This is a genomic window from Thioclava sp. IC9 (genome assembly GCF_002213225.1).
Classification (GTDB): domain Bacteria; phylum Pseudomonadota; class Alphaproteobacteria; order Rhodobacterales; family Rhodobacteraceae; genus Thioclava; species Thioclava nitratireducens.
The window spans coordinates 1-43491 of record NZ_NBNX01000012.1 but is presented as its reverse complement, the minus strand read 5'-3'; the positions used below and the strand labels follow the sequence as shown (position 1 = coordinate 43491).

Below are 43491 nucleotides of genomic sequence, written 5' to 3'. Positions count from 1 at the left end.
CATCCGAAATGCTGAAGGCGGCAGAGGTCGCGATCCGGGAGCGCTGCGATGTTCGCGGCGGCGCGCTGGAGGAGTTCTGCGCGGAGGCCGACCACATCCACATCCTGTTCTCGTTGCCGCCCGCCGAGGCGGTTGCCGATTTTGCGAATGCGGTGAAGACCAGCACCTCGCGGCGTCTCCGGAGGGACTTCCCGAGCCTGAAACGCCTTGGCGGTGCCCTCTGGTCTCCGAGCTACTTCGTGAGCAGTTGTGGCGGCGCCCCGCTGGAAGCGATCAAGGAGTATCTCCGCTCGCAGGAGCGACCGGACTGACCTCACCAGCCCTGCGGGCTCCCCCACCAATCCCGCAGGTTGGAAGGGGCTTGTGGTGAGGTCTTTTGGGGTCAGGGTCGGGCCGGGCAGAACCCGAGCGCCGAGCCCAGCGCAAAAGCTGGGCTTCGTTGCGCGCCAACGCGGCCTCGTGGTTAACCCCCAACCCAGCCGGTCGACAGCGCCTGCTAAGATCCCTCGAAATAAGCGGGAGTGCCCCGGGCTTCCACGGATTCCGCGATCCGACGCAGGCCATGGATGTAGGCGGCATCGCGCATCGAGAGTTCCATCTCGTTGTGCAACGTCCAGATCGATTGCGTCTCGGTTTCCATCGTCGTTTTAAGGTGATCCCGGACACGCGAACTGTCCCAATAAAAACCCGATCTGTTCTGAACCCATTCCAAATGCGAAACCGTAACGCCGCCGGAATTCGCGAGGATATCGGGCACGACGATATGTCCCGCTTCCGTCAGCTTCTTGTCGGCCTCGGGAGACACCGGTCCGTTCGCCATTTCCAGAATGATGCGGGCTTTGATCCTGTCGCAATTCTCAAGCGTGATCTGCCGTTCCAATGCGGCAGGCACCAGCACCTCGCAATCAAGCTCCAGGAGTTCGGCGTTTGAAATCTCTTTGGTCTTGCCTTGACCTTTCGCGCCTTTCACGCCGCCCGTCTGATGCTTGTGCTGCATGACGGCCAGCGGGTCCAAACCGCCCGGGTCGTATACGCCGCCGCCGGAATCCGAAATGGCGACGATTTTATACCCATCCGCGTGCAGCAGCTTCGCGCAGTGAAAACCGACATTTCCAAACCCCTGGATCGCGACCGTGGCCGTATTCGGGTCGAGAGCGAGTGCGGATTCCAGATAGCGCAGGGCATAATATCCGCCGCGTGCCGTCGCATCGACGCGCCCGTTCGTGCCCCCGAAAGCGAGAGGTTTGCCGGTAATCGCGCTCGGAGAGGCTTGCCCGGAAATCCAGCTGTATTGGTCCGCCATCCACGCGATGACGATCCCGTTCGTATACATGTCCGGCGCCAGAATATCGCGATCGGGGCCGATGAACGGAGCGAAGGCTTCGACATAGGCGCGGCTCAAATGCTCCAGCTCGTTGGCCGAGAGCGTCTTCGTATCCACGCAGACCCCGCCCTTTCCGCCGCCGAACGGCAGGTTGGCGACGGCGCATTTGAAGGTCATCCAGAAGGAAAGGGTCTCGATTTCGTCGAGCGAGACGTTTGGATGGAAGCGAACGCCACCCTTGGTCGGCCCCCGTCGATCGTTATAGCGGCACCGCCATGACTGGAACGCCCTGCGGCTCCCGTCATCCATCCTGATAAGAAGCGTTGCGGCCAAAGTCTCGCGGGGCCATTTCAGCTCTTCGTAGACGTCGGGATGGATGTTGAGCCGCTCGCAGGCCGCCCGCAGGGTTTCGCGAGACTTCGCCAGCATGCCAGTCGTCAGGGGCGTATCGTCCTCGACGTCTTTTTTCTTGGTTGGCATTGGATCGGGACTCCCCAGCGAGGCTTCTCAAAGCGGTTTCTTCAGAACATGCTTTTACACTCGGCCGAGATGGCGGCAGCGTCATTGATTTGTCTCAACCTATGCGAGCCGGCACTCGTGAGTTTGATCGCGGACGTTCCTGCGGATCGGCTCTATGAGCAATATGGCTTTGTAACGACGGCGCCCCGGTCTATTGCGATGGCTCGAAGGACACGCTGAAACTCAAGACAGGAACATATTACGGTGCGATGCAGGAAAGGTGGCCTTCTCCGAGCGCCGAAATTCTAGAATGAGGTCGTGACAGAGGTGGCTCGTGCGCAGCCAAGGTGCGCAGCTTGGCCGCGACTGTTCAGGCCGCTTGCGCCTTCCCGCTGGCCCTCGCCGCCTAACATCAGCCCATCCCGGCCGATCATTACCACGATCCTGTGAAGGCCGCATCGCCCAACCCCCAACCTCTCCAGCGCGCTCGATAATAAGTTGCTACGAGTTCTCCCAATGCCGGCGTGACAGAAAATATGCGTTGTTCTGACGAGCCGCTTGAATCGCGCCTTCCAAGCGAACTTGCGAAACAGGAACTTTGAGGGTCACATCGCAGGCTTGCATACGTTCGCAAGTAAGGTCGTCCCCGCGCATTTCGCTGGAGACCAATATCAAGGGGAGCGAGGGGCAAGCGCGCCTTACGCGCATGCAAAAATCAATCGTGTCTTCAATGTCTCCCAAATGATCGCCGTCGACCATCAGCACGTCGATCTCGTCAGTATGAAGCGCCAGCCAAATTTCGGGCAACACCCCTTCCGGCCACACAAGTAATCTTGCGTCCTCACGCTCACAAAGTTCAGAGAGCTCAGCGCCGATCAGACCTCCTGCGCCACAGTAAATAATGCAGCGCTTCGGAAGAAGGAGGGGGGCGGCGAAATGCAACTGCTCGCCGGTCGAAACGCGATCCATTTGATCCTGGATGAATGCGCTTGGAGATTGCGCTTTCGCAGTTACACCTCTGCCAAATTTCCGAGCCATATCAAATCCAAAGAATCTTCAGAAATTTTCGGAAGCATCCACGTGCTTCGAGTTCAACATTTAAGACAACTTTAAGGCGAAATTTGGCCACTGAGCCATCTTTGCGTCATCTTTATGCGGAGCCATCGACAGCTATCGCCAGATCGGCCATTGCATTGGGCCTAGGAGCGAATGGGAACGACTTGATGCGTCGGACACGTTGGTGATGGTCGAGATTATCGGTCTTTGTATCGCGGCTCTCGCGACGGCGGGCGTGATCCTGCGCCCCTTTGGCTGGGCTGACTGGATCTTTGCCGTGAGCGGCGCCGCAGCGGTGGTTCTTCTGGGGGCACTGCCACTCTCCGATGCCTTGCATGCCATCGGCGAAGGCCGAGAGGTCTATTTCTTCCTGCTCGGCATGATGCTTCTCGCCGAAGTCGCCGGTCGTGAGGGCCTTTTCGACCATCTTGCCGCCCGCGCGGTGCAGGCAGCCGCTGGGTCCGCACGGCGCCTGTTTTTCATCCTCTACCTGGTCGGCGCGGGCGTGACGGTTTTCCTGTCGAACGACACCACGGTCGTTGTGCTGACGCCTGCCGTTCTCGCGGTGACACGCCATGCGCGCGTTCCGCCCCTACCCTATCTCTTCACCTGCGCCATCGTGGCAAATGCGGCGAGTTTCGTCCTGCCGATCTCGAACCCGGCAAATCTCGTAATCTTCCATGGTGCCATGCCGCCACTTGGCGATTGGCTCGCGCGGCTCGCCCTCCCCGCTCTTGCCGCGATCGTGGTCAGCTACCTCTCCCTGCGCTGGGCGATGCGCCATGATCTGGACACAGAGCCCACGACAACCGACGTCCCCACGCTTTCGCGGGGCGGCTGGATCGCGGCGACAGGGCTGAGCCTTTCGGCGGTGGCACTGGTGACGGTCTCATCCTGGGGCGGCGGCCTTGGCCTTGCGACACTCAGCGCCGGGGTCGCCGTGGCGCTGGCGGTCGCGCTGGGCACCCGGCGGTCTCCCTTGCCCCTGTTGCGGCACCTGACTTGGGGCGTGCTGCCACTCGTCGCCGGGCTTTTCGTGCTGGTCGCCATGCTGGACCGCGCTGGGGCCCTGTCGACCCTGGGCCAATGGCTCGGGCAGATGTCAGCAACCTCGCCGCGGGCAACCGCGGGGCTGAGCGGGACCGCAGTCGGCATCGCGAGCAACCTCGCCAACAACTTGCCTGTCGGGCTGGCTGCCGCTGCGGCTGCGGCAGCAGGAGAGCTCGGAGATCTCATGCGCGACTGCCTGATGATTGGTGTGGATCTCGGACCGAACCTTTCGGTGACCGGGTCGCTTGCAACACTCCTATGGCTCGCGACCCTGCGCCGGTCCGGGCTTCACGTCTCCGCAGCCCAGTTTTTGGGCGTCGGGCTCAAGGTCATGCCACCGGCGCTGATCCTCGCGCTTCTTATCCGCTTGTGCCTGCCGGGATAAAGCGCCGCCTGCAGATAATTCTTCGCGCTCATTTCGTAGAGGTTCGGCCCGGCCCGGTCATGCACAGGCGATCCTGACCACCCCTGGTTGCTCGACCAACGACATGGGCGTGCCTTCAGGGGGCTCGGATCGCGATATTGCGTGTTGTCGGTCGAGCACCCCATGCCGCCAGCAAAGCATTGAAAATTCCGGAATCGAGGAATGTCTGGATGCTGCGAAACGCGCGCCCTGATTTGGCCAGACAACCACCTACCAGGCCGAACTGGTCGCCCGCGACAGATACCGCCCGGCCCGGCCCTGCTCTAGAACCCCTCCGTCGGCGGCGATTGTCTGGCCGCGAAGGATCGTGCGGACGGGCCAACCCTCGATCTCCATGCCCTCATAGGGCGTGTAATCGGCGCCGTGGTTCAGGCTCGCTTGGCGGATCACCGCCTTGCGTTGCGGATCCCAGAGCGTGATATCCGCATCTGCGCCGATCACCAGCGCACCTTTTTGCGGGTAGAGGCCGTAGAGCTTGGCAGGGTTGGTCGAGGTGAGCGCCACAAAACGCTCGATACTGATCCGACCCTTGCGCACCCCTTCCGAGAACAGGATGGGCAGCCGCGTCTCCACGCCGGGGATGCCGTTCGGCACCCACTTGAACGAGGTGCGTGCGCGGGGATTATCCTTGCCGGTCTCGTTAACGCCGTCGAAATAGAACGGACAGTGATCAGACGAAAAGATGTCGAAGGTGCCGTCACGCAGCCCCTCCCAGATCGCGTCCTGGCTGTCGGTGTCGCGCGGCGGCGGCGAGCACACATATTTCGCGCCCTCGAAATCCATGTTCAGCCCTTTGAGATCATCTCGGGTCAGGACGATGTATTGCGGGCAGGTTTCGGCGAAGACCTTCATGCCACGCTTCTTCGCCCATTGGATCTGCTCCATCGGGTCGCGCCCCGAGACATGCACGATCATCACCGGCACGTCGGTCAACTGCGCGTGGCTGATCGCGCGATGGGTCGCCTCTCGCTCGGCAATCTGGTGATGCGCCACGGCATGGTAATAGGGCGCGGTCTTGCCCTCTTCCTCGAGCCTGCGGGTCATGTGCTTGATCGCGTCGTGGCCTTCGGCATGGACCATAACGAGTGCGCGCTCGCGACGGGCAACGTCGAAGACATCGAGAAGCTCCGCGTCGTTCAGCACCAGATCGTCATAGGTCATGAAGACCTTGAACGAGGTGTAACCATCGCGCACGAGCGCCGGGAGTTCCTGCCCCAGAACCTGCGGCGTCGGGGCGGATACGATCAGATGGAAGGAGACATCCGTATAGCACGCGCCTTCGGCCTTCTCGTGATAGGCCATCAGACATTCCCGCAGAGAGCTGCCTTTGACCTGCAGCGCGAAAGGCAAAACCGTGGTATTGCCGCCTGCCGCCGCCGACCGGGTGCCGGTCAGGAAGTCATCGGCCATCACCGTGCCGTCCGAGGTGGGCTGCGCGAGATGGACATGGGCGTCGATCCCGCCCGGCAGCACCATCAGACCAGTGGCGTCGATCTCTTCGCGCGCATCCGTGATTTCCGATGCGATTTCAACGATCTTGCCGTCGCGAATGCCCAGATCGGCGCGGAACTGATCCGAGGCGGTCACCAGCGTGCCGCCCCGGATCGCGAGATCGCACCCCGCCCTCACGACGCCATCCGCATCTGGCAGGTGATACTCGCAAGCGCCTCGGTCAGCGCGTCGACCTGCGCCACCGAATTGTAATGAACCATCGAGACGCGAAGGCAGCCGCTCTGCCCGGTTTCCTTCAGATCCTCGACCAGACGGCGCGAATGGAAATCGCCAAAGCGGATCGCGATGCCGAACTTGTCCATCTCGCGGGCCACCATCTCCGAGTTCAGATCGTCGAACTTGAAGGCGATCGTGGGAACCCGCCCCTCTTCCATCCCGCGCCCGATGATGTGGCAGTCGTTTCGCGCCTCGAGCCAGGAAATCAGGCGACCGGCCAAGACATCCTCCTGCCGGGCTATGCCTGCATAGGCGGCCTCGAGGCGTGCGCGATCGCTTCCCTCGCCGCCCAGATGGGTGCCGAGAGCGATCAGGTAATCGACGACGCCGACGGTGCTGTAGGCCAGCTCGTAATTTGGATTGCCGGGCTCGAGCTTGCCCGGGACTTTGTCCTTGCCGTAGAAATAGTGATACTGGCCGTCGAGCTCGCCCAGCAGATCATATTTTCCATACATGATCGCCATATGCGGCCCGTAGCACTTGTAGATGCTGAAGATGTAGTAATCGACATCCCAGTCCTGCACGTCGATCGCGCGATGCGGCGCATAAGCCACCCCGTCGACGCAGATACGCGCGCCGCGCTCATGCACGAAGGCCGCAAACTCCTTCACCGGGTTGATCGAGCCGAGGATGTTGGAGACGTGATGGATGCAGACCAGCTTCGTGCGCGGGGTCATCAACGGATCGAGATCCTCGAGACGCATTGACATCGAGGCCTGATCTAGCGGCCAGTTCTTGATGACGACCCCGAATTCGCGCAGCGCGTCCCACGGTCCGATATTGGACTCGTGATCCGCGTGGCTGACGATAATCTCGTCGCCGGGCTGCAACTGGCCGCGCATGGCCGAGGCGAGCGTGCGCACGAGTTGCGTGGTCGAGGGGCCAAAAACGATCTCTTCGGGGCGCGCGGCATTGACGAGGGTCTTCGCGGCGTCGCGCCCCAACATCAGCCCTTCGGCCGCCGCTTTCGAGACGGCGTAGCTACCACCGGTCTGCACGTTGCGATGGATCAGGAACTCGCTGATCTTGTCGACCGCGCCCTGAACGATCTGGCTGCCGCCCGCGTTGTCGAAAAACACCCAATCGGCGGCGAGCCCCGGAAAATGTCCCCGAACGAAGTCGAGATCGATCGCGTCCTGCGCTGTGTTCATCTTGCTATCCTACTCTTTGATCAATGGCTCAGCACAGCGCTGAGAAAATTCTGGGTGCGGACTTCACGCGGCGCGCCAAGCACCTGTTCGGGCGTGCCGGTCTCGATGACCTCGCCCCCATCCATGAAGATCACCCGGTCGGCGACCTGACGGGCGAAGCCCATCTCGTGCGTGACAACGATCATCGTGACACCGGTGCCGGCGAGCGACTTCATCACGTCGAGCACCTCGCCCACCATCTCGGGATCGAGCGCGGAGGTCGGCTCGTCGAACAGCAGCACCTGCGGCTCCATCGCGAGCGCCCGGGCAATCGCCACCCGCTGTTGCTGCCCGCCCGAAAGCTGGCCCGGATACTTGTCGGCCTGCTCGACGATGCCGACCCGGCGCAGAAGTGTCTCGGCCTGCGCCGCAGCGTTGGCTCGCGACGTGCGGCGCACGCGGCGTGGGGCCAGCATGACGTTCTCGAGGACGGTGAGATGCGGGAAGAGGTTGAAGCTCTGGAACACCATGCCGACTTCGGCGCGCACCTTCGCCAAGGCCCGCCCCGGAAGGACCGGGATGCCGTCGACGCGGATTTCGCTCGCGCGGTCGAAATCCTCCAGGCGGTTGATGCAGCGGATCAGCGTTGACTTGCCCGACCCCGAGGGACCGATCACGCAAACTACTTCGCCTTTTTCGATCTCCAGATTGATCCCGCGCAGCGCTTCGTAGCTGCCGTAATATTTGCGCAGATCTCGGATGCTCACATAGCCCTTCATACGCGCCTCCCGGAATTGAAACGGTTCTCCAGACGCGACACCAGCAGCACCGCCGGCCAGAGGAAAACGATATAGATCAGCGCGGCGCCGATCAGCGGCGAGGGGTTCGCCGCGAGCGCCTGCGCCTGTGTCGCCTGTTTCAGAAGGTCCGGCATCGCGACCACGGAGGCGAGCGCTGTGTCCTTCATCACGTTGATCGAGTTGTTGGTCAGCGGCGGGATCACGATCCGGATCGCCTGCGGCAGGATCACGTCGACCATCGTCTGGCGGTGGCTCAGCCCCAGCGCCTCGGAGGCCTCGAACTGGCCGTTCGGGATCGCCTCGATACCGGCACGAAAAATCTCCGCCGTATAGGCGCCGGAGACAAGCGTCAGCGCGGTCATCGCCGAAGCAAAGGACGACAGGCGCACGCCGAGGAAGGGCAACGCGTAATAGACAACGATCAGCAACACCAGAAGGGGGATCGAGCGGAACACGTCGATATAGATCTTCGTCAGCAGACGCACCGGCGCCACGCCGTAGAGTCGAAGCATGGAGAGGATCAGGCCGAGGACCAGACCCACCACGATGCTCGCCACGCCCAGCTGAAGCGTCAGCCAGAGGCCGCTCAGAAGCATAGGCACGCTTCGCTGCAAGACCTCGAAGTTCAGGAATGTGTCAAAAAACGTCATGAGACTCTTTCGGTGAGAAGCGCGCCCCCGCTGAACGGAGACGCGCCCGAGGTCGTTACTTCAGCGAGGGCATGTCCATGACCGTGACGGTGGAGGTGTCCGCCTCAGGGGCGACGCCGAACCACTTCTCATGCAGCTTGGCGATCGTGCCATCCTTCTTGAGCTCGGTGATGATGTCGTTCACTTCGCTGGCCAGCGGCGCGTCCTTGGCGAACATCATCGAGTATTTCTCGCCCGTCGCGATCCGCTGGACGACCTTCAGCTGCGGCTTGTCCTTCACGTAGTAGAGAAGCGCCGGAATATCGGAGATGTAGCCGTCGATCCGCCCCGCCGTGAGGTCGAGCATCGCAGGCGCCAGACCCTCATAGCGCTTGATCTCGGAGAAGCCGTATTCTGCGTTATGCTCGGTCGCCCACATGTCGCCGGTAGAGCCAGTGTCGACACCGACGATCTTGCCCTTCATCTCTTCGAGCGATTGCGGCCCGCTCGCGAGCGCGGTCAGCGACTGGTCGCTATCGTAATAGGGCTGCGCGAAGGAGACCGATTTCAGGCGCTCGTCGGTGATGGTGATCGACGAGATCGCCGCATCGATCCGGCCCGACTGCACGGCCGAGAAGAGACCGTTGAAGGGGATGTTCACGATTTCGACGTCGCGCCCGAGTTTTGCGGCGACCGCATCGACCAGATCGACCTCGAAGCCGACGTTCTTGCCCGTCTCGTCCTGAAACTCCCACGGCACGTTCCCGATATTGGCGCCGACGGTGAGCGTCTCCGCCCAGGCGCTCGTCCCGAGGGCAGTCACTGCAACGAAGGCCATCGCGGCGATCTTTCCAAATTTTCCAGACATGTTCGTTTTCCCTGTTGATCGTCGTTTTATTTTGCTTAACTGGCATGACCGGTCAGACCGGTCTGACCTTTTGAAACATGCTTTCCCCGATCTGACAAGGAACTTCTTTGATGTTGGCGGGCGCGGGGGGCTATAGATTTAATAACTGCCAGCTTAAGAGGCGCCGCATGGATTTCACGAACGACAAAAGCCCCGTCACCCAGACGGTCGCGCGCCAGCTGCAAGAAATGATCCGCACCGGAGCGCTGAAAAAAGACGAGCGCTTGCCCTCGCAGCGCGTGCTGTCAGAACAGCTGGGCGTGTCGCGCGCATCCCTTCGCGAAGCCCTGCTGACGCTGGAAACGATCGGTCTTGTGCGCACCTACCCCGCTCGCGGCACTTTCGTGACCGGCGCTCAGACAGGCAAGCCCGCCGCGATGGATCAGTGGCGTTTCGAGGAGCAGTATTCCATCCTCGACGTCTTCCAGTCTCGCCTTCTGATCGAAGCGGAACTCTGCCGCCTCGCCGCCCCCCACGTGACGCCCGAGATTGCGGACGAACTGCGGCGTGCGACGGAGGAATTCGAGCAGGCATGGCGCAAGGAAGATCTCGTGACCCATGTCGAAGCCGATCTCACCTTCCACAATATCATCGCGCAAACCTGCCCCAACGCCATGCTGCGCCGCCTGCACCAATCCGTGCGCGACCTTCTGACCGAGACTCAGCGCGTGCCAATCCCGAATACCGAAGTCGGCCGCATGAACGCGTCGATCAAAGAGCACAGGGCGATCCTGGAAGCCCTCACGCGGCAGAATGCGAGCGATGCCGCGGATGCGATGCGAGAGCATATCCGCAATACCGCGCTGTGTGCCGGCGTAGAGATTTGAGGGAACGAGGCTCCTCTGCCTGCGCTTGAGTTTTCAAATCCCCCCATTTGCGGAATGCCGATGCGCGTTGGGGTTTCAGCGCACCCAACACCGTCTGCAAGGAATTGACGAATATAGAATCCAGATGTGTCTGGATGTCGCGAAACGACCCCCGATTTGGCTGGATACCTACCTCTGGATACAGTTCTCCGGTCGGCTCATGCAGACCTCTCATGAAGTAATGCTGTTAAGAGGTTTCGGTCGGATATCCCACGGATGATCTGCTTGAACCAACGTTGCGCCAGTTGCACTCTTTCCGCGCTACACCGCCTAGGCCGGGGAACGTGTTGACGCAAGTCACCCGCCGCCGGGCCAGCGCCTTGCCAATCTCGCAGGAGTTCTCGGCGCAACACGTGCTGGAACGCAAGCGCAGGGGCGCAGCTTGCCTCCCTAGACTGTGGGTCCGACGTCGGCGAACCTCATGACGACTTGGCCTCGTCCACTCCAGCGCGGCCAGGTCATTCGCACCATCGGCTTGGTCAGGTCACATTCGCCGAGGTAGGTCGCGGCACGGCGCGCAACGTTTTCTCCAAGGCACTCATTGCTGAAGGGTAAGGTTGCGCGAGCCCTGCCCAGGGACCATATCCCACCGGCCAATAAGACGGGGGGACTGCATGACTTTGCGCGACCGGATCGCGATGACGCTCGACACGTCGACTTTTAGGAACACGATCACGGGCGTGATCCTGTTCAACGCGTTGCTTCTTGGACTGGAGACTTCAGAACGCGCGATGGCCCTCGCTGGCGATCTGATCCGGCTGCTCGATATGCTATGCCTGTCGGTCTTCGTGCTCGAGATCGGGCTGAAGCTGTTCGTGCAGCGACTGGGCTTCTTCCGCTCGGGTTGGAACCTCTTTGATTTCACCATCGTCGGCGTGTCGCTTCTGCCCGGCGCACAGGTCTTCAGTGTGCTGCGGGCGCTGCGCGTGTTGCGTCTGCTGCGCATCATTTCGGTCGCGCCGCGCCTGCGCAGGGTGGTCGAGGGGCTGATCAATGCGCTGCCGGGCATGGGTAGCGTATTCCTGCTGATGGGCATCATCTTCTACATCGCGAGCGTCATGGCGACGAAACTCTTCGGCACGAGCTTTCCGGACTGGTTCGGCTCGCTCGGACAATCGGCCTATTCGCTGTTCCAGATCATGACGCTCGAGAGCTGGTCGATGGGCATTGTGCGCCCGGTGATGGAAACCCACCCTCTGGCTTGGGCATTCTTCGTGCCCTTCATCATGGTCACGACCTTCGCTGTGGTGAACCTTCTGGTGGGCCTGATCGTGAACTCGATGCAGGATGCCCATTCCGAAGAGGAGACCACGCGCACCGACGCCTATCGCGACGAGGTGCTGCTACGGCTCGAGGCGATCGAACAGCGGATCGGCGATCTGCGTGAGGCGGCTCCGCCCCGCGAGTGAGCCCGTTTCTGAGCGCGCGCGTATAGACAAAGACTAACCCGATCTCAGGAGACCCCGCGCGATGCGCCTGCGCCCCACCCCGACTTTCCCACCTGGTTCGTCCGCGCCTGATCCGGTGCGCGCCCGATGACCGACCGTTCGCGCCGGGTGCCCAAGACGCGCCTCACGCGGTTCGCCGCCTTCGGTCAGATGGCGGGCGGGATCGCGGCGGGGGCGTTGGGTGAAGGGGCGCGCAAACTAGCCAAGGGCGAGCGCCCGCAGCTTTCCGACCTTATCCTGACACCCGCAAATGCGCGCCGCGTCACCGATCAGCTGGCGCGGCTGCGCGGGGCGGCGATGAAACTCGGGCAGATGATTTCGCTCGATGCAGGCGATGTGCTACCGCCCGAGTTGACCGAAATCCTTGCGCGTCTGCGCGAAGCGGCGAATGTGATGCCGCCCAAACAGCTGGACCGGGTTCTGGCGGCACAATGGGGACCGGACTGGCGCAAAAAATTCGCGCGTTTCGAGACGCGCCCGATTGCGGCAGCCTCGATAGGCCAGGTTCATCGGGCGGTGCTCCATTCGGGGCGCGAGCTGGCGGTGAAGGTGCAATATCCCGGCGTCGCGACGAGCATCGACGCCGATATCGACAATGTCGCGGCGCTGCTGCGCTATTCGGGGCTCCTGCCGGCCGGGCTCGATATCCGGCCGCTTCTGGCCGAGGCCAAGCGGCAGCTTCATGAGGAGGCCGATTACCTCCGCGAGGCGGAGCAGATGCGCCGCTACCGCACCCTGATGGAGGAAGACCCGCGCTTCGTGATCCCCGAACCGATCGAAGAGCTACTCCGCCCGACGATCCTTCCAATGGATTTCGTCGCAGGCGCCCCGATCGAAACCCTGGCCGAGGCCGATCAGGCGACGCGCGACGAGGTGACCTCGGCGCTGCTCGCATTGGTCCTGCGTGAGCTGTTCGAATTCGGCTACATGCAGACCGATCCGAATTTCGGCAATTTCCGCTGGCAGAAAGAGCAAGGCCGGATCGTGCTGCTGGATTTCGGCGCCGCCCGGGCGATCCCGCCCGAGACGACGGCCTCCTACCGCCGCTTGCTGCGTGCGGGGCTCGACGAAGATCCGGCAAAGCTGCGCATGGCCCTTCTGGAGATTGGCTTCGTGTCTGAGGCACAGCTGACCCGGCACGGTGGCACCTTCGACGAGATGATCGAAATTTTGCTCGCGCATGTCGCGCGAAGCCGGCCCGAGGGGGCGCTCTTCGACTTCTCCGACCGCAGTTTCGTCGAGGCGTTGCGCGAACGCGCGGCCCCAATCATGGCGGATCGGGCGAACTGGCATCTGCCGCCCGCGCAAACCCTGTTCGTGCAACGCAAGATCAGCGGCACCGCGCTTCTTAGTGTGCGGATGCGCGCCCAAATGCGCTTGATCGAAATGGTCCGCCCCTATGCCGAGGGTAGCCTGCGCGGTTCCATGAGCGCTTCAGATCTAAACACGGCAATGCGCCCGCCTAAATCTTGACTGGGTTACATCCACCGGCCTCGAACCACGGCACGCACACAATAAGCCGCACCCCTTTCGTGCGAGCAGGCACACTTCCCGGTCTGAAGGTGCTCGACCAACGGCATCAAAGCGCTCGAATGTATATTGTCGAGCCCGCCAACAAACAGCGCGAAAACTGCTGAGCAACGACTACCTCCGAGCAGATTTCACTTGCGAAATGTGAGGCACACGGGCGCACAACCATGATCGTCGGCCTGGCCGGAAAGGCAAAAGGACCTACACTGGGCGTGGCTTTTTCTTGGTCCGGCGAGGCCCCGTCAGGCACAGACGTCTGTTAGGGCCTGTTGGCTGAGGCGTAAGACGGGTGCGCGAAGCTTTGAGTTGGCCATCAATCTTGATGCATCGAGGTTCGGGAAGGTCACAGGCCTCAAGTGCCCTGAGATCCTCTTCCGTCATCTTCGCTGGCTCCGAAAGAGTGGCTCGCAAGACATAAGCAGCCACCGCCGCTCCGCCGGAGAGCACGCCCATAATGATGTATTCGGCCAGATCCATGACACGTTCTTTCGTGGGAACTGTAGCGACGAAACATCAAAAAGTTCAAACTCGGAATTGCTCGGCTCGCAAGCGAGAAATCCGCCCGCAACTGCGCGGCGGCTTGCATATCTGCGAGAAGATGCCTTCTGCGAGGTCACGATGCTAAGCGTCCGACGTGATCTGCATCGCTTTCAGGTCGCGCCACTCGAAGGATCATCCCCCGCTTCGCGGTCTTCATCCGCCTTTTCGCCGAAATAGGCATCGCCGGACAGAGGCTGCGAATTGAACCAACGGATGTCTTCCGCGCTCAGGCTCGCCACATCTTTGATATACCGGCGCTCACGCATCACAATCCAGAAGGCCGCCGCAGCGAACACGCCCATCAGGATCATACCGGCTGTCACATTCCAGTCCATATCGTGCTCCCTAACCTTGAATTAGACCGAGGAGGGTAATCAAAGTCAAACGGGACCACGGTTATCGCTTTACCAGAAGCACCTTCAGGAGGCAGCGCAGGACGCCGATCCTTGCCGAATTCCGCCGCAGCACCGAGGGCAGGTCACCTGCCGTATCGGCACGTCCGCGAGAACAGCTATAGCTGCTTACAAGGAGCGCGCCGTCGCGCAGCTCAAACAAGCGCCGTCAGCGTCCCTGATCAAACGAGACAAAGCCCACACTTTCAGGCTATAATTAAGTTTTACGGAGGACCACGCATGGAAGATCTTTTCAGGAAACGACAAGAGGAAAAGGCGCGAAGCCGCGCGAAGGATGAAGAGCGCCTGGCGAGAGGCGAGGTCAGTCCCAGCGAGTTGCAACATCAGAATTTAGTATTCAAGAAAGTCCGAGCCGACCGGGTCGGCTTCGTGAAGAGCCGAGAACCGAAATCCGTCAAATTCCTTAGCCTTTGAGGCTGCTATGTCTAACGATCAGGAACTGGCGGAAGCAAGAACTCAACTCCCAAGGATCCTCGGCGAGCTGGAGACACTGCTGCGAGCAGGCAATCCGGACCTCGATCTCTTCGTCTCGGCCCTCGCCCATTATGGCGAGCCTGGATTGGCCCAACTCCATCTCCATGGCGTCGAGGGCGACCGCGAACGTAGATCCCGCCTGATGAAATTTGCGACAGCCTGGCTCCTGGAGCGCGGCATATCGATCGAGCCTCAGGAGGGACGCGACCTCTATGACATTCGTCCATGGCGCGAGGCCCGTGGGGGCACAACTCAAGATATGGGATCTCTGGACGAGATCTGAAAGCGCTCGAACGAGGATCGGCAAAAGACAAAGTGCAGGGCACACTAAGAGGCTTACGCGCGCCTCCTCCATCTCGAAGTTGGGTGACCCTCCAATGCCCCGTATAGCCTCTTTTCAAATGCGCTGCGACGATCTGAAAGCCGCTCTGTGGCCAGCTCTTCGGTGTGTCGACGAAGAGCAATTCCGCAATTCCGAATCCGGCCTCCTGGAGATCCCGCAACCGCGCCTTCGTCGTCAGGTTCGTGAGTGGCGAAAGCCAGACGATATTTTCCGAGACGCGCATTGCGTGCCGCGTGAACGCCCGCAGCTCTGACCAAGGCGGATTTGTGATGACCCAATCCACCCGATCGGTCCAAGACAGAAAGTCACGCCCTTCACTGATCTCGCACCAATGGCGCTCCACGTGATCCGGGAAATGATCAAAGAACGCCCCTTCCCCGCGCGACGGATCGAGGACTCGCCCGGCCATCGCATACGAAAAATGTTCGATGATCGCCTTGGCGAGGTTAAGCGGTGTCATGACCCGGTCCTGTTCCGCGTAATTCTTAGGCGGCACCAACCCGCGCCCCTTCGCCAGATCGCTCCGTTCCAGGGGCGCTCGGATGCGGAACAGCCGCAATGCTGCGGAAAGCGTCGCTACACGCCCGGAAAACTCCGCTTCCAAGGCAATGACCGTGACGCGGCTGCAACCGATCCGGCGCGCGAGAGCCTGCTGCGAAAAACCGCGCGCACGCCTTCACTCCGCGAGCACGCGTCCCATATGCTCACCCGCCTTGGCAACACGCCAGCGCAGGCAAAGGACCGGCAAGACGGCCTCTAGCGAAAGGATCGTGCCTGCCCCGCTCTCCAGGGCGCGCACCGTCGGGATGCTGATATTGGCGCGGGATGCGAGTTCGGCCTGCGTGAGTCCGCGCGCTAGGCGTTCGGCTCTGAGGATCTCGAAAAATGACATATGCGAAAATCTTTCCATAGAAGGCTCACAGATAGAAAGAAATAGCGACAAAGCGCAACCGCTTGCGCTGCACCCTAGGCGCTCCCGAAAACTAGGGACAATGTGCTCCGGCGAAATTTTCTCTACTTCCTAAAAAATCGGGAACCCGTTTTTTTCAGCCTCGGCACTTAGACTGAACGCATTACCAGATCCGCCCCGGATCACCTTACCCGTCCCCGCCGAGCCTCGCTCGCGCGGCCTTAGGAGCTGCATGCCATGGCCCAGCGCCCCTTCACGCAGAACATGCGAAAATCTCATCGCGCAACTGGGTTCACCAAGGACGATGAAGAGCTTCTCGCGCGGCTCGTAAAGGCTCGGCTGCAAATCGCCGATCTGATGCTGGAAAAACCAATTTATGCCCCGATTTTCGAGAGACTGGAGCGCGAAATCGCGGCCATCGAGGCGCGCCGAATCGAGGATCCACTGGCCCGCGCGAGAGCGATCCTGCGTGGACTGCCAAGTGACGCGACCTCCCCGTCCGACGATCAAGACGATATGCCAGAGCCTTGGTAGGTTTGACTATCTCACCTGTCGATGCCGCAAGAATCCCGAACGCAGCGAACAGCTCAGCCGTCATGCGAAAAGCGAAAGGCAAAAATCCCCAAACGCCTTCTATCCAATAAACATGAAGCGAAACTGCACAAAAATCCAAAAATTCAAAACAAGCATCGTCTGATTACCCTGCGGCAGCGCCAAGCATGCAGAAAATCGAGAACATCCGCGAACGCGTGCGAAAAAGATTTGCAAAGGCAACATGGCGATGCTCTCGACAGAATGGGACCGGCGCCTTCAGAAACAATGCGAGCCTTCGACAGCCGCAAGCGATCGCCCTCGTGCGACGAAAGGTGAAGCGAGACTCGGCCGCGCCCCGCGAAAAGCCGGCCACTATGCTCATACGAAAAACGGACGGCGAACGGGCGCAGATTGCCCCATTGCGCGAGCTTTCTTTCCCGCCCTCGCCGCCGCCCCGGCTTCCTATCCCCCCGTATCCCGGGGTAGGATCCGTGCCGAGAGCCTTGGGAAGTCGCAAGGCGTAAGGACGGGCGAGAGCCGGGCAGCCTAGAGGGATTTACCGATAGCATCGCACGCTCAATAAGGTTACTCACCAGCCAGCCAGCGAACGGGATCTGCTGAAGGTCCTGGACGGTGACGGTATCGTCGGCCGTGATGCGGACCATCCCGATGCGAAAAACGACCGCGACGACAGCGCAGAGACCGGTAGCCACCGGAGGCGGGCGGTCTACTTGGGCAAGCCATCTTGGGCATAGGCCTCCTGTTTCGGCACCGGCGCATGTCATGTCGATTTTTTTGAGCCGAACCACCGGGATCTGATAGCAGTCCAGGGCAGACCTCTGCGCGCCTATGCATCTCGGCCTTAGGGCGCCCATTTCCGCTCGCGAGGGCCTAGAACTCGTTCGGAAATCGCCTGCTATTTGCCAGCGCGAATCAAGGATCGATCGGAGAGAAACGATCGTGCATTTCCCACGTTTGATGACACGCAATGTCCGGATTTAGAGTTTGGCTCGTAGTATCAGACCCCGCGCCCCAGCATGCGGCTCGAGTGCAGGCGATGCGAAAATCATCGGCCAAATCCCGGCCCAGCGCGAAGATATTCCTATTTTTCAAAGCACAATGCCCACCCCACGGCCAACGACGCGCGGTGCGAAAAAACCTAAAAATTCCGTGCGAAAACAGGCGCTTAATCGAAATACTCCTAGCCTTCCTCGACGTCATGGGATATGCTTGATCGAGACAGATTCACTTCCTAGTCGTTAGAGGCAGCCCGATGCAGACAGGCCTAACCACGCCGCTTTAGCGGCCCGCGTCCTCCTCGAAGGACGCGCTCCGAACTAGATATTGAATATTCACACCCGGCACCCGGGTCGACACGCTGTCGGCCTGCGCCCTTCATTATTGAAACTCACTCGGACATTCGCCTGTCCGGGCACGGCTGACGCATGCCCATGGTCCAGTTAGGCGCTTGGCTCGAAGCAAAGGAAAGAAGCAAATGGTTCACGAAACAAGCCCGCTCCAACCTTATCTTGAGATCATTGAAGGTATTCTCCCGGTCACGCCGATTGCAATGATCGATCTCGGCGGCACCCAGCAGCGCATTCGAGAACATCCGGCGCTTGCTCCGCTCCTGCAGACCTATCTCGCAGATCGCGCCCTCGGCGGACAAGGCGGATTGAGCGCGGACGGAACCTTCGACGCCACGCTCTTTATAAAATGGGTCCTAGTGCTCAGCAACCAGGCTCCCGCAATCGGGGATCGCGTAGCGACCGGGGAGCTATCAGCCGCGCCTCTGCTCGACTCATGGTGCGCGATAGTTGAAGGCGCCGTGCCCCTGCTTGTCGGGCAGGTCTCCGGCCACCCGCATCTGCGTGAGGGTGCGCGGGTTCGAACTTCGCCTCTCATGAATCTCCAGCCGAAGGCGGGCTGGGCTCGAAGTTGTAACCGCTTCTATCGCTTGGGCTTACACGATCCAAGTTTCCTGAAAACCCTGCAAGAAGACGGACGCCTTTCTGCGAGCGCAAAGCTCCTACGCGCCGATCGGAGATCCTGATCATGTCCAAGGTGCTTATCTTGGCGGACCTGCATCTCGATCTCTGGATGCAGAAACACCGCGACCCATTCGATGACCTTGAGCTCGAGAACGCTGAGCTTCTCATCATAGCTGGCGACCTCGCCAACAAGCCCAAGATCCGTTGGCGTCCGGCGCTTCAGCTGATCGGCCAGCACGTCGATCTCGATCGGGTTCATATCATCCCGGGCAATCATGACTATTACGATTTTCGGCTCGATGGCGACGACCGCCTCGCGGATCTCGCGCATGAAGCCGGCGCGCATCTCGCGCAGAAACGAGTGCTCATACATGAGCGCACGCGATTTCTCTGCGCCACGCTCTGGACTGACTTCGCGCTCGGACCGGGAAGCGTTGCGGAAAAGTCGTCCCGCAACGACTGGGTGATGAATGACTATCGCTATATTCGCGTCGCAGGAAGCGGCTACCGCAAGGCGCGGCCAGCCGACACCATCGCGAAGCACCATGAACATCTCGTTTGGTTGCGAGGACAACTGGCGACACCCTTCGATGGCGAAACCGTCGTCGTCACGCATCATGCCCCGCACCCGACCGCACTCCCTCCGGGCGCGCCGCTTCCCTGGTGCTACGCTTCAGACCTGACTGCGCTCATCGAGGAATACCAGCCCGAGAGATGGCTTTTCGGCCATACCCACCATGCTGCGGAATTTCAGGTTGGGCGCACGCAGCTGAAGAATGTTTCGAAAGGATATCCAAAATGACAGGAACACACGTATTCGATTGGGGCACTTTCTCCGAATCAGAACCGTTCAGCGGCTTTCTACCAGAGAGCGACTACCCCTTACTTTTTCCGGGAGGCATCCATTTCAATTCCACGGGACGGGTCTACGCAGTTGACGCAAAAAATAAGCATCTTATCCCCCCCAAACCCGGAGTTTATGCTATACGTGAGAAAGAACCATTTGGAAGGGGGGCAATTTACTGTGGCAGAGGAAGAAATCTGAACCAAAGAGTACGGCAAAGCATTAGAGAACAAGGCTTTGGAACGGAGGTGATTTTTTTCAATGAGGATAACGTTTCAATTCGAGAAGAAGGACAATACTACCAACTTTGCATATTGGCAGAAAAGCTGTGCATACGCGCATTAAGTACAATATGCGCCTACAACAACCTTCCAATCAAGCTCTCAAATCAGCAACACCGAGACCCTTTACCTTATTTTGCATGGAAAGACCCGAAAAACTCACCCTACAAACTTCCGATTTCCTTTGCCCAACATGTTCTTTCCAAATTCATGCCTCCGCTACCAGAACCTCACAAAATAAGCCCGTTTGAATACACCTACCGTCTATGGACAATCAATAGGGGTGCAATTCCGGAGTTCACCAGACGTGAAAAAAACATTTGGGCACCAAGCATAGTTGATGCCTTAACAGAAAACTATCTGGAACCATTCGATGAACCTTCCGCATATCGCCAATACTTCCTAGATCAGCTTGCCCGGCAACGATCGAGCGCGAGATAAATCAGCTGGAACTGGCACTCGAAAACCCCTCTGGGTTTTTCAGCTCGATTGCCGGCCCACGGCCGCCTTTGAGCCATCAGTGCTACGGCTCGCGGGACTCTGGAACAGTTACCTCCGTCGTTCGGTCGGATTTGTGCTTCGAGAAGGTTGCCGGAATTGAGAAGAACGCCGATTGAAGAAATACGCGAGAGAGCTCGCGCGCAATTGGCACCCGTCATCAGCCCGTTAAAACAAGCAGATGACGGGAACGGGTCTTTCGGGCTTCCGCAACGGATCAGAACTTCAGCGACATACGGAGCGAGAGGCCGTAGGTCGCGAAATTCCCGCTGCCGACACCGTCCACGAACATTTTCGCCGAAGCCTCCAGACCATCCGCGTTGTCGAAGAGATAGCCGATGTCGAAACGCGCCCGCCCGCCATCTTCCTGATCGACGTAATTACGCGCCGCGCCTTTGCCATCGACATGCGACCAGATCCCGGCAAGCCCCCAGGTCACCAGCTGGTTTTCGTCATCCGGCCGGAGCGGCATCTCGAAATCGATCCCTACCGACACTTCGCTTTGCTGCACGGTCTGCTCAGGCACTCGGTTGGACAGGCTATCGGTGTAAGACAGCTGGTGCTCCGCGACGTAGCTGACCTGCAGTCGCGGCGAATATCCTGCTCATTCCCCGGTCGCTCGGAGCGCGCTTTCGTCTTGTTCGCGGCGGCGAAGCGCTCGGCGACATTTCGCGGGCCTCACGCTGAAGTCAAATAGCGATCACGCTTTTGAAATTTTCAGATTCATCTTTGTCACGGCGGCGCACAGCGAGCGAACGAATGCTTTGCAGACGCTCCAAATGCTCAGAGGCAAGCCCCATTTTCGGCCCCGCTTCCTATGCGGCTGTCTCACGCTCCTAAAGTTCCAGACGCATCCGATGGGACGGCGAGAAGGATTGCCGCGCATATGTGATCGGTTGCGCATCGAGCCAGGTCACCCGGAGCATCGTGAGAACCGGGTCGTCGGGCGCGCAGACAAGATGTTTTGCAGCCGCCCCAGCGGCTTCCGCCAGGAATTCCATGGTGCCGTGAGTATAAGGTGCCTGCCGCACGAGCCAGACATTCGGGCTGGTCTTGGACAAGTCCACGTCTTCTATCTCGGGCACGGTATCGAGCACTATCCAGCGATTTTCGAACATGTGCGGCACATCATCGGCCAGGTGAAGACTGCTGACATGGAGCAGGCGCTCGCTTCCCGATAGCCTCAACTTCTCGCGCACCAGCGGCGGCGGAGCTTCGATTTTGCGCTCCAGCAAGCGGTATTCGTAGCGCGCCCCGCTGGCCTCGACCTCGACATGAGTCAGCGGGATCGTGAGCGTGGCCTTGCGGCGCGGCGCTTCGCGCACCCGGGTGCCAGCCTTTCGGCGCCGGTCGAGAAAACCCGATGTCGCGAGATCGCGTAACGCGCGGTTCACCGTGGCCCGAGCACAGCCGAATTCCGCAGCGAGATCCACCTCATTGGGGATCAATTCGCCGGGCGCATAGACCTGCGCGCGGATCCGCGCCATCATCTCGTCGCGGATCGACTGCCAGCTGATCGAATTGTCAGCCCCATCCTCTCTCGTCACCGTCACACCTCATACCCCAACCGCTCCGTAACACGCGCGTAAGCCCGCGCGATCGCATCGCGTTGAACGTGACGCCCCTCCTGCACCACGTGACGTCCGGCCGACCATACATCGCACACCGCGCGATCATCACGCGCGAAAATCCAGGTATCGAGCAGGACGTCGCCAAGCCTCCCTTGACCGTCCGGCCCAAGATCGTCAAGCGCGAGAAGATCTGCCCAAAGCCCGGTCGCGATGGCTCCGCTGGCGCGTCCGGCCGCTTGCGCGCCTCCCTCGACCGCCCCCTGAAACAGCACCCGTCCAGTCGAGCGGTCCGGATCGGCAAGCGCGGCCCGCGAATGATCGCGCAAACGCTGGGAATACTCGAGCGTGCGCAATTCCTCGGTGAGGGAAATCCGAATATTGCTATCCGACCCGACACCGAACACCCCGCCCGCGGCCCGCCAGCGCACACCATCGAAAATTCCGTCTCCGAGACTCGACTCGGTGATCGGACAGAGACCGGCCACGGCGCCCGTCGCGGCGAGCGCCTCGGTTTCCGCGGGCTCCATCTGGGTCGCATGAATCAGGCACCATCGTCGATCCACAGGGACATTCCCAATCAGCCATTCAACGGGTCGAGCACCTGTCGCGGCCCGGACCTCATCAACCTCGGCAATTTGTTCGGCCAGATGAATGTGGATCGGTGCATCGCCTGCGAGCGAGACCGCCGTCTCAAGCCCTCTCTTGTCTACCGCCCGCAGGCTGTGCGGAGCGATCCCCAATCCGCTATCTGCACCAAGCTCTGCAACATGGCGACGCGCCGCGTCGACCAGACGCGCGAAGCGCTCGGGATCATTGCCGAAGCGGTCCTGTCCCGAGACAAGCGCGCGCCGATCGAGGCCGCCATAGGTATAGAGCACTGGCAATAGCGTCAGCCCGATCCCGGTCTGGGCCGCCGCCGCCGCTATTCGCCCGGCCATCTCGGCCAAATCCTCATAGGGCTGACCACCCGGAGCGTGGTGCAGGTAGTGAAACTCGACATTGGTCGCGTAACCAGCCTCGAGCATCTCCATCTGAACGAAAGCCGCGATCGCTTGAATGTCCTCGGGAGTGAGCCGATCGAGGAACCGATACATCAGCCGTCGCCAGGTCCAGAAGCTGTCATGCGGGTCTGCGCCGCGCCGTTCGGAGAGGCCCGCCATTGCACGTTGAAATGCGTGGCTGTGCAGATTGGCCGGAGCAGGCAGCAGGATTTCAACTCGCTTCGCGCCCTCGGGGCAAGTCGTCCCCGGTGCGATCGCACCGATGCGACCGTCCTCATCGAGGTCAATTCTCACCCGTTCCACCCAGGAATTCCCCACCAGCGCCCTATGCGCCCAGATCGTCTGCATGGTTGCCCTCCGTGTTGACAGGTTTTTTATGTGCAGACATATTAACCGCAAATCAAGCACGAATCGAGTTCATGACAGAGATCACCCTCACCAATGCGACACTGGCCCCCTGCGACGGAGCCACAGAGAACCGTGTCTTCAAAGGATGGCTGCGTATCGAAAACGGGCGCATCGCCGAATTCGGGGAAGGTTCGGCAGACGGTCAGGACCTCGGCGGGCGACTGGTCACCCCCGCCCTGATCGATTGCCATACCCATCTCGTCTATGGCGGCAGTCGAGCGCGCGAATTCGAGCAACGCCTGGAAGGTGTGAGCTACGAGGAAATTGCCCGCAGCGGCGGAGGCATCCTTTCCACAGTCAATGCCACACGCGCCGCCAGCGAGGACGATCTGGTCGCCTCCGCCCTGCCCCGGCTCGATGCGCTGCTGGCAGAAGGCGTGGCGGCGGTCGAAATCAAGTCGGGCTATGGGCTGAGCGTTGAAGACGAGATCAAGATGCTGCGCGCGGCGCGTCGGCTCGAAAAGGAGCGTCCCGTCCGCATCATGACGACCTGGCTCGCCGCACACGCTTTGCCTCCAGACTATGTCGGACGCGCGGAAGTCTATCTCGATGAGGTTGTCATCGCAGGTCTGAGGGCCGCCCATGCCGAGGGACTTGTCGATGCGGTCGACGGGTTCTGCGAGTCGATTGCCTTTTCTGCCGAGCAGATGGCGCGGGTCTTCGATGTCGCGCAGGAACTGGGCCTCCCGGTCAAGCTTCATGCGGAACAGCTCAGCCACCAAGGTGGCACCCGGCTCGTCGCCGCGCGCGGTGGGCTCTCTGCAGATCACGTCGAATATGCGACCGCGGACGACGCCGAAGCGCTGGCACGCGCGGGCAGCGTCGCCGTGCTTCTGCCCGGGGCCTTCTACACACTGCGCGAGACCAGAATGCCGCCGATCGCCGAGTTCCGTGCAGCAGGTGCCGCGATGGCGCTCGCCACCGACTGCAATCCCGGGACCTCACCGCTCACGTCGCTCCTTTTGACCATGAACATGGGCGCGACGCTCTTTCGCATGACGCCAACCGAATGCCTCGACGGGGTCACCCGCCATGCGGCGCAGGCACTCGGCCTTGAGGATTGCGGACGGCTCGGCGTCGGTATGCGGGCAGACCTCGCGGTCTGGGACGTCACCGATCCCGCCGAGCTGACCTATCGGATCGGCTTCAACCCCCTTCACTGCCGCTACTTCGGAGGCCGCAAATGCTGACATTGATGCCGGGCGAGGTCACCCTCGAGCAGCTCGAAAACCTCTGGCGCACCGGCGCGGCCGCGCGGCTCGATCCGAGCACCGCGAGCGCGATCGCGACCTCGGCCGCACGGATTGCCTCAGCGGCCAAGGGCGAGGACGCCGTCTACGGGGTAAATACTGGCTTCGGCAAGCTGTCCTCGGTGCGCATCGCGTCCGAGGATACCGCGACCCTCCAGCGCAACCTGATCCTGTCTCACTGTTGCGGCGTCGGCGATCCCCTGCCGGTGGAGACGACACGTCTCATGATGGCGCTAAAGCTACTCAGCCTTGGACGCGGCGCCTCGGGGGTTCGTCCCGAAATCATTGCTCTGATCGAGGGGATGCTGGAGCACGGCGTCACGCCGGTTGTGCCCGAACAAGGCAGCGTCGGCGCCTCGGGCGACCTCGCGCCGCTCGCACATATGGCCGCTGTCATGATCGGCGAAGGGGAAGCCGTCTTCAATGGCCAGCGACAGCCCGGCGCGGATGCGCTCACCGCAGCGGGTCTCTCCCCTGTTACGCTCGGCGCAAAGGAAGGTCTCGCGCTCATCAACGGAACGCAATTTTCAACCGCACTTGGGCTTGTGGGGCTCTTCCGCGCGATGACCTGCCTGCGCACGGCCATCGTGACCGGCGCGATGTCGACGGATGCGATCATGGGGTCGACAGCGCCCACAAGGGCCGAAATTCATAGCCTCCGCGGTCATGCGGGCCAGATCGAAGTCGCGAAGGCGATGCGCGAACTGCTCGACGGCAGCGAAATTCGCGAGAGCCATCGCGAAGGGGACGACCGGGTGCAGGATCCCTACTGCATCCGCTGCCAGCCGCAAGTGACCGGTGCGGCACTCGACCTGTTACGCTTCGCCGGCCAGACCCTGATCACCGAGGCCAACGCAGTGACCGACAACCCGCTCGTTCTCTCCGACGGCACGATCGTGTCGGGAGGGAACTTCCACGCCGAGCCCGTAGCTTTTGCTGCGGACCAGATCGCGCTGGCCGTTGCCGAGATTGGCGCGATTGCGCAGCGTCGCATTGCACTGATGGTCGATCCCGCGCTCAGTTTCGGGCTGCCGCCCTTTCTCACACCTCAAGCGGGGCTCAACAGCGGCTTGATGATCGCCGAGGTGACCACTGCCGCCCTGATGAGCGAGAACAAGCATCTCGCCGCCCCATGTTCGGTAGACAGCACACCAACCAGCGCCAATCAGGAGGACCATGTCAGCATGGCAGCCCATGGCGCACGGCGCTTGGGGCTGATGACGCGTAACCTCTCGGTGATACTCGGAGTGGAGGCGCTGTGCGGCGCGCAGGGCATCGAGTTCCGCGCGCCCTTGGTGACATCCGCCCCGCTCGCGCGAACAATCGAGGTCTTACGGCGCCATGTCGAAACGATGGGCGCCGATCGCTACCTCGCACCTGATCTCGAAAAGGCCCGCAGGCTGGTTGAAGACTCGACGCTCGTCACCGCCGCCGGACTGGGGGTCGCAGCATGACTTCGATCGCCCCTGATCCCGTCGAAATCACCGAAGGAGAGAGCCCCGTCATCCTCGGTCTTCCCCATACCGGAACCTGGGTTCCTGCGGACGTGCGAGAGGCGCTCAATGACCGTGGCCGCGCGCTGGCGGATACCGACTGGAATATCCATGAGCTCTATGCAGGGCTTCTGCCGGGCGCGACCTCGGTGCGTGCAACCTTCCACCGCTATGTGATCGACGCGAACCGCGGCCCAGAAAACGAGAGCCTCTATCCCGGGCAAAACACGACCGGGCTCGTTCCGCTCACTGATTTCGATGGCGCGCCGATCTGGACGACAGAGCCAGCCGCTGAGGAGATCACCCACCGGCTCGCTGAGTTCCACACGCCCTATCACGCCGCCCTGCGCACTCAGATCGAGCGGGTGCGCGCGCGCCACGGCGTGGCGATCCTCTACGATTGCCATTCGATCCGCTCGCACATCCCCTTCCTGTTCGACGGAAAGCTGCCCGATTTCAATATCGGCACCGCGAATGGCACCAGCTGCGATCCGCGCATCGAGACCGTAACGGCGGAGATATGCGCGCGCGCAGATGGGTTCAGCCATGTCATCAATGGCCGATTCCGTGGCGGCTGGACAACACGTAACTACGGTCAGCCTGAAAGCGGTGTCCACGCCATCCAGATGGAACTGGCCCAATCGACCCACCTCGCCGCGGAAGCTCCGCCTTGGGATATCAGCGCCGAGAAAGCCGCGCGTCTGCGTCCCCATTTGGGCGAGATCCTGCGCGCGCTCGAAATGCTGGCCTCGGAGCTTGTCGCATGAAACCGCTCGAAGGGCTTCGAATCCTTGACCTGACCCGTGTCCTCTCGGGCCCGTTCGCGACCGCCTTACTGGCGGATCTCGGGGCGCAAGTAATCAAGATCGAACCGCCGCGAGGGGACGACTACCGACATATCGGCCCGTTTCGCGACGGGGAGTCCGCGCTCTTTGCGCTGACGAACCGCGGCAAGAGTTCGATCGTGATCGATCTGAGAGTGCCCGAAGGACAAGCGCTTGCGCGCCAGCTGGCCGGCCAATGCGATGTCGTGATAGAGAATTTCCGCCCCGGTGTGGCCGCTCGGTTAGGGCTCGACCCGGCGGAGTTGCGCATGGACAATCCCGGCCTCGTATATTGCGCGATCTCGGGCTTCGGACAGGACAGCCCGGCCTCCGGCCTGCCCGCCTATGACCTCGTGGTGCAGGCAATGTCGGGCTGGATGGATGCGACGGGCGAAGAGGCCGGTGGCCCGTTGAAGGTCGGCGAGGCCCTGGGCGACATAGCGGCCGGGCTCTACGCGGTGATCGCGATCCTTGCCGCGCTCGTCGGGAAGGAGAAAACCGGGCGCGGCGCGTCGCTCGACGTCGCGATGCTCGACAGTCTCGTCGCGATGCTGCCGACCAGCCATGCAGTGCATCTCTATGCAAACCGCCCTGTGGAGCGGGTCGGCAACCGTCACCCCCTCTCCACGCCGTTCGGGACCTATCGCACGCAGGATGGCCTCGCGATCATTGCGGCCCTGAGCGATCGCCAATTCACCGCGCTCTGCCAGGTGATCGGCGCTCCTGATATTGCGGAGGACCCCCGCTTCCTCACCGATGAGACGCGCACGCAAAACGAGCCGGCTCTACGCGCGGTGATCGAAGGCTGGACCACCCGTCACCCCACCGAAAAGGTTGTTGCGGCACTCGCCGAGGCGCAGGTGCCCAGCGCGCCAATCATGACCCTCGCCCAACAGCTGGCTTCGCACCATGCGCATGCGCGCGCTCTCGTGCGCCAGCTACCGCACCATTCGCTCGGGGAAAGCCCGGTCGTGGGCCAACCCATCCGGTTCGAAGGCGCAGCGCCACTCGCTGAGACTGGAGCGCCTGCGCTTGGAGGAGAGACCCGGAAGATTCTGCAGGAAGCCGGCCTGAGCGCCGCCCAGATTTCCCGGCTGATCGCGGCCGGCGTCGTAAAGGAAGCAAGCCAATGACAGCCTTTGACCACCTTTTGAGCGCGGAAGAGCGACAGTTCCTCGACATGCTGGAGTGCTTCGCCCGCGACGAGCTTGTCCCGCGCGCAGGCGAGACCGATCGAACCGGAACGTTCGTCCATGATCAACTCTCTGCGCTGTCAGAGACCGGAATGATGGGAGCTAATCTGCCCGAACGCTGGGGCGGGGCCGACATCTCGGCCCATGCGCTCTTCGAGGCGGTCGCGACGATCGCAGGCGGCTGCGGCTCCACCGTCTCGGCGCTGACGGCGCATTTCCTCGCGACCGACAGCCTGTTGCTCGGGGGCGATGATGCGTTACGCGCGCGCTTTCTGCCTGCCGCGGCCGAGGGGAAGATACTCGGCGCGTTCGGCCTGACCGAACCCAATGCGGGGTCCGATCCCGCGGACATGCGCAGCCGCGCAGTGCGTCAGGGCGACGAATGGCACATCAAGGGCAAGAAGTGCTTCATCTCGAATGGCGGTGTCGCCGATTTCATTATCCTCTACTGCGTGACCGATCCACAGGCAGGTCATCGGGGCATCTCGGCCTTCGTCGTCGAGAAGGGCACACCCGGCCTCATTCCGGGCCGGGTCGAACAGACCATGGGTCTGCGGGGCGGCCATGTCTGGGAACTCGATGTCGATGTCATGGTGCCCGATGCAAACCGTCTCGGCGAGGAGGGCACCGGTTTCCGCACCGCGATGAAAGTGCTCGACAACGGGCGCGCCGAGGTGGCGGCGATGGCTGTCGGGATCGCGCGCTCCGCATTGGCCGCCGCCCGCGATTGGGCCCGCGCACGCGTCATCGGGGGCGAGGCGCTCTCGAACCGGCAAGGCATCCAGTGGATGCTTGCGGACATGGCGACCGATTTGTCGGCCGCCGAACTTCTGGGCCATGAGGCCGCACGCCAGCGACAGGCCGGAGAGCGGTTCACCACCGCAGCCTCTAAGGCCAAACTCTTCGCGTCCGAAGCCGCAGGGCGCATTACCGATCAGGCTTTGCAGATCCACGGCGGCTACGGCTTCACACGAGATTTCCCACTCGAGCGCCAACTCCGCGACCTGCGCATCATGCGCATCTACGAAGGCTCCTCCGAAATTCAACGCAACATCATCGCGGGCCGGATGCTCGCCTGACCTGCCAAGAAGGACCGAAATGATGAACAATCCCCGTCACAACATGCGCGACATCTACCCCGCCACCGGGACCGAGATCACCGCCAAGAGTTGGCTGACCGAGGCTCCGCTGCGGATGCTGATGAACAACTTGCACCCGGACGTCGCCGAAAAACCGCACGAGCTAGTGGTCTATGGCGGGATCGGCCGCGCCGCACGCACCTGGGAAGATTTCGACCTGATCTGCGACTCGCTACGAAAGCTCGAAGCGGATCAAACGCTGCTCGTGCAATCGGGCAAGCCGGTCGGCGTCTTCAGAACCCACGCGGATGCACCACGCGTGCTGATCGCCAACTCCAATCTCGTGCCGCACTGGGCCAATTGGGACCATTTCAACGAGCTCGATAAGAAGGGTCTGGCAATGTATGGCCAGATGACCGCGGGGTCGTGGATCTACATCGGCGCGCAAGGCATCGTTCAGGGCACCTACGAAACTTTCGCCGAAGCAGGGCGGCAGCATTACGATGGGGATCTGCGCGGCAAGTGGATCCTGACCGGCGGGCTTGGCGGCATGGGAGGCGCGCAGCCGCTGGCCGCTGTCATGGCAGGCGCCTGTTGCCTTGCGGTTGAATGCGACGAGAGCCGCGCCGACTTCCGCATCCGCACCCGGTATTGCGACGAGAAGACTCATTCGCTCGACGAGGCGCTTGCGATGATCGCCCGCTGGACCACCGCAGGCGAAGCGAAATCGGTCGCTCTGATCGGGAACGCGGCCGAGATTTTCCCCGAGATCCTGCGCCGGATGCAAGCGGGCGAGGATCTGCCGAACGGGCGTCCGGACATCGTGACCGACCAGACCTCGGCCCACGACCCCTATCACGGCTACCTGCCAAAAGGCTGGTCGGTGGCGCAATGGCGCGCGACCCAGGAGAGCGATCCCGCGAAGGTTTCGACCGCCGCCCGCGCCTCGATGCGCGAGCACGTTGCGGCGATGGTCGGGTTCTGGAACGCGGGCGTGCCGACGCTCGATTACGGCAATAACATCCGTCAGGTCGCACAGGAAGAAGGGCTGGAGAATGCCTTCGCTTTCCCCGGTTTCGTGCCTGCCTATATCCGCCCGCTATTCTGCCGCGGGGTCGGTCCGTTCCGCTGGGCTGCACTGTCCGGCGATCCGGAGGATATCTACAAGACCGACGCGCGGATGAAGGAGCTGTTCCCTGAGAACGAACACCTTCATCGCTGGCTCGACATGGCGCGCGAGCGGATCGACTTCCAGGGGCTTCCCGCGCGGATCATGTGGATCGGCCTCGGCGAACGACACAAGGCGGGGCTCGCGATCAATGAGATGGTGCGCAACGGTGAACTCAAGGCTCCGGTGGTGATCGGTCGCGATCACCTCGACAGCGGCTCGGTCGCCTCGCCCAACCGCGAGACCGAGGCGATGAAGGACGGCTCGGATGCAGTTTCGGACTGGCCGCTGCTCAACGCACTACTCAACACCGCATCGGGCGCGACCTGGGTCTCGCTGCACCACGGCGGCGGCGTCGGCATGGGCTTTTCGCAGCATGCTGGCATGGTGATCTGTTGCGACGGCACCGAAGCGGCCGATCGCCGGATCGAGAGGGTGCTTTGGAACGATCCGGCCACCGGGGTGATGCGCCACGCGGATGCGGGCTACGAGATCGCGCAGGACTGCGCGGTCGAGCATGGTCTCGACCTTCCCGGGATCCTGAAATGAAGCTGCTGCGCCGCAGCGAAGCGACAGCACAGCCATGGAAGAATGGCGGCGGCCGCACCTGGGAACTTGCGACCTTCCCCGAGGGCGCAGGTTTCGAGGGCATGCTGTGGCGCCTGAGCATGGCCGAAGTTGCGCGCGACGGGCCATTTTCGCGGTTCGACGGGATCGACAGGACGCTTACGGTGCTCTCTGGCGGGTCCATGGAGCTGCGGTTTTCGCAAGGCGGTTTGGTTCGTCTGGACGCGTGCTCCGTCCCGCTCGCCTTTCCCGGCGAAGCCGCTGTAGATGCGCGCGTGGGCGAAGAGGCCGTAATCGATCTCAACATAATGACACGGCGAGACTCTTTCTCGCACCTCGTCGAATTGCTTGATGCCGGTCACCCCGCGCCTGAGCGCACCTTAGCTCTGTTTGTTCGCGAAGCCTCCGCTCGCCTCGGGGACATCGAACTCAAGCCAGGCGAGGTTCTCCTCGCCGAAGACGGCGATCTCGCGGGGCTGGCCGCCGCTCGACCGATCTACGCGCTTACGCTGCGACGACACGATTAGCTCCCCAGTGCCGACACGGGTCGGCGCCGGGGCCAACAGTCCGGTGCCACAAGGGGCACGGCGCCGGAGACAGACAGCCCCGCCAACAGGAGAGAAGACTATGACCTTTTCCACTACGCTGAAATCCGCGCTGTTCGGTCTGAGCACGATTGCCCTGACCGCAACGGGAGCGATGGCTGACGATCTGGCCGACATCAAGTCGGCCGGCAAGATCGTGGCCGCGACCGAGATGCACTACGCCCCCTTCGACATGCTCGATCAGGGCGAATATGTAGGCTTCGACCGCGACCTGTTCGACGCGATCGCCAAGGAGCTCGGCGTCAAGCCCGTCTACGAGGATCTGCCCTGGACCTCGATCCTCCCAGGCCTCGAAGTGAAGAAATTCGATTTCGTGCTCGCGCCCGTCACGATGACGTCCGAACGTGCAAAACGCTACAGCTTCACTCTGCCCATTGCGGATGCGACGGTGGCCTTCGTGCAACGCAAGGGCGGCAAGATGACGAAACCGGCCGACGCCAAGGGCATGACCGTCGGCGTTCAAAAAGGCACCGCGCAGGAGAAACAGCTCGAAGCCTATAGCGACAAGATCGGCGGCATCACCATCAAAGGCTACGGCACCACCGACGAGGCATATGCCGACCTGATGACCGGGCGCCTCGACGCGGTCGCGGGCTCCGCCCCGCTGCTCAACTATCTCGCCAAGACGCGGCCCGATGACTTTGCCGTGGTCAACCCGCCTTTCGGCACTCCGACCTATTTCGGTTATGTCGCGCGCAAGGGGGAAGGCGACAGCCTGGTTGCCGCCGTCAATGACGCAATCAAGAAGATCGAGGCCGATGGCCGCATGAAGACGTTGCAGGAAAAATGGTTCGGCGCCGCGACCGACTTGCCCGAGACCATGCCCAAATTGTAATCGACGCTATGACGGGCCGGTCACGCATCGGCCCGTCCCTCCCTTTCTCGCATTCACGGGGCTGGCCATGTTCTCCTTCCAGGTGATCATCGACAATTTCCCGGTCCTTCTGTGGGCCGCGCGCAATACACTCCTGATCTCGGTTCTGGGGTGCCTTGAGGGGCTGATACTCGGTGCGGTGATCTGCGCCGCCGCCCTGTCGGCAAGACCGGGCCTCAGGCGGGCCGCCGCGATTTACGTGAGTTTCTTTCGTGGGGTGCCGCTGCTCATTCAATTGCTTGTCGCCTATTACCTTCTTCCGGTGATCGGGTTGAACGTGCCGGCACTGGTCGCTGCTGTCCTGACCGTGGGCCTCTGCGCCGCCGCCTATCTTTCGGAGGTGCTGCGCGGTTCGCTCAACGCGATCCCGAAAGGCCAAGCCGAGGCTGCTCTGGCGATCGGTATGAGCTCGCGCAACATCTGGATCCGCATCCTCCTGCCGCAAGCGCTCAAGATCGGGTTGCCATCCATCGTCAACGAGCTGATCCTGCTGGTGAAAGCCAGTTCGCTGGTGACCGTGGTTGGTATCGTCGAGATCACCCGGATGAGCCAGTCGGTCGCCGCAGCGACCTATCGCCCGCTCGAAATCTACCTTGCCGCCGCCTTCATCTATCTTGCGATCAACCTCGTGATCGCGCAGGCCGGTCGCGCCTTGGAACGGAGGCTCACGCTCTGATGTTCGAGATGCTCCAACATTACGGCCCGGACCTGCTGACCGGTTTCGGCGTCACCTTGCTGAGCTGGACACTCGGCACGGTTTTCGGCCTCGTCCTGGGCTTCGTGATCGAGATCGTGCGGCGTTTCGGTCCCAGCTTGCTTGGTTATCCGATCCGTGCTTACGTGGAATTCATCCGTGGCACCCCGTTCCTCGTGCAGATCTTCGTGCTCTATTACGGTGGCCCCCTGCTTGGCTTGCGCCTCGACGCCCTGCCTGCCGGGATCCTCGGGCTGACGATCTACGGCAGCGCCTATTTCACCGAGATCCTGCGTGCCGGTTTCGATGCCGTCCCAAAAGGACAGATCGAAGCTGCCCGCGCCATCGGCTTTGCGAACATGACGATCGTGCGCCGCATCATGGTGCCGATCATGATGGTCTCCGCCCTGCCCCCCATGGTGAACTTCGCGATCATTCTTACCAAGGAAACGGTGATCCTTTCGATGATCACCGTGCCCGAAATCATGTTCCAGACCCAGACGATGATGAGCGAGACCTTCGCCTTCTTTACCCCGATCCTGATCCTCGCTTTGTTCTTCTGGGGCTTCGTCGAGCTGATCTCGCGGCTCGGGCGGAGGCTGGAGCGCCGTTTCACCTATTACCTGCTTGATCGGAGCTGAACGATGACCCAATCCAGCCCTGCCCCCGCCGCAGCCCACCTGCGCAATGTCTCCAAGTTCTACGGCACGTTCCAGGCCCTGCGCGAGGTCAGCCTCGACATTCCGCCCGGCAAGGTGACCTGCCTGATCGGCCCTTCGGGCTCTGGCAAATCCACTCTCCTGCGCTGCATCAACTTCCTGGAGGAATACGACAGCGGCGAAGTGCGCATCGACGATCAACTGATCGGTTACGAAACACCGGGCGGCAAAAAGATGGCCGCACGGCAATTGCGAGAAATGCGACGCGACATCGGCATGGTGTTCCAGCAGTTCAATCTCTGGCCGCACATGAGCGCGCTTCAGAACGTGGCCGAGGGGTTGGAGCGTGTGCGCGGCCTGTCCCGTAGCGAAGCCCGCGAGCGGGCCCGCGAGGCGCTGAAAAAAGTCGGCTTGGCCGATAAGGAAGGCAACCATCCCAGTCATCTCTCTGGCGGCCAGCAGCAGCGCGTAGCGATCGCCCGGACGATCGCGATGGAACCGCGGATCATGCTCTTCGACGAACCCACGAGCGCGCTTGATCCCGAGCTCGTCGGCGAGGTGCTCGCGGTCATGAAGCAGCTTGCAGCCGAGGGCATGACGATGGTCGTCGTGACCCACGAGATGGGCTTTGCCGCGCATGTCGCCGACCGCGTCGTGTTCATGGAACGCGGAGAAATCGTCGCATCAGGTTCGCCCCGCGAGGTGTTCGACGCCCCCTCCGACCCGCGGCTCGCAAGCTTTCTGCAAGGTTACCGCGAACGAAACTCGCTGGATTTCTGAGTCGGTTCACCCGGGGCGAAGACGGCGTTCGCCCAAGGGCCGCAGACTTCACACACCCGAGGCCCAGGCCCGTGTTTTCATCATGGCAAGACTCCTGCAGGCAGTCGTCCTCGACCTCCCCCGGCGCGAGCCAGGCGCTCGTGAACAGCGTGGCTCATCCGTCGCTATCGCTGTTCACTTTCCGAGAGCCCACTTACGGTGCCTCGGCGGAAGCGGCTTCCGCAATTCATGGGCAAGGCGAAGAACAGCAAGCCAGCGTCGCGGCGCCACGCGTGCGGGAGGACGAAGCTGTCGATGGCGAAGCTGGGATACCGGTGAAGCCAAAGGCCGGAAAATTTGACTTTTCCGGACTTTCCTTGTGGAATTGAAGCCCTCAATGGAGGTCGCCATGGGCGCACATGAGATCGTCGGCATGCTCGGGCTCGTCGCTTTTGGCGCGGCGGCGATCATTCCTGTCTTGATTGAACGCGCTCGCGACTACAAACGTCTCGCGGCTGATTTTGGTGACCTCACCGAGGAAGAAGTGCAATGGCTCAAGAGCCAACCGATCTCCGGCGAGGCCTACTTCGAAGATGGCGATGACGACGCCGATGCGTAAAGGTTCGCGCGGCAAGGTCAGGGATGGACGGGCATCTGGCACCTCAGTTGCCCGAAGTCGCGAACCGTCGCAATAGCCGCTGCCGCTCGGCTTCGGTGCTCGATAAACGACACATGAAACCCGAAATGCATATTATCGAGCAGGCAATGCATAGCGCGTGCAGGTGCTCGATAAACCGCATGGGCGCGCGCGGTTCACACCGTGGCATACCGTTTATCGAGCACCCCCACCCCACCGTAAGGCATTGATATGATTTGAAAGCGGCGTTTATGAAATACAGTAAAACGAGCACCCCCTCCGCGATCGAGATTGGTGGCCGGAAACCGGCGAGAGAAGTAATACTGAGTTTTCTCTAGGGAATGTTCGCTACAAGTTTAGGCTCTCAGCTACGCTCAACTTCAGACGCGACTTCCACGCGGAGGCCCGTCTCAGCGTCAAAAACCGAAAGCCGCGCCGGATCGACGTAAACCGTCAGAGACTGCCCGAGAGATAACGTCTCCTCGGCCGGAAGCGTTGCCGTGAGTTTGTTCTCACCCAGATCCAGCGAAACGATCTGCTCCGGCCCAGTCAGTTCAATTAGATCGACCCTGCCGGTGAGGCTGAGCCCTCCCGTGATTTCGGTAGTCTTTAGTGCCTCGGGACGAATGCCGACCGTGACGCGCGTATCCGGTGCGCGGCATGGCCAGACGGTTTGAGTCGAGCCAAACTGCAGTCCTTGGGCGCAGGCGGTAGCGGGGAGCATGTTCATCGGCGGCGCGCCCATGAACTCGGCCACGAACCGGGAATTGGGTCGATTGTAAATCTCGGCAGGTGTGCCGATTTGCTCGATGCGGCCGCCATTCATCACGGCGATCCGGGTCGCGAGCGTCATCGCCTCGATTTGGTCATGGGTCACATAAACGATGGTCACGCCCAACATTTGATGAAGGCGCTTTAGCTCGCTGCGCATTTCCATCCGCAGCTTGGCGTCGAGGTTGGATAATGGTTCGTCGAACAAGAACAGCTTTGGCTCACGCACCATCGCACGCCCGATCGCCACACGCTGTCGTTGCCCGCCTGATAGATCCGCAGGTTTGCGATCTAGCAACGCTTCGATCTGCAACATCTTCGCGGCTTTTCGAACCGCCTCTTCACGGGTCGCTTTGTCGACATTGCGCATCTCGAGACCGAAGCCGATGTTCCGTGCGACCGTCAGGTTGGGGTAGAGCGCATAAGACTGAAAGACCATCGCGATATCGCGGTTCTTGGGATGAACGCCGTTCAGCGTGCGCCCATCGAGAACGACCTCGCCCGAGCTTGGCTCTGACAGCCCCGATATGATGCTGAGCAATGTGGATTTGCCGCAGCCCGACGCGCCAAGCAGAACGAGGAACTCGCCGGTCTCCAGCGAGAGATCGATCCCTTTGAGCATTTCCAACGCGCCGAAAGATTTTCGAATATCGTGCAGTTCGAGGGTGCTCATACGGAAACCTCCTCAGGGATGTAGCGGCGCGGAGAGCTTGAGATCGCGAGCGAAGCCGTCGCGACGGCTTGCTCCAGCGCTTTTTGTAAGATGCTGCCTTGCGAAAGCGCCGCTATGAAAGCCGCATTGAACACGTCACCTGCCCCAATCGTGTCCTTCACCGTCACTTTCGGGGCACTTGCGCGAAAGGTCTGTCCGTTCTGCCGCGCGATCGCACCCGCGGGGCCGAGTTTGATCACTGCGACCCCGTCTGATTTCAAAAGGTCCGAAAGGGCGACGAGCGCCTGCTCCGGCGACTTCGTATCGGTCAGGCATGTGGCCTCGACCGCGTTCAACAGCACGATGCCGCTGCGAGCGACCCAATTCAGGGCACGTTCGCGGACCTCCTGGGTCCAACCGTCGATCGGCCAGCCGGTGTCGAGCGCGACCGTGACATCCGCCCGGTCGGCCCGGTCGAAAAGGTGATCATATTCCGCACTAAGGCGCTCCGTGAGAAAGCTGCCGCACAGGACCAGCGTGCCCCCGCGCAAATTCTCCCAGTCGATCTGCGCATCTACCTCGGACCAACTCAGCTTCGGCAAGTGCCCTGTCGTGGTCAAAAAGGTGCGCTCGTCATCAGGATGGGTGATGCCAACCGAGACGGTGGTGCTTTCAGAGCACCGCGGCCAACCCGCTGCGATGGCCCCGAAATTCGAACGCAGCCAGTCGCCAAAGTGATCGCTTCCCGTATTGGCCGCGGATTGGAAATCAAGTCCCATTGCTTGCCACGCGAGGGCGACATTTCCGGCTGCCCCGCCAACTCGCAATTCGTCGTTCGGGCATATCACCTCGGAGCCCGGTTTTGGCCACGGCGCGAGAGGGCCCATGATCAGGTCGACATTCACGTTGCCGACGGTCGCTAAAGCTGTCCCCATTCTCATTCGACCTTCGTCACTTTTGAGCAGCGAAGAGGCGTGCCGACATCAGGCACTCTAGAGGCGGCGAAATCGACCATGAACCTTTGTGCGGACGGCAATAGGGCAAAACAGGCGGCCAAGCCGGAAGAGGTCGGGCAGACAATCGTCTCCGCGCCAGGAACTGCATCCAGCCCCGACGCGTCGAAAATCACCAATGGCGAGTCGCTCGTTGTCAGGATGAATTCTGCAAGGCTGGTGACGTAGCTCGCCGAAGCGTCAGCATCTCGGAACATGACGACCCCGACATCCGGCGCGAGCATCTCGACCGGTCCGTGACGCAACTGGCCGCCCTCGAGGCTGAAACAAGGAAGGCGAGAGAGCTCGGTCAAACCCAAGGCGATCGCCTCCGCAACACCTTGCTGTGTGCGACCCGATGTGACGATGGTTCGCACATCCGCAAGCTTGGCGATTGCCGGAGTGACATCCGCGGGACTGACCGCACCCATCACTTCCAGAGCCGCAGAGATATCAGATCCCAATTCGCGCAACACAGCGGCGTGAAGGGCCAACGTCACCGTGAGCGATCGGGTTGCGGCAAAGGGAATTTCCGATCCACCTTCGCCAATCAGACAGCGGGTGAGTTTCGCAAGTGAAGAGGCCGGTTCCATGGTCAGGCCGAACGTGTCCTCGTGCGCATGCCCTTCGTCAAACCACCGTAGCACTTCCGCGCTCTCACCAGATTGTGAGGTCACTATGACGGTGCGATGTTCGAGCGGCAAAGGCGCGTCCAGTTGTTCGGAAAGCGTCACAGCGATCGCATCGACCCCGACCGCGCGATAGCAGGGCTCAAGCGCGCGGCCCACAGCATGCGAGCCACCCATCCCCAGAAGGACAAGCGAGCGGTTTCTCTTGATACTTGCCGCGATAGTCCGCGCCAGTTCGGCATTTTCCGTGATGCTGTCGCGGCTGTCCCGCATCTGACGGCCCATCTCTGCGTAAAGAGCATCGAGCACTTCGTTTCGGGTTTCGAGCGCGGTGGTCATCCTTTGACACCTCCGTTGGTCAGCCCAGAGATCAGGGCGCGTTGCATGAGAATGCCGATGGCGACGGGAGGCAGAGAGGCAATGACGCCCGCCGTCGCGATCAGCCCGTAATCGGATACCCGCCCCCCAGCCAGATCGGCGATCGCCACTGTCAGGGTTTTGGCATCCTGGTTTGAAGTGAAAAGAAGCGCGTAGAAGAACTCGTCCCACGCGAGCAAAAACGCGAAGATAAGAGCCGTCGCGATTACCGGAAGCGCAAGCGGCAAGATCACGATCCGCAACATCTGATCGAGACGCGCCCCGTCGATCGCCGCTGCCTGCTCCAACTCCTGTGGGATCGGATCGAAGCCGGCCTTGAGTAGCCATGTGACGAAGGGCGCAAGGATGCTCAGATAAACAAGCGCCAGGCCGAAAACGTTGTTCAGCAACCCGAATTTCGCAAGCAGTAGATAGAGCGGCACCGACAGTGCGACAGGCGGCAACATGTAGGTTGCGATGATACCGCCAAGGGTCCAGCCGATTTGTGGATGGCGGGATGCCGCCCAACCGGCGGGAATCCCGACCGACAGAGCCGCGAGCGTCGCCATGCCGGCAACTTTGACGCTGTTGCCCAGCGAGGCCATGAAGGCCTCGCCGACCGAGTTCTCGGCGCGGCTGAAAAGCGTCGCATAGCGGGAAAAATCGAGCGTGTCCGGCCACCAATGCAAAGGCTTTGCTGACAGATCAGCGTTGGATGACACGCTCATGATGAACAACCATGCGAGCGGCGCGAGGATGACGAGTGCAACCAGCAAGGCAGCGACATGAATGAAAATTCGAAAGGCGGGCGATTGGTGTTCCATCACCGGCCCTCCCCGGCGAGCCGCCGCATGATGAACAGATAGGCAACGGCAAGAACCGTAATCATCAGGGTAATCATGAGCGCAAGCGATGCGCCCGACCCTGCCCGCTGGAACGCAAAGGCCTCTTGGTAGACCAGGATCGACAAGCTGCGTGTCGAGTTTGCCGGTCCCCCACGGGTCATGATCCAGATAAGGTCGAAAACCTTGAACGCTTCGATCGTGCGCAGGACCAGCGCCACCATAAGCGGCCCGAGCAAGTATGGCAGAGTGACATGACGGAACCGCCGCCAGACATTTGCACCGTCGGAAATTGCCGCGGCGCGGATATCATTCGGAATCGCCTGTAAAGCCGCCAAGGCGATCAGCGAAACGAGCGGAAAGTTCTTCCATACATCCGCCACGATCAGCGCCGCCATCGCCGAGCCTGGCTGACCTAGCCAAGAACGATAGGCGTCGATCAAACCAAGCTGCGTGAGGGCTGCGTTCAGCGCGCCATATTCGGGGTTGTAAATGAGCCGCCAGAGCGTCGCATTCACCACTGTCGGTAGCGCCCAAGGCAAGATCATCAATGCGCGCAGGAAGGTGCGACCGTAGAATTGTTCGTTGAGCAGCAGGGCGACGAGCACCCCGATCACCAACTCCATCGTGACAGACCAGACGCTGAATTTAAGGGTCGTGAAGAAGGCCGCGTGAAAATAGCTGTTCGACAGCATTTTCGTGAAATTCTGCAAACCAACGAAGTGACCGCCGCTACCGACGAGCCTAGCATCGCTCAGTGAAAGTCGGACCGTGTCGATCAGGGGCCACCCGATCACCGCCATCATCACGACAAGCAGCGGCAGCATAAGCAACCAGACACGCAAAGAGAGGCGTTCTGTGAACATGGCGTCAAGCCTTGTGGTCAGAGAGTGTATGCGCGACGGCAAATGGAGGCGTCGCAATGTCGAAGTCAGGCGGGAGGGAAATGTGCCGCACCTTGGCGCGGCACATTGAATAGCAGAGGCGAAATCAGAGGCCGCTATTTTCCGCTGCCGCCTGCAAAGCGTCTTCCGGGCTGTTGGTGCCGAGCAGAGCTTCCTGGATTGCTTGCTGAAGCGCCATCGACATCTCTTGATAATGCGGCGTCATCGGGCGCGGATACATCACGGCGAGGCCGGTCTGGGCCGCTTGGATCAGTTCTTCCTGGCCTTTCGTGACCTCCGGGTCGTTGTAGGAGCTTGCCCAGATCGGCAGGCTCAGCTTCGCATAGGCATTCTGTTCTTTCTGCGAGGTCATGAAGGTGATGTAGTCCCAAGCCTCATCGGGGTGCTTCGACGTCGTGGTGATACCGAGGCCCATGGACCCATTCACCGCCGAAGCCTTGGAGACGCCATCGACACCGGGCGCGGGCACAACGCCGACATCCCCGGCAACCTTGCTCTCCTTCGGGTCGTTGGCGAGATTATACATGTAGGTCCAGTTGAGCGCGAAAGCCGCGTCTCCGTTCTGGAACACGTTGCGCACGTCCTCTTCCAGGAATTCCTTTGAATTGGGGTTCGTCAACCCTGCGTCGTAGGTGTCGACCATATATTGCAGAGCTTTGAGCCCACCGCCGTTCTGAAAATCGGGCGCGCCGTCTTTGATGAAATCGCCACCATATGCGCTCAGGAGTGTCGTGTAATCGCAAACGGCGGCTTCGGCCTGAGCCCAGCTCCAGGCGATCGGGTATTCGACGATTCCCGCATCCTTGATTTTTTGCGCGTCCTCTTTGAGTTCAGCCCAGGTGGCGGGAGGCGTATCGATCCCGGCCTTTTTCAGCATTGCCTTGTTGTAGAAGAGATATTTCGTATCCAGAATCCACGGCATACCATAGCTCTTGCCGTCATATTGCACGGTGGTCCAGGCACCCGGCAGGACCCCGTCCTTCATCTCGGGCGTGATCTTGTCCGTGACATCGACCAGCACGTTGTTCTGAGCGTATTCCGCGGGCCAGATAACGTCGAACAGCACGACGTCATATCCACCGCCAGCCCCCATCGAGAGCACTGTCTTGTCGTGGAGCCCTTCGTAGGGGACGAACTCGAGGTTCACCTTCACATCCGGATGCGCTTCCTCATAGGCAGAGGTCATCGAGCGGATGTCGTCTTCGCTATAGGCAGCCTGCGCCATGAACAGCGCGTTCAGCGTGGTTTCCGCCTGCGCTGCGCTGGCCGTGACCCCCATCAGAGCCGTCGCGGCAAGAAGGGGGGCGTGCAATGCAATTTTCATTTCTCTCTCCTGTCGGATCAGGGCGCCCGCCGCAGAATGCGGAGAGGGACCTTCGGTGGATCGCATCGCCTGGAGAAAGCTCTTCGGCTATTTAGTCCAAGTGATGGACTTAATGATTGCGGCGAGCACTGTCTCCTGTCAATATCTTTTTCATGAGATCGAAAACGCCGGAAATTCGTGCCTTGTCAGGCTCCAGTGCGGGTGCCGCGGGGGTGCATAATCGACGCGTCGTCATCGACGCCATTCGCCTCAACGGGGCGCTGTCGCGTGCAGAACTTTCGCGCGCCACGCGGCTTGCGAAGCAAACTCTTTCCAACATCATCGACGAGCTGGAGAGAGACGGGCTGGTGATTGCTCGCGAGACGGTCAAGGCGGGACGCGGCAAGCCCGCAACGCCTTACGACCTTGCACCGAGTGGTGCATTTTCGATCGGGTTGCAGATTGACCGTCACGTCGCGCGCACTGTGGTGATGAACCTCGTTGGCGAGATTGTCTTGCGCCGAGACTCCAACATTCGTCCGACCGACCCTGAAGCGGGCCTCGATCACTTGATCGAGCTAATCGCGCAAACACGCGATGATTTGGCGAAGATGCATCCAAGTGCGGCAGAGCGCACCGTAGGCTTGGGTGTCGCAATGCCCGGGCCGTTTGATCCCAACCTCAAAAATCGCGCCGAAGACGAATATACCATGGCGCGCTGGCAAGACTTCCCGCTGGTGGATCGTCTCTCAACAGCCATCGGGCTGCCCGTGAGCATCCAAAACGATGCGTCAGCTGCCGCGACTGCTGAGAAAATGACCGGGAAAGCGCATGGACTTCGTCACGCAGTCTGCTTGTATCTCGGCTATGGTCTTGGCGCGGGATTGATCCTGAACCGCGAGGTCTTCGGTGGACGTCATGGGAATGCCGGCGAAATCGGTATGATCAGCGACCTTGCCTCCCGAACACCCGGCGCCGTCATGGAGCGAAGTGTGGCACTCGGTGGCTTCTGCGCGCGCTTTGGGCTTGATCATGCAGACGAGAACTTGTTCGACAAGATCGAGGATCTGCTGGCCGATCGCCGCTCCGATGTAGAAGACTGGCTTTCTCAAGCCGCAGATCGCCTCTCGCATCTCGCCAGGATCCTCGAGCTGATCATTGACCCCGAGGCGATAATTCTTTGCGGCACGTCGCCCGCAGTTCTGCTTGATAACCTGGTATCGCGCGTTAATCGAATACGGGAGACGTCTGAGGGCGGCGCCGTCGGGCTAAGGCTTCTGACGGGTCACAGTGACCCGTGGATAGTCGCTACCGGGGCGGCAGCGGAGCCTATCAGCAGAAGCTTCGACCCGAACTATTCGGCGCTCCTCAAGACTTGAGAGCTTTGCAAGCCGCCGATCACATTGACGAAATCGGGGGGCGTCACCAGCCCGTCACCCTGAGCAAAGCCGGGAAACTCTGCCTAAGGGCAGTAGAACTCTGCGGTGCAGATCACAAACCTGCAGACTCTCGTTGTGAACGAGGGCCCCAAGGGGGCAGGTCATTCGCGACATGCCATGTCGTTGAACGAGCACCGCTTTCATGGAGCTGATCTTTTCTGATCAGGTCCATTTTCCTGCTTCATCGTGGCCGGTTTCACGACAGGATCAGTCCCGCCGCCAGAGCCTTCCACTCCACAAGCTGAAACCGGACGGACCTTGAGGTCCTCGCTACCGGCCAAATTCTTGAGGTTTATCGCGGCATTGATGTCGCGATCGTGGTGCGCGCCGCAATTGGCGCAGGTCCAGGAGCGGACCGAGAGCGGAAGAACCTCCGCTTTGGTGTGACATGCCGAACAGGTCTTGCTGGATGCAAAGAACCTGCCGGCGGCAACAAGAGTGCCACCAAGGCGCGCGAGCTTGTAGCTAAGCTGACGACGGAACTCGAAAAAACCCATATCGGAAATGGCACGGGCAAGATGCCGGTTCGCCATCATGCCGCGGACATTGAGGTCCTCGATGATCACTGTGCTGGCTTCACGCGACAGCTTGGTCGTGAGCTTGTGCAACCCGTCCTGGCGGATGTTGCGGATGCGTGCAT

At 61.1% G+C, this 43491-nt stretch carries 43 protein-coding genes; 24 read left to right on the top strand and 19 right to left on the bottom strand.

Annotated elements, in window-relative coordinates; translation table 11 throughout:
• The coding region (tnpA, locus tag B6V76_RS18880) for an IS200/IS605 family transposase (RefSeq protein WP_141104950.1) at positions 1–311 on the top strand (311 nt) is incomplete at its 5' end.
• A 185-nt stretch (positions 312–496) separates the two neighbouring features.
• Here the strand turns inward: tnpA and B6V76_RS18875 are convergent.
• Both B6V76_RS18875 and B6V76_RS18865 read right to left on the bottom strand, forming a co-directional pair.
• Entirely contained in the window at positions 497–1804 is a 1308-nt protein-coding gene (locus tag B6V76_RS18875; RefSeq protein ID WP_206184247.1) for a Glu/Leu/Phe/Val dehydrogenase, read from the bottom strand.
• A 480-nt stretch (positions 1805–2284) separates the two neighbouring features.
• Positions 2285–2752, bottom strand: coding sequence for a hypothetical protein (locus B6V76_RS18865; RefSeq protein ID WP_088728220.1), 468 nt, complete (start codon positions 2750–2752; stop codon positions 2285–2287).
• Between the two features lie 274 nt (positions 2753–3026).
• Between B6V76_RS18865 and B6V76_RS18860 the strand changes: the two genes are divergently transcribed.
• Positions 3027–4274, top strand: coding sequence for an SLC13 family permease (locus B6V76_RS18860; protein WP_088728224.1), 1248 nt, complete (start codon positions 3027–3029; stop codon positions 4272–4274).
• A gap of 249 nt (positions 4275–4523) precedes the next feature.
• Here the strand turns inward: B6V76_RS18860 and hydA are convergent, their stop codons facing one another.
• From hydA to B6V76_RS18835, 5 genes are read right to left on the bottom strand one after another with little or no spacing between them, the layout of a single operon-like run.
• Positions 4524–5942 (bottom strand): dihydropyrimidinase, encoded by a 1419-nt coding sequence (gene hydA / locus B6V76_RS18855; protein WP_088728219.1) that lies wholly within the window; start codon positions 5940–5942, stop codon positions 4524–4526.
• Positions 5939–7192 (bottom strand): aminotransferase class V-fold PLP-dependent enzyme, encoded by a 1254-nt coding sequence (locus tag B6V76_RS18850; RefSeq protein ID WP_088728218.1) that lies wholly within the window; start codon positions 7190–7192, stop codon positions 5939–5941. Before B6V76_RS18850 ends, hydA begins: the two co-directional genes overlap by 4 nt.
• A 20-nt stretch (positions 7193–7212) precedes the next feature.
• The gene (locus B6V76_RS18845) at positions 7213–7950 is read right to left on the bottom strand and encodes an amino acid ABC transporter ATP-binding protein (RefSeq protein WP_088728217.1); all 738 of its coding nucleotides are present in this window, start codon (positions 7948–7950) and stop codon (positions 7213–7215) included.
• On the bottom strand, positions 7947–8621 hold the full coding sequence (locus B6V76_RS18840; protein WP_088728216.1) for an amino acid ABC transporter permease: 675 nt from the start codon (positions 8619–8621) through the stop codon (positions 7947–7949). The genes B6V76_RS18845 and B6V76_RS18840 overlap by 4 nt, the downstream gene beginning before the upstream one ends.
• Positions 8622–8676: 55 nt before the next feature.
• Positions 8677–9468 (bottom strand): ABC transporter substrate-binding protein, encoded by a 792-nt coding sequence (locus tag B6V76_RS18835; protein WP_088728215.1) that lies wholly within the window; start codon positions 9466–9468, stop codon positions 8677–8679.
• A gap of 167 nt (positions 9469–9635) precedes the next feature.
• Between B6V76_RS18835 and B6V76_RS18830 the strand changes: the two genes are divergently transcribed.
• From B6V76_RS18830 to B6V76_RS18820, 3 genes are all read left to right on the top strand, one after another.
• Positions 9636–10334: a FadR/GntR family transcriptional regulator gene (locus B6V76_RS18830; RefSeq protein WP_088722113.1), complete on the top strand. Its 699-nt coding sequence runs from the start codon at positions 9636–9638 to the stop codon at positions 10332–10334.
• Positions 10335–10987: 653 nt separating this feature from the next.
• On the top strand, positions 10988–11782 hold the full coding sequence (locus B6V76_RS18825) for an ion transporter (protein ID WP_088728214.1): 795 nt from the start codon (positions 10988–10990) through the stop codon (positions 11780–11782).
• Between the two features lie 126 nt (positions 11783–11908).
• Positions 11909–13294, top strand: a complete 1386-nt coding sequence (locus B6V76_RS18820; protein WP_088728213.1) for an AarF/ABC1/UbiB kinase family protein — start codon at positions 11909–11911, stop codon at positions 13292–13294.
• Positions 13295–14001: 707 nt separating this feature from the next.
• Here the strand turns inward: B6V76_RS18820 and B6V76_RS18815 are convergent.
• Entirely contained in the window at positions 14002–14226 is a 225-nt protein-coding gene (locus B6V76_RS18815; protein ID WP_088728212.1) for a hypothetical protein, read from the bottom strand.
• Positions 14227–14523: 297 nt separating this feature from the next.
• On the opposite strand from B6V76_RS18815, the gene B6V76_RS18810 reads away from it, so the two are divergent.
• Positions 14524–14718, top strand: a complete 195-nt coding sequence (locus B6V76_RS18810) for a hypothetical protein (protein WP_075777083.1) — start codon at positions 14524–14526, stop codon at positions 14716–14718.
• Between the two features lie 7 nt (positions 14719–14725).
• Positions 14726–15061, top strand: coding sequence for a hypothetical protein (locus tag B6V76_RS20030; protein ID WP_166504641.1), 336 nt, complete (start codon positions 14726–14728; stop codon positions 15059–15061).
• Positions 15062–15797: 736 nt separating this feature from the next.
• On the opposite strand, the gene B6V76_RS18800 is transcribed toward B6V76_RS20030, so the two are convergent.
• On the bottom strand, positions 15798–16013 hold the full coding sequence (locus tag B6V76_RS18800; RefSeq protein ID WP_141104949.1) for a helix-turn-helix transcriptional regulator: 216 nt from the start codon (positions 16011–16013) through the stop codon (positions 15798–15800).
• A 255-nt stretch (positions 16014–16268) separates the two neighbouring features.
• On the opposite strand from B6V76_RS18800, the gene B6V76_RS18795 reads away from it, so the two are divergent.
• The 4 genes from B6V76_RS18795 (at position 16269) to B6V76_RS19770 (ending at position 20122) form a co-directional block, all read left to right on the top strand.
• Positions 16269–16565: a hypothetical protein gene (locus B6V76_RS18795; protein ID WP_088728210.1), complete on the top strand. Its 297-nt coding sequence runs from the start codon at positions 16269–16271 to the stop codon at positions 16563–16565.
• A gap of 1495 nt (positions 16566–18060) precedes the next feature.
• Positions 18061–18618, top strand: coding sequence for a DUF6634 family protein (locus tag B6V76_RS18790; RefSeq protein WP_088728209.1), 558 nt, complete (start codon positions 18061–18063; stop codon positions 18616–18618).
• 11 nt (positions 18619–18629) lie between these two features.
• Positions 18630–19358, top strand: a complete 729-nt coding sequence (locus B6V76_RS18785; RefSeq protein ID WP_240497904.1) for a metallophosphoesterase — start codon at positions 18630–18632, stop codon at positions 19356–19358.
• Complete coding sequence (locus tag B6V76_RS19770; protein WP_141104948.1) at positions 19355–20122, top strand: hypothetical protein; 768 nt, start codon at positions 19355–19357, stop codon at positions 20120–20122. The genes B6V76_RS18785 and B6V76_RS19770 overlap by 4 nt, the downstream gene beginning before the upstream one ends.
• 274 nt (positions 20123–20396) lie before the next feature.
• Here the strand turns inward: B6V76_RS19770 and B6V76_RS18780 are convergent, their stop codons facing one another.
• The 3 genes from B6V76_RS18780 to B6V76_RS18770 form a co-directional block, all read right to left on the bottom strand.
• Positions 20397–20690, bottom strand: a complete 294-nt coding sequence (locus tag B6V76_RS18780) for a hypothetical protein (protein WP_088728207.1) — start codon at positions 20688–20690, stop codon at positions 20397–20399.
• 325 nt (positions 20691–21015) lie between these two features.
• Positions 21016–21726: a GntR family transcriptional regulator gene (locus B6V76_RS18775; RefSeq protein WP_240497903.1), complete on the bottom strand. Its 711-nt coding sequence runs from the start codon at positions 21724–21726 to the stop codon at positions 21016–21018.
• 2 nt (positions 21727–21728) lie between these two features.
• A complete protein-coding gene (locus B6V76_RS18770) occupies positions 21729–23099 on the bottom strand; it encodes a formimidoylglutamate deiminase (protein WP_088728206.1) in 1371 nt (456 codons plus the stop codon).
• 71 nt (positions 23100–23170) lie between these two features.
• Between B6V76_RS18770 and hutI the strand changes: the two genes are divergently transcribed.
• From hutI to B6V76_RS18710, 12 genes are all read left to right on the top strand, one after another.
• Entirely contained in the window at positions 23171–24349 is a 1179-nt protein-coding gene (hutI, locus tag B6V76_RS18765) for an imidazolonepropionase (RefSeq protein WP_088728205.1), read from the top strand.
• The gene (hutH, locus tag B6V76_RS18760; RefSeq protein ID WP_088728204.1) at positions 24343–25863 is read left to right on the top strand and encodes a histidine ammonia-lyase; all 1521 of its coding nucleotides are present in this window, start codon (positions 24343–24345) and stop codon (positions 25861–25863) included. Before hutI ends, hutH begins: the two co-directional genes overlap by 7 nt.
• Entirely contained in the window at positions 25860–26669 is an 810-nt protein-coding gene (gene hutG, locus B6V76_RS18755) for an N-formylglutamate deformylase (RefSeq protein WP_088728203.1), read from the top strand. The genes hutH and hutG overlap by 4 nt, the downstream gene beginning before the upstream one ends.
• Entirely contained in the window at positions 26666–27859 is a 1194-nt protein-coding gene (locus tag B6V76_RS18750) for a CoA transferase (protein WP_088728202.1), read from the top strand. The genes hutG and B6V76_RS18750 overlap by 4 nt, the downstream gene beginning before the upstream one ends.
• Positions 27856–28998 carry an acyl-CoA dehydrogenase family protein gene (locus B6V76_RS18745; RefSeq protein WP_088728201.1) on the top strand — a complete coding sequence of 381 codons (1143 nt, stop codon included), beginning with the start codon at positions 27856–27858 and terminating at the stop codon, positions 28996–28998. Before B6V76_RS18750 ends, B6V76_RS18745 begins: the two co-directional genes overlap by 4 nt.
• A gap of 22 nt (positions 28999–29020) precedes the next feature.
• Positions 29021–30715, top strand: coding sequence for a urocanate hydratase (gene hutU / locus B6V76_RS18740; RefSeq protein WP_088728222.1), 1695 nt, complete (start codon positions 29021–29023; stop codon positions 30713–30715).
• Entirely contained in the window at positions 30712–31260 is a 549-nt protein-coding gene (locus B6V76_RS18735; protein ID WP_088728200.1) for a HutD family protein, read from the top strand. The genes hutU and B6V76_RS18735 overlap by 4 nt, the downstream gene beginning before the upstream one ends.
• A 100-nt stretch (positions 31261–31360) precedes the next feature.
• The gene (locus tag B6V76_RS18730; RefSeq protein WP_088728199.1) at positions 31361–32173 is read left to right on the top strand and encodes a transporter substrate-binding domain-containing protein; all 813 of its coding nucleotides are present in this window, start codon (positions 31361–31363) and stop codon (positions 32171–32173) included.
• Positions 32174–32240: 67 nt separating this feature from the next.
• Positions 32241–32888, top strand: coding sequence for an amino acid ABC transporter permease (locus tag B6V76_RS18725; RefSeq protein ID WP_088728198.1), 648 nt, complete (start codon positions 32241–32243; stop codon positions 32886–32888).
• The gene (locus B6V76_RS18720) at positions 32888–33547 is read left to right on the top strand and encodes an amino acid ABC transporter permease (RefSeq protein ID WP_240497902.1); all 660 of its coding nucleotides are present in this window, start codon (positions 32888–32890) and stop codon (positions 33545–33547) included. Before B6V76_RS18725 ends, B6V76_RS18720 begins: the two co-directional genes overlap by 1 nt.
• Before the next feature lie 3 nt (positions 33548–33550).
• The gene (locus B6V76_RS18715) at positions 33551–34345 is read left to right on the top strand and encodes an amino acid ABC transporter ATP-binding protein (protein WP_078523108.1); all 795 of its coding nucleotides are present in this window, start codon (positions 33551–33553) and stop codon (positions 34343–34345) included.
• Between the two features lie 388 nt (positions 34346–34733).
• A complete protein-coding gene (locus tag B6V76_RS18710; protein ID WP_088728196.1) occupies positions 34734–34943 on the top strand; it encodes a hypothetical protein in 210 nt (69 codons plus the stop codon).
• A gap of 382 nt (positions 34944–35325) precedes the next feature.
• Here the strand turns inward: B6V76_RS18710 and ugpC are convergent, their stop codons facing one another.
• The 6 genes from ugpC to B6V76_RS18680 all read right to left on the bottom strand — a co-directional run bounded on the left by ugpC (position 35326) and on the right by B6V76_RS18680 (position 41433).
• A complete protein-coding gene (ugpC, locus tag B6V76_RS18705; RefSeq protein ID WP_088728195.1) occupies positions 35326–36405 on the bottom strand; it encodes a sn-glycerol-3-phosphate ABC transporter ATP-binding protein UgpC in 1080 nt (359 codons plus the stop codon).
• A complete protein-coding gene (locus tag B6V76_RS18700) occupies positions 36402–37319 on the bottom strand; it encodes a PfkB family carbohydrate kinase (RefSeq protein ID WP_088728194.1) in 918 nt (305 codons plus the stop codon). The genes ugpC and B6V76_RS18700 overlap by 4 nt, the downstream gene beginning before the upstream one ends.
• Positions 37320–37321: 2 nt before the next feature.
• A complete protein-coding gene (locus B6V76_RS18695) occupies positions 37322–38344 on the bottom strand; it encodes an aminotransferase (protein ID WP_088728193.1) in 1023 nt (340 codons plus the stop codon).
• Positions 38341–39186: a carbohydrate ABC transporter permease gene (locus tag B6V76_RS18690; protein WP_088728192.1), complete on the bottom strand. Its 846-nt coding sequence runs from the start codon at positions 39184–39186 to the stop codon at positions 38341–38343. Before B6V76_RS18690 ends, B6V76_RS18695 begins: the two co-directional genes overlap by 4 nt.
• Positions 39186–40070 (bottom strand): sugar ABC transporter permease, encoded by an 885-nt coding sequence (locus B6V76_RS18685; protein ID WP_088728191.1) that lies wholly within the window; start codon positions 40068–40070, stop codon positions 39186–39188. Before B6V76_RS18685 ends, B6V76_RS18690 begins: the two co-directional genes overlap by 1 nt.
• A 124-nt stretch (positions 40071–40194) precedes the next feature.
• Positions 40195–41433: an extracellular solute-binding protein gene (locus B6V76_RS18680; protein WP_088728190.1), complete on the bottom strand. Its 1239-nt coding sequence runs from the start codon at positions 41431–41433 to the stop codon at positions 40195–40197.
• 116 nt (positions 41434–41549) lie between these two features.
• Between B6V76_RS18680 and B6V76_RS18675 the strand changes: the two genes are divergently transcribed.
• A complete protein-coding gene (locus B6V76_RS18675) occupies positions 41550–42791 on the top strand; it encodes an ROK family transcriptional regulator (RefSeq protein WP_240497900.1) in 1242 nt (413 codons plus the stop codon).
• 200 nt (positions 42792–42991) lie between these two features.
• On the opposite strand, the gene B6V76_RS18670 is transcribed toward B6V76_RS18675, so the two are convergent.
• On the bottom strand, positions 42992–43491 hold a 500-nt coding region (locus B6V76_RS18670; protein ID WP_141104947.1), incomplete at its 5' end, for an RNA-guided endonuclease TnpB family protein.

What these genes read in the sequence shown, in the direction of transcription:
- B6V76_RS18875 (WP_206184247.1), bottom strand. Translation starts at nt 1,804, where the DNA reads ATGCCAACCAAGAAAAAAGACGTCGAGGACGATACGCCCCTGACGACT.
- B6V76_RS18865 (WP_088728220.1), bottom strand. Translation starts at nt 2,752, where the DNA reads ATGGATCGCGTTTCGACCGGCGAGCAGTTGCATTTCGCCGCCCCCCTC.
- B6V76_RS18860 (WP_088728224.1), top strand. Translation starts at nt 3,027, where the DNA reads ATGGTCGAGATTATCGGTCTTTGTATCGCGGCTCTCGCGACGGCGGGC.
- B6V76_RS18850 (WP_088728218.1), bottom strand. Translation starts at nt 7,192, where the DNA reads ATGAACACAGCGCAGGACGCGATCGATCTCGACTTCGTTCGGGGACAT.
- B6V76_RS18845 (WP_088728217.1), bottom strand. Translation starts at nt 7,950, where the DNA reads ATGAAGGGCTATGTGAGCATCCGAGATCTGCGCAAATATTACGGCAGC.
- B6V76_RS18840 (WP_088728216.1), bottom strand. Translation starts at nt 8,621, where the DNA reads ATGACGTTTTTTGACACATTCCTGAACTTCGAGGTCTTGCAGCGAAGC.
- B6V76_RS18835 (WP_088728215.1), bottom strand. Translation starts at nt 9,468, where the DNA reads ATGTCTGGAAAATTTGGAAAGATCGCCGCGATGGCCTTCGTTGCAGTG.
- B6V76_RS18830 (WP_088722113.1), top strand. Translation starts at nt 9,636, where the DNA reads ATGGATTTCACGAACGACAAAAGCCCCGTCACCCAGACGGTCGCGCGC.
- B6V76_RS18825 (WP_088728214.1), top strand. Translation starts at nt 10,988, where the DNA reads ATGACTTTGCGCGACCGGATCGCGATGACGCTCGACACGTCGACTTTT.
- B6V76_RS18820 (WP_088728213.1), top strand. Translation starts at nt 11,909, where the DNA reads ATGACCGACCGTTCGCGCCGGGTGCCCAAGACGCGCCTCACGCGGTTC.
- B6V76_RS18815 (WP_088728212.1), bottom strand. Translation starts at nt 14,226, where the DNA reads ATGGACTGGAATGTGACAGCCGGTATGATCCTGATGGGCGTGTTCGCT.
- B6V76_RS18810 (WP_075777083.1), top strand. Translation starts at nt 14,524, where the DNA reads ATGGAAGATCTTTTCAGGAAACGACAAGAGGAAAAGGCGCGAAGCCGC.
- B6V76_RS20030 (WP_166504641.1), top strand. Translation starts at nt 14,726, where the DNA reads ATGTCTAACGATCAGGAACTGGCGGAAGCAAGAACTCAACTCCCAAGG.
- B6V76_RS18800 (WP_141104949.1), bottom strand. Translation starts at nt 16,013, where the DNA reads ATGTCATTTTTCGAGATCCTCAGAGCCGAACGCCTAGCGCGCGGACTC.
- B6V76_RS18795 (WP_088728210.1), top strand. Translation starts at nt 16,269, where the DNA reads ATGGCCCAGCGCCCCTTCACGCAGAACATGCGAAAATCTCATCGCGCA.
- B6V76_RS18790 (WP_088728209.1), top strand. Translation starts at nt 18,061, where the DNA reads ATGGTTCACGAAACAAGCCCGCTCCAACCTTATCTTGAGATCATTGAA.
- B6V76_RS19770 (WP_141104948.1), top strand. Translation starts at nt 19,355, where the DNA reads ATGACAGGAACACACGTATTCGATTGGGGCACTTTCTCCGAATCAGAA.
- B6V76_RS18770 (WP_088728206.1), bottom strand. Translation starts at nt 23,099, where the DNA reads ATGCAGACGATCTGGGCGCATAGGGCGCTGGTGGGGAATTCCTGGGTG.
- hutI (WP_088728205.1), top strand. Translation starts at nt 23,171, where the DNA reads ATGACAGAGATCACCCTCACCAATGCGACACTGGCCCCCTGCGACGGA.
- hutH (WP_088728204.1), top strand. Translation starts at nt 24,343, where the DNA reads ATGCTGACATTGATGCCGGGCGAGGTCACCCTCGAGCAGCTCGAAAAC.
- hutG (WP_088728203.1), top strand. Translation starts at nt 25,860, where the DNA reads ATGACTTCGATCGCCCCTGATCCCGTCGAAATCACCGAAGGAGAGAGC.
- B6V76_RS18750 (WP_088728202.1), top strand. Translation starts at nt 26,666, where the DNA reads ATGAAACCGCTCGAAGGGCTTCGAATCCTTGACCTGACCCGTGTCCTC.
- B6V76_RS18745 (WP_088728201.1), top strand. Translation starts at nt 27,856, where the DNA reads ATGACAGCCTTTGACCACCTTTTGAGCGCGGAAGAGCGACAGTTCCTC.
- hutU (WP_088728222.1), top strand. Translation starts at nt 29,021, where the DNA reads ATGAACAATCCCCGTCACAACATGCGCGACATCTACCCCGCCACCGGG.
- B6V76_RS18735 (WP_088728200.1), top strand. Translation starts at nt 30,712, where the DNA reads ATGAAGCTGCTGCGCCGCAGCGAAGCGACAGCACAGCCATGGAAGAAT.
- B6V76_RS18730 (WP_088728199.1), top strand. Translation starts at nt 31,361, where the DNA reads ATGACCTTTTCCACTACGCTGAAATCCGCGCTGTTCGGTCTGAGCACG.
- B6V76_RS18725 (WP_088728198.1), top strand. Translation starts at nt 32,241, where the DNA reads ATGTTCTCCTTCCAGGTGATCATCGACAATTTCCCGGTCCTTCTGTGG.
- B6V76_RS18720 (WP_240497902.1), top strand. Translation starts at nt 32,888, where the DNA reads ATGTTCGAGATGCTCCAACATTACGGCCCGGACCTGCTGACCGGTTTC.
- B6V76_RS18715 (WP_078523108.1), top strand. Translation starts at nt 33,551, where the DNA reads ATGACCCAATCCAGCCCTGCCCCCGCCGCAGCCCACCTGCGCAATGTC.
- B6V76_RS18710 (WP_088728196.1), top strand. Translation starts at nt 34,734, where the DNA reads ATGGGCGCACATGAGATCGTCGGCATGCTCGGGCTCGTCGCTTTTGGC.
- ugpC (WP_088728195.1), bottom strand. Translation starts at nt 36,405, where the DNA reads ATGAGCACCCTCGAACTGCACGATATTCGAAAATCTTTCGGCGCGTTG.
- B6V76_RS18700 (WP_088728194.1), bottom strand. Translation starts at nt 37,319, where the DNA reads ATGGGGACAGCTTTAGCGACCGTCGGCAACGTGAATGTCGACCTGATC.
- B6V76_RS18695 (WP_088728193.1), bottom strand. Translation starts at nt 38,344, where the DNA reads ATGACCACCGCGCTCGAAACCCGAAACGAAGTGCTCGATGCTCTTTAC.
- B6V76_RS18690 (WP_088728192.1), bottom strand. Translation starts at nt 39,186, where the DNA reads ATGGAACACCAATCGCCCGCCTTTCGAATTTTCATTCATGTCGCTGCC.
- B6V76_RS18685 (WP_088728191.1), bottom strand. Translation starts at nt 40,070, where the DNA reads ATGTTCACAGAACGCCTCTCTTTGCGTGTCTGGTTGCTTATGCTGCCG.
- B6V76_RS18680 (WP_088728190.1), bottom strand. Translation starts at nt 41,433, where the DNA reads ATGAAAATTGCATTGCACGCCCCCCTTCTTGCCGCGACGGCTCTGATG.